Below are 55,190 nucleotides of genomic sequence, written 5' to 3' on the forward strand. Positions count from 1 at the left end.
GCCTATCCGACCGAAGCGGTCTGGGGCCTGGGCTGCGACCCGTGGAATGAAGCAGCGGTGGACCGTTTGCTGGCGATCAAGAATCGCTCAGTGGATAAGGGCCTGATCCTGGTGGCCGATAATATCCGCCAGTTCGACTTCCTGTTCGAAGACTTTCCCGACACCTGGATCGAGCGCATGGCCAGCACCTGGCCTGGGCCGAATACCTGGCTGGTGCCCCACCAGGACTTGCTGCCGGAATGGGTCACGGGGGTGCATGACACCGTGGCGCTGCGGGTCAGTGACCATCCGCTGGTACGGGATTTGTGCGCCCAGGTCGGGCCGTTGATTTCCACGTCGGCCAACCCCCAGGGCCGCCCGGCCGCACGTACGCGGATTCGGGTGGAGCAGTATTTCCGCGGGCAGGTGGACCTTGTACTGGGCGGCGCCCTGGGTGGACGCAAGAACCCGAGCCTGATCCGTGACCTGGCGACGGGGGATGTGGTGCGACCGTCCTGAGACCGAGTCGCGCCTATCGGGGGCAAGCCCCCTCCCACATTTGATCGGTGTTCGTCGAGACACCTCGGTCAAGGGTGGGAGGGGGCTTGCCCCCGATGGCTTTCTTAAGGCAGCAGGATGGTTGAACCGGTCGTGCGCCGCCCGGACAACTCGGTCTGCGCCTTCGCCGCATCCGCCAGTGCATAGCGCTGGTTGATATCAATGCGCACCTTGCCGCTCTTGATCATCGAGAACAGGTCATCGGCCATCGCCTGCAAGTCCTTCGGGTTGCTCGCGTAGGTCGCCAGCGTCGGCCGCGTGACATACAGCGAGCCCTTCGCCGACAGAATCCCCAGGTTCACCCCGTCCACCGCGCCCGACGCATTCCCGAAACTCACCACCAAGCCTCGCGGTGCGACGCTGTCCAGCGACGTCAGCCAAGTGTCCTTGCCAACGCCGTCATACACCACGGGCACCTTTTTACCGTCAGTCAATTCCAGCACGCGCTGTGCGACATTTTCCTTGCTGTAATCGATGGTTTCCCAGGCGCCGAGGGATTTGGCCACGGCGGCTTTCTCCGGTGAGCTCACCGTGCCGATCAATTTCACGCCCAGCGCCTTGGCCCATTGGCAAGCCAGGGAGCCCACACCGCCTGCGGCGGCGTGGAACAGAATGGTTTCGCCGCCCTTCAGCTCATAGGTCTGGCGCAGCAGGTACTGTACGGTCAGGCCCTTGAGCATGGCACCGGCGGCCTGTTCGAAGCTGATTTCATCCGGCAGATGCACCAGGTTGGCCGCAGGCAATACATGCAACTGGCTGTAGGCGCCGAGCGGACCGCTGCCATAGGCCACGCGGTCGCCGACCTGGAATTGGCTGACTTCACTGCCTACGGCATCGACCACACCGGCGCCTTCGGCGCCCAGGCCCGAGGGCAAGGACGGTGGCGCGTAGAGGCCGCTGCGAAAATACGTGTCGATGAAGTTCAGGCCAATGGCTTCGTTGCGCACCCGAACCTGTTGTGGGCCAGGCTCCGCCGGCGTGTAGTCCACATACTCAAGCACATCGGGGCCACCATGGGCGCTGAACTGGATACGTTTGGCCATCTACCTTCTCCTTGGGTCGAATAAACGAAGGCCCCTATCGGACTCCTAAGCTTGATCTTCGTCAACTGCGACGACACGAGGTGCGGTGGTATCCTGTGCGCCCATTTGCCGCCGACGCCCAATGGCCTCGCGTAGCTTTGCCCGATTCAAGGTGATGCCATGACTACTCGCACCGAGGCTGTAAAAGCCTACCTGCTCGACCTGCAAGACCGTATTTGCAGTGCCCTGGAAACCTTCGAAACGGACACGCGCTTTATCGAAGACGCCTGGACCCGGCCTGCCGGTGGTGGCGGTCGCACCCGTGTGATTGAAAACGGGTCGGTCATCGAAAAAGGCGGCGTCAATTTTTCCCACGTGTTTGGCAGCGGCTTGCCCCCGTCCGCCAGTGCCCATCGCCCTGAACTGGCCGGTCGCGGCTTCGAGGCGCTGGGCGTATCGCTGGTGATCCATCCCCATAACCCGCACATACCGACTTCCCACGCCAATGTGCGCTTTTTCATTGCTGAAAAGGAAGGCGAAGAGCCGGTGTGGTGGTTTGGCGGAGGCTTTGACCTGACGCCTTATTACGGCAACGACGAAGACTGCATCCACTGGCATCGCGTGGCCGAGCAGGCCTGTGCGCCGTTCGGTGCGGACGTTTACCCGCGTTATAAAGCCTGGTGCGACAGCTATTTCCATATCAAGCACCGCAACGAGCCGCGTGGCATCGGCGGCCTGTTTTTCGATGACTTGAACGAATGGGGCTTCGACACCTGCTTTGCCTTCATCCGCGCCATCGGTGATGCCTACATCGACGCCTACCTGCCGATCATGCAGCGCCGCCAGGCGATGGCTTATACCGAACAGCAGCGTCAGTTCCAGGAGTTCCGCCGGGGCCGCTACGTTGAGTTCAACCTCGTCTATGACCGTGGCACCCTGTTCGGCCTGCAGTCGGGCGGGCGTACCGAGTCGATCCTGATGTCGCTGCCGCCGCAGGTGCGCTGGAGCTACGACTGGAAAGCCGAGGCCGGGAGCGAAGAAGCGCGCCTTACCGACTATTTCCTGCAGGACCGCGACTGGCTCGGCCTGACTGCGCCCAAGGCGGCAGTGTGATGGATCGCTATGTCGTCTTCGGCAACCCTATCGGCCACAGCAAGTCACCGTTGATTCACCGCCTGTTCGCCGAGCAGACCGGCGAGCAGATGGACTACAGCACACTGCTCGCGCCGCTGGAGGACTTCATCGGCTGTGCCCGTGAGTTCTTTCAACACGGCCGTGGGGCGAATGTCACCGTGCCGTTCAAGGAAGACGCTTTCCGGCTGGCCGACACCCTCAGCGAGCGCGCCCAACGCGCCGGCGCGGTGAATACCCTGAGCAAGCTGGCCGATGGCACGTTGCTCGGTGATAACACTGACGGCGCAGGCCTGGTGCGCGACCTCAAGGTCAACGCCGGGCTGGACCTGCAAGGCAAGCGCATCCTGCTGCTGGGCGCCGGTGGCGCGGTACGCGGCGCGTTGGAACCGTTGCTGGCCGAAAAACCCGCCTCACTGATCATTGCCAACCGCACCGTGGAAAAAGCCGAAGGCCTGGCCGAGCTGTTCAACGACCTGGGGCCGGTGTCCGCCAGTGGTTTCGACTTGCTGCGTGAGCCGGTGGACGTGATTATCAACGCCACGTCCGCCAGCTTGTCAGGCGACGTACCGCCGATTGCGGGCAGTTTGATCGAACCGGGCAAGACGTTCTGCTACGACATGATGTACGCCAAGGCGCCGACCGCCTTCTGTCGCTGGGCCGATGAGCAGGGTGCGGCGGTAGCGATGGACGGATTGGGCATGCTGGTTGAGCAGGCGGCCGAAGCGTTCTTTCTGTGGCGCGGCGTACGCCCGGAGTCGGCGCCGGTACTGGCCGAGCTGCGCCGCCAGTTGGCCTGACACACATCCAAATGTGGGAGGGGGCTTGCCCCCGATTGCGGTCTGTCAGCTACCCATGTGTTGGCTGAAGCACCGCTATCGGGGGCAAGCCCCCTCCCACAGTTTTGACCGTGTTCAGTCTTCGAAATGGATGGGGCAGTTTTCGGCGCCTTCCAGTTTCTTCAATTCTTCAACCACCTGCGGCCGGGCCCCGCGCAAGGTCAGGCTGCGCCCCAACCCCGCCAGCCGCCGCGCTTCCTGGTGCAGCATCTCCACCCCGGAGTAGTCGATAAAGTTGATCTGCTGCGCCTCGATCACCACCCGTTCGCCCTGCAAGCGTTGCAGGCGCACCTGCAGGTAGTGGCTGGCGCCAAAAAAGATCGAGCCCCCCACGCGCAACACATCCTCGTCACCGTCGCGCCATTGCTGCACCCGGGGTTGGGAGGTGCGTTTGAGGTAGAAAAACAGCGACGCCAGTACCCCGGCATAAATGGCCGTTTGCAGCTCCAGCAGCAAGGTCGCCACACACGTCAGCGCCATCACCGCGAATTCGGCGCGGCTCACGCGGTACAACGCACGGATGCCGCGGTGGTCCACCAGCCCCCAGCAGATCAACAGGATACTTGCCGCCATGCTCGGAATTGGAATGTGCGCGATCAACCCTGCGCCAAACAGCGCAAACAGCGCCACCCAGAGCGCGGAAAACACGCCGGCCAATGGCGAGCGGGCACCCGCCTCATAACTGAGCCCGGAACGGGTGAACGAACCTGCCGACAGATACCCGGAGAAAAATCCGCCGACGATATTGGATAAACCCTGGGCGCGAACTTCCTGATTGGCGTCGAGCAGTTGCTGCGAACGGGCCGACAGTGAACGGGCAATCGACAGGCTGGTCACCAGCCCCAGCATGCCCACCGCCACAGCGCTCGGCAGCAGGCGCAGGATCGTGTCCAGGTCCATGGGCAACGGGCGCAAGGGTGGCAGCTTGCCGATGAACGAACTGACCAACGCCACCTGCCCGAACAGCGCCGGCCACAGCCATGTGGCGAGGCTGCCCAGGGCCAGGGCGATCAACAGGCTCGGCCAGCGTGGCACCAGGTATTTGAGCAGTGCGCCGACCAGCAAGGTGCCCAGGCCCAGGATGAGCGAGGCGCGGTCCCAGTCGCCGGCATGCTCGAGCAGCGCCAGCAGGCTGTTGATCGCGGTGGCCTGGCTCGGCAGGTCCAGCCCCAGCAGGTTGGGCAACTGCCCCAGAGCGATGACCACCGCGGCACCAAGAGTGAAACCGAGCACCACGGAATGGGAGACGAAATTCACCAGCGCGCCGAAGCGCAGCAGGCCCAGCAACCATTGGAACACACCGGCGAGGACGGTCAGCAGCAGGATCAAGGTGATGTAATCCTGGGAACCCGGCACCGCCAGCGGGCTGATACTGGCGTAGAGCACAATGGAAATTGCCGCCGTAGGACCGCAGATCAGGTGCCAGGACGAGCCCCACAGGCACGCGATCAACACCGGAATGATGGCCGCGTACAGCCCGTATTCCGGTGGGAGCCCGGCAATCAGTGCGTAGGCAATCGACTGTGGCAGCGCGAGTACGGCGCCGCTGAGGCCGACGACGGCGTCCCGGCCGACGCTGCCGCGGGTTTGGCACGGCAGCCAACTGAGGAAAGGGAACAGTGTGTAGCGGTTGGGCCGGGACATCGCAGGCTCGGGTAGAAAGGTTTGAGCCAGAGTATCAGGCTGCCAGTGATCGTTCCCACGCTCTGCGTGGGAATGCCTCTTGTGACGCTCCGCGTCACGGGTTTGAAAGCGGACGCAGAGCGTCCAGGGATGCATTCCCACGCGGAGCGTGGGAACGATCAACGAGTGTGATCTTTAGAGGTTGGCTTTTACCGCTGCCAACGCATCCTTGCCATCCAGGGTTTTCACGCCCTCCAGCCACTTGTCCAACACCGCCGGATTGGCCTTGATCCAGGCCTTCGCGGCATCCGCATTGCTGACCTTGTTGTTGGCCACGTCAGCCATGATGCTGTTCTCCATGTCCTGGGTGAAACTCAGGTTGGTCAGCAGTTTCCCCACATTCGGGCAGGCTTGCGCGTAGCCCTTGCGGGTCAAGGTGTAGACGCTGCCGGTGCTGCCAAAATACTGCTCGCCGCCTGTGAGATAGTGCATCTTCAGCTGCACGTTCATAGGGTGCGGCGTCCAGCCGAGGAAGGTGACGAAGCGCTGTTTCTTCACCGCTCGCGAAACTTCGGCGAGCATCGCCTGTTCACTCGACTCCACCAGCTTCCACTGGCCGAGGTCAAAGTCATTCTTCTTGATGATCTCCTGCAGCGAGATATTCGCCGGCGCGCCGGAGCCGATGCCGTAGATCTTCTTGCCGAATCGGTCGGCGAATTTATTCAGATCGGCAAAATCATGCACGCCCGCGTCCCACACGTAGTCCGGTACGGCGAGGGTGAACTCGGTGCCGTCGAGGTTCTTCGCCAGCTGTACGACATCGCCATTGGCCACGAACTTGTCATAAAAGCCTTGCTGCGCCGGCATCCAGTTGCCCATGAACACGTCAACCTGGCCATCCTTGAGCCCGCCAAAGGTAATCGGCACGGCCAGGGTGTCGACCTTGGCCGTGTAGCCCATGCCGGCCAGCAGAAAACCGGTGATGGCGTTGGTCGCCGCAATGTCGCTCCAGCCGGGATCGGCCATTTTCACCGTTTCGCAACTTGAGTCCGCAAATGCATTGGCGCTGCTCAACGCCAGGATGCCCAGCACTACCGTTAACTTTTGCATGGCCTTCCCTCTGTATTTTTTAGTGTTGGCAGGGTTGTGGATAACGTGCCTTGCGCTCCAGGTCGTCGAGGTCGATATGGTTGCGCATGTACTGCTGACTGGCGTCCACCAGTGGCTGGTGATCCCAGCTCTTGAGTTTGCCCTGGGTCAGTGCTTGGAACACCAGGCGACGGCGGCGTTGGCTGGCGAGCACCTGTTGGTGGATCGCCGGGATGTCCCACTTGGCCCGCGCCTCGTTTAAAAACGCCTCGAACAGTGGCCGGTGCTCCGGTGACTGGCTGAGGTTCTCCCGCTCGTGCGGGTCGTTGTGTACATCGAACAGTAGACAAGGGTCGTCTTCGCTGTAGATGAATTTGTAGGCGCCCCGGCGAATCATCATCAGCGGGCTGATGGTGCCTTCGGCCATGTATTCGCCAAACACTTCGTCGTGCCCGCCCTCGCCTTGCAAATGTGGCAGCAGCGAACGGCCATCCAGGGGCAGGCGCGGGTCCAGCTCGCCGCCGGCCAACTCCACCAGGGTGGGCAACAGGTCGGCGGTCGAGACGGCCTGGGTCACACGGCGCGCCGCAAACTGCCCCGGCGCACTGATCAACAACGGCACGCGGGCGGCCATTTCGAACCAGTGCATTTTGTACCAGAGGCCGCGCTCGCCCAGCATGTCGCCGTGGTCGCCGGAGAAGATGATGATGGTGTCATCGGCCAGGCCGGTGTCTTCCAGGGTTTGCAGCAGCTTGCCGACATTGCTGTCGATGTAGCTGCACGCGCCGAAATAGGCACGCCGTGCATCGCGGATCTTATCCACAGGCAGCGGCTTGTCCCACAGGTCGTAGACCTTGAGCAAACGCTGGGAGTGCGGGTCGAGATCGCCCTGGGCCGGCGTTGCAGGCAAGGGAATGTCGCTGTCCTCGTACAGGTCCCAGAACGGTTTGGGAATGGTGTACGGGTCATGGGGATGGGTCATCGACACGGTCAGGCAGAACGGTTGCTCGCCGTCCTCGCGGATATGATCGAACAGATATTGCCGGGCCTTGAACACCACCTCTTCGTCGAAGTCCAGCTGGTTGGTGCGCACACAGGGTCCGGCTTGCAGCACCGAAGCCATGTTGTGATACCAGCTGGGGCGTACATCCGGCTCATCCCAGTTCACCGCCCAACCATAGTCCGCCGGGTAGATGTCGCTGGTCAGGCGCTCTTCATAGCCGTGCAACTGGTCGGGACCGCAGAAATGCATCTTGCCCGACAGCGCCGTGCGGTAGCCGAGGCGACGCAGGTAGTGGGCATAGGTCGGCACATCGGCGGGGAAATCCGCCGCGTTGTCGTAGGCGCCTATCTTGCTCGGCAACTGGCCGCTGACCAGCGTGAAGCGCGAAGGCGCACACAGCGGGCTGTTGCAGTAGGCGGCGTCGAAGACCACGCCCTGTTCGGCGAGGCGGCTCAGGTGGGGCAGCTTGATCGGGGAAGGTCCGTAGAACGGCAGCAGCGGCGCGGCCATTTGATCGGCCATGATGAAAAGAATGTTCTTGCGCTTCATGGTTTCTCGGCATTCCATAGGCGGTGTTTATGCCACTGAGCATGCGGCCCATGAAAAACGTGGTAAAGCCCATGAATAACAATACCTAGGATAAGCACAGCTTATGTATGAAGCGCTGGGTGACCTCTCCCTCGACCTGCTGCGCGCGTTCGAAGCGGCTGCGCGGCAGCGCAGTTTTACCGCCGCCGCGATGGAGTTGGGCACCACCCAACCGGCCATCAGCCAGCAGATCAAACGGCTTGAAGAGCAGTTGGCGATCCGCTTGTTCGATCGCATCTACCGTGGCATCGAATTGACCGACGCCGGCGCCCTGCTGTTCGAACACGTGCAGGCCGGCCTGCAAACCATCAACCTGGGCCTGAGCACCGTCACCCGGCAGGACCAGCACGAAGTGCTGCAAGTGGCCACCGACTTCGCCTTTGCCGCCTACTGGCTGATGCCGCGCCTGCATCGGTTCCACGAGGCCAACCCGCAGGTTGACGTGAGCCTGGTGACCAGCGAGCGCAACCACGCCAGCCTGCGCAGCGACATCGACGTGGCCGTGCTGTTTGGCGATGGACGCTTCAAGCAAGGCGACAGCCTTTGGTTGTTCAATGAGGAAGTGTTCCCGGTGTGCAGCCCCCAGTGGCTCAAGAACCAGGCCACTGCGCTGACGGTGCAGACCCTGCCGGACTACCCCCTGCTGCACTTGCGTCAGGAAAACAATCGCCATTGGTTCGATTGGGCCGGTGTGTTTCGCGAGCTGGGTATCAGCGCCGCGCCCACCCCTGGCCAGTTGCGTTTCGACAATTACACGCTGCTGATTCAGGCGGCTATTGCCGGCCAGGGCGTCGCGATCGGCTGGCGCCACCTGGTGGATAACCTGCTGGAGCAGAACTGGCTGTGCAGACCGATCAGCGAGACGGTGGTCTCGCGCTTCGGCTATTACGTGGTGCAGCCCCAGCGCAAGCGTCGCGGGCAGTTGGTCGAACGGTTTGTCGATTGGCTGCTGGCGGAGCAGGCCGGCAGTGCGCAGTCATTGACCGGGCTGGCCCTGCCATCGATTGCGGTCTAGGACCGGCGCTTTCCAAGCTAATGCAATGCTCATTTTCCCAGGAAGATGTATGATTTTTCGCGTTATTCTCCCAATATATGGGACTGATATTTATATATTGAGATATTACAAAGCTTAGGTTTATATTCGCCCATCTGCTTTTTTCAGCACCCACTCATTTCAGGTGAAGCGATGCAGGCGCAATTGATCGCGCTCGATTGGGGAACCAGCTCCCTTCGTGCTTACAAACTAGGCCCCGCCGGCGTGGTGCTGGAACAACGCTCACTGGCGTCGGGCATCATGCATTTGCCCAGCGAACCGCGTGACATTGCAGGCGTGCGCTGCAGCAATGGTTTCGAGCTGGCCTTCGATAGCGCCTGTGGGGACTGGCTCGACGCCCAGCCCGACCTGCCGGTAATTGCCTGCGGCATGGTCGGCAGCGCACAGGGCTGGAGCGAAGCGGCTTACCGCAACACCCCGGTGGATGTGGCGAGCCTGGGGCAGGCGCTGCATAAGGTGCGCAGCGTGCGTGGGGTTGATGTGCATATCGTGCCGGGCGTGATCGAACAGGTCGGCCTGCCCAATGTGATGCGCGGCGAAGAAACCCAGGTGCTCGGTGTGCTGCACGGGCTTGCGAGCGACGTATTGATTGGCCTGCCGGGCAGCCATTCCAAATGGGTCGAGGTCGTCGAAGGCTGTATCACTCACTTCGACACCTTCATGACCGGTGAGCTGTTCGCCGTCTTGAGCCAGCACAGCATCCTGGGGCGTACCCAGCAATCATCGGAACATTTCCAGACCGAGGCGTTTGACCGCGGCGTGCACGTGGCTCTTTCGGCAGATGGCCGGCGCGGCGTGCTCTCGACGCTGTTCAGTGCCCGCACCCTTGGCCTGACTGCCCAACTGACGCCCGAGCAGCAGCCCGACTACCTGTCCGGCCTGCTGATCGGTCATGAACTGGCCGGTTTACCCGACAGCGCAAAACCCAAGCCGATCGTCCTGGTCGGTGCCGCCCCCCTCTGCGCTCGCTATCAACGTGCCCTCGCGCTGTGCGGCTTCACCGACGTCAGCCTGGCGCAGGCCGCCAGCGAGCGCGGTTTGTGGCAACTGGCCGTGGCGGCCGGGCTCACTCAACCTGTAACGGAGGCCTGACATGCTTAAAACAGCACTCGCACAAAACGGTCTGATCGCGATTCTGCGCGGCGTGCGCCCGGACGAAGCCGAAGCCGTCGGCCAGGCGCTGTACCAGGCCGGTTTTCGCGTCATCGAAGTACCGCTTAACTCGCCGGACCCCTACACCAGCATCCGCACCCTGCGCGACAGCCTGCCCGCCGATTGCCTGATTGGTGCCGGTACGGTGCTGACGCCCGAGCAGGTCGAGCAGGTCAAGGCCGCCGGCGGCCAGGTGATCGTGATGCCCCACAGCGATGCCAAGGTATTGCGGGCGGCGAAAGCGGGGGGCCTGTATCTGTCGCCGGGCGTCGCCACGCCGACCGAAGCCTTTGCCGCACTGGCCGAAGGCGCCGACGTATTGAAACTGTTTCCGGCCGAGCAAATGGCCCCGGCGGTGATCAAGGCGTGGCTTGCGGTATTGCCGGGGGGCACGTTGCTGCTGCCGGTGGGCGGTATCACGCCGGACAACATGCAAGTGTTCACCGACGCCGGCGCCAAGGGCTTCGGGCTGGGCTCCGGATTGTTCAAACCGGGTATGAGCGTAGAGCAGGTTGCGAGCCGCGCCCAGGCTTATGTCGCGGCCTGGAAAGCCCTGAGCTGAGTTCAAGTTCCGCGCCTGCTGGCGCTGCATCTATAAGAGAGACAACAGATGAAAATCACCAAACTGACGACCTTCATCGTCCCGCCGCGCTGGTGCTTCCTCAAGGTCGAAACCGACCAGGGCGTCACCGGCTGGGGTGAGCCCGTGGTTGAGGGTCGCGCCCACACCGTGGCCGCTGCCGTTGAAGAATTGTCCGACTACCTGATCGGCAAAGACCCACGCAATATCGAAGACATCTGGACCGTGCTCTATCGCGGCGGTTTCTACCGCGGTGGCGCTGTGCACATGAGCGCCCTCGCCGGTATCGACCAGGCGTTGTGGGACATCAAGGGCAAGGCCCTGGGCGTGTCCGTCAGCGACCTGCTGGGCGGCCAGGTGCGTGACAAGATCCGTGTGTATTCGTGGATTGGTGGCGACCGCCCGGCCGACACGGCCCGCGCGGCCAAAGAGGCTGTGGCCCGTGGTTTCACTGCGGTGAAAATGAACGGCACCGAAGAGCTGCAGTTCGTCGACAGCTTCGAAAAAGTCGACCTGGCCCTGGCCAACGTCGCTGCCGTGCGCGATGCGGTCGGCCCTAATGTCGGCATTGGCGTCGATTTTCATGGCCGCGTGCACAAGCCCATGGCCAAGGTGCTGATGAAGGAACTGGACCCGTACAAGCTGATGTTCATCGAAGAACCGGTGCTCAGCGAAAACTACGAAGCCCTCAAGGAACTGGCCCCCCTGACCAGCACCCCGATTGCCCTGGGTGAGCGCCTGTTCTCGCGCTGGGATTTCAAGCGCGTGCTCAGTGAAGGCTATGTCGACATCATCCAGCCGGATGCGTCCCACGCCGGCGGCATCACCGAAACCCGCAAGATCGCCAACATGGCCGAAGCCTACGACGTGGCCCTGGCCCTGCACTGCCCGCTGGGCCCGATTGCCCTGGCGGCGTGTCTGCAATTGGACGCTGTGTGCTACAACGCGTTTATCCAGGAACAAAGCCTGGGCATCCATTACAACGAGAGCAACGACCTGCTCGATTATGTGCGCGACCCGGGCGTATTCGACTATGACCAGGGCTTTGTGAAGATCCCCAACGGGCCGGGCCTGGGCATCGAGATCAACGAGGAATACGTGGTCGAGCGCGCGGCCATCGGCCACCGCTGGCGCAACCCGATCTGGCGCCATGCCGACGGCAGTTTCGCCGAGTGGTGATGTCGACTGCCTGAAATGTGGTCAAAAATGTGGGAGGGGGCTTGCCCCCGATTGCGGTGTGTCATCCACCGATGTACCGGCTGTTCCACCGCTATCGGGGGCAAGCCCCCTCCCACATTTGATCCGGTTTTTTCAGACAGCTCAGTTTCAGACCTCAATAAACATAAAAAGAGGCACCTCCCCATGCACCCTGAATCCCTCACCGGACAGGCTCCTGTAGTCACGCCTAGCCGAAAGCGCTTCTTTATCATGGTGCTGCTGTTCATCACCGTGGTGATCAACTACCTCGACCGCAGCAACCTGTCGATTGCCGCTCCCGCGCTGACCAGCGAGCTGGGCATCGACCCGGTCCATGTCGGGCTGATTTTTTCGGCGTTCGGCTGGACCTACGCCGCGATGCAGATTCCTGGCGGCTGGTTGGTCGACCGTGTGCCCCCGCGCATTCTCTACACCGCCGCCCTGCTGCTGTGGTCCATCGCCACCGTCATGCTCGGCTTTGCCGCCAGCTTCATTGCGTTGTTCGTGTTGCGCATGGCCGTCGGTGCCCTGGAGGCCCCGGCCTACCCGATCAACAGCCGGGTGGTGACCACCTGGTTTCCCGAGCGCGAGCGCGCCACGGCGATTGGCGTCTACACCTCCGGGCAGTTCGTCGGGCTGGCGTTTCTCACCCCCGTGCTGGCCTGGCTGCAACATGCATTCGGCTGGCACATGGTGTTCGTCGCCACCGGTGGCGTCGGCATTTTATGGGCGCTGATCTGGTACGCGGTGTACCGCGAGCCCAAGGATTTCAAGGGCGCCAACGCGGCGGAAATCCAGTTGATCCGTGACGGCGGTGGCCTGGTGGATATGCAGGAAAAAGCCAGCAAGGCACCGTTCAGCTGGGTTGACCTGGGCATTGTGCTGAGCAAGCGCAAGTTGTGGGGCATCTACCTTGGGCAGTTCTGCCTGAATTCCACCCTGTGGTTTTTCCTCACTTGGTTCCCGACCTACCTGGTCAAGTATCGCGGCATGGACTTCATCAAGTCCGGTCTGCTCGCCTCACTGCCGTTTCTGGCGGCGTTCGTCGGTGTTCTGTGCTCCGGGATTTTTTCCGACTGGCTGATTCGCCGGGGCGCGTCGGTAGGCTTTGCGCGCAAGTTGCCGATCATCGGCGGGCTGCTGATTTCCACGGCGATCATCGGCGCCAACTACGTGGACTCCACCGCCTGGGTGATTGCATTCCTGGCGCTGGCGTTCTTCGGCAACGGGCTGGCGTCGATCACCTGGTCGCTGGTATCCACGCTGGCACCTGCCCGTTTGTTGGGGCTGACCGGTGGCGTGTTCAACTTCATCGGCAACCTGTCGGCGATTGCTACGCCGATCGTGATTGGATTTCTTGCCAGCGGTGATTCGTTTGCGCCGGCCATTACCTATATCGCGGTGCTGGCGTTGCTTGGCGCGCTTTCCTACGTGCTGCTGGTGGGCAAGGTCGAGCGGATTGAGCTGTGAAACAAGGCGACCCTGAGGCATTCCCACGCAGAGCGTGGGAACGATCGGCCCTGGGGTTGCCTTACTTGTTCACGGCACGGACATCTCGTTACGGAACACGTTGTGCGGGTCCCAATGCCGCTTGGTGCGGCGCAGGCGGCTTTCGATCATGAGGTCGGGGACGAAAATCTTGTACCAGTAGGGGTTTTTCGGCTTGGCCGGGTTGCCGTCCTCATGAGTCATGTCCAGGTCCGGGTAGTTGATATAGCAACCCTCGAACTGGTCATTGAGGGGCACCCCCCGATCATTGGCGAAGGCGTTGAAAAACAGTCCCTGAATCCATCGCGCGTGGGCCTGGTCCGCCGCCTCGCCGGCCTCCTGCCAATAGCACTGCGGTTGCCACTTCAGATAGGACGAGCGCTGTGAGGCCGACGACTCTTTGCGAACCGCCGGTGTGGCCTCATTGATGCGCCCGCCAAACGACTGGATTTGTATCAGGCTCTGGGTCAGGTATTGATCGGGGTCGTCCCAGTGCAGCGTGTCCCAGATCGCCTGGAGCACCTGAGGGGTGAATTCGCCCTTCTGATAGGCCGACTTGTAGCGCCCGCGCAGATTGTCCCCTGAACCATTCAAGGTTTGCTGGCACACCAGCCAATCCAGGCGTCGCGTGGCCGCCAATGCGTCGGGCAATGCTTTGATGGCGCGTCCACTGGCGCCGCCGCTTGGCATATGCACAACGTAAAACGGCACCAGGCATTCGGTCGCAGGCAGGCCAATGGCATCGAGCATTTTTGCGACGAAATCTTCAAAGGGCGCCTGGTCCTTCAGCCCTCCGTCGCGATCGACGTAGTGAATGCCCAGGGTCACATTACCGGTGTGCGGATGGCGCATCTCCAGTTTGGTCGCCAACCCCCACGTGTCGGGATTGCTTTGGTTGAGGGCGAACCAGTTCTGATAGGCGATAAGCAGGTTGTCGAGCCTGGACTTATCGGTCAGCAGGGACCAATCCCATTGCAGCACCAGCCAGAGCACTTCCTTCGGCGCCTCGGGCAACGTCTTGAAATAGTAGCTGGTGATGATGCCGAACTGACCGCCACCGGCGCCGCAGCACGCCGCGAAGAGGTCGAGCTCGTCAGGGTCTGTGCTGTCTCGCGAGACATGCACGGGGGTCAGGCCGGTGCCCTGTGCATTGGGCACCAACATATCCACACCGTGCAGCCAATCGCACACCAGGCCATGCTTGCGTGACAGCAACCCATAGCCGCCCCCGCAGATATGCCCGCCCAGGCCGACCGAATAGCATGAGCCGCCCGGCAGTGTCTTATTGGCCAGCTTGTACAACCTGACGTAGGCGTCCCAATTCTGCGCACCGGCCTCCAGGCGAAAGCTGTAGCGCTCGGGCCGCGCGGGGACCAGGTCGGAAGCCAGTTGCCCATCGGCGGCGTAGACCATCTGATTCAGCGGGCTGATATCCAGGATCGATAACACCTCGTCGCTGTTGCCGGGCATTTTGTTGGAGACGAAACCTTCGTAACAGTGACCACCGCTTCGAACCGTTATACGACCGTGGGTGATCGCCAGCGCTTCGGCGGCGGCGTCGACGATGTCCTGGGTACTGTGGCAGAGGTAGATGCGGCTGGCGCCATTGGGCGACGATTCGCCCTGCACATTGCCCAACGGCCAGCGCAGGTTGAAGCCTTTCTGCAGGGTGGAATGACGGGGGTCTGAAGACGTGATGAGATCAAATGCCATGATGTACTCCTTAAGAGCCAGGGATGACTTCTGATGCAGCTAACTTAACAACCGGGGGGCAAGAACTGCGGGGGGCTTGCAGAGGCGGTTAGACGACAAGAGGCATGAAGTGCTTGTGGGGGGTGACGGCATGTCACCCCCCCACAAGCCTAGCGCAAGAATCCGGACCGGTGCAGTTACCGACGTGCGTTGCGCACGCCTTCGGACAGCGCCGCGCAATGGCTCAATACGCCATCGATCGCTTGCTGGTGGCTGTCGGCGTTGGCGATGTGATCGATCAGTGCAGACCCCACCACCACCCCGTCCGCCAGGCGCGCGATGGCCGCCGCTTGCTGCGGTGTACGGATGCCGAAGCCTATACTGATCGGCAGGTCGGTATGGCGACGCAAGCGGCTCACGGCTTCTTCGACGTGCTCCAGGGTGGCCGCGCCGGCACCGGTCACGCCCGCTACCGACACGTAGTACACAAAGCCGGAGCTGCCGTTGAGCACCGTCGGCAGGCGTGCGTCATCAGTGGTCGGCGTGGTCAGGCGGATAAAGTCGATACCCGCCGCCTGGGCCGGATCGCACAGTTCGCCGTTATGTTCAGGCGGCATGTCCACCACGATCAGCCCGTCTACGCCCGCTTCCTTGGCGTCGGTGATGAATTGCGGGACACCGTACTTGTGGATCGGGTTGAAGTAGCCCATCAACACCAGGGGCGTGTCGTTGTTGTCTTTGCGGAACTCGCGGACCATCTGCAGGGTTTTCGCCAGGTTCTGCCTGGCCTCCAGCGCGCGGATGTTGGCCAATTGGATGGCCGGGCCATCGGCCATCGGGTCGGTGAAGGGCATGCCCAACTCGATCACGTCGGCTCCGGCAGCGGGCAGGCCTTTGAGGATGGCCAGCGAGGCGTCATAGCCCGGGTCGCCGGCGGTGACGAAGGTCACCAGGGCGGCGCGGTTCTGCTCTTTGAGTTGCGCGAAGCGCGTTTGCAGGCGGCTCATCAATGTTTCTCCTGCTGGGACTGTTCCATATGGTGCATGACGGTCTGCATGTCTTTGTCGCCTCGGCCGGACAGGTTGATCACCATCAGGTGCTCCTTGGGCAGGGTCGGTGCGCGTTTGAATACTTCGGCCAGGGCGTGCGCGCTTTCCAGCGCCGGAATGATCCCTTCGAGGCGGCAGCATTTGTGGAAAGCATCGAGGGCTTCATCGTCCGTCACCGAGGTGTACTGGACACGGCCGATGTCGTGCAACCAGGCGTGCTCAGGGCCGATGCCGGGGTAGTCCAGGCCTGCGGAAATCGAGTGTGCGTCGATGATCTGGCCGTCATCGTCCTGCAGCAGGAAGGTGCGGTTGCCGTGCAGTACGCCGGGCACCCCGCCATTGAGGCTGGCGGCGTGCTTGCCGGTTTCGATGCCATGACCGGCCGCTTCAACGCCGATGATCTCGACGCTGGTGTCATCCAGGAACGGGTGGAACAAGCCCATGGCATTGGAACCGCCGCCGATGCACGCCACCAGGCTGTCCGGCAGGCGGCCTTCCTGGGCTTGCAATTGGTCGCGGGTTTCCTTGCCGATCACGGCCTGGAAATCGCGCACCATGGCCGGGTACGGGTGCGGGCCGGCCACGGTGCCGATCAGGTAGAAGGTGTCGTGGACATTGGTGACCCAGTCACGCAGGGCCTCGTTCATCGCGTCCTTCAGGGTGCCGGTGCCGGCGACCACCGGGATCACCTCGGCGCCCAGCAGCTTCATGCGAAACACGTTGGCCTGCTGGCGCTCGATGTCGGTGGTGCCCATGTAGATCACGCATTGCAGGCCAAAGCGCGCGGCGACGGTGGCAGTGGCCACGCCGTGCATGCCGGCGCCGGTCTCGGCGATGATGCGTTTCTTGCCCATGCGCCGCGCCAGCAGGATCTGGCCGATGCAGTTGTTGATCTTGTGCGCGCCGGTGTGGTTCAGCTCTTCGCGCTTGAGGTAGATCTTGGCGCCGCCGCAGAATTCGGTCAGGCGTTCAGCGAAGTACAGCGGGCTTGGACGCCCGACGTAATCGCGCTGGAAGTAGGCCAATTCCTCGTTGAACGCCGGATCGATCTTGGCCGCTTCGTATTCACGGGCCAGCTCGAGGATCAACGGCATCAGGGTTTCAGCGACGTAGCGGCCGCCGAACGCACCAAACAGGCCGTTGACGTCAGGGCCGTTGCGCAGGTCGGTCTGGGACTGAGTCATGGGACGCTCCAGGAAAGAAAGGGGTGTGGGAAATAATGAGCACCACTCTACCCCTGCCGCTCTGGGCTGAAAACCGATAAGATCGCCGTAACCTGTCAGGAAAACTCACAGATGAGCCGAGACCTTCCACCACTCAATGCGCTGCGCGCCTTTGAAGTCACTGCCCGCCTCAGCAGCGTCAGCCAGGCTGCGGAGCACTTGCATGTCACCCATGGCGCAGTCAGTCGCCAATTGAAAGTGCTGGAAGAACACTTGGGCGTCAGCCTGTTCGTCAAGGAGGGCCGCGGCCTTAAACTCACAGATGCAGGGGCAAGGTTACGCGATGCCAGCGCCGAGGCGTTCGAGCGTCTGCGCGATGTGTGTGCCGAACTCACCCAGCGCAGCGCCGACGCGCCCTTCGTACTGGGATGCTCGGGCAGCTTGCTGGCGCGCTGGTTGATACCGCGTCTGGGGCGCTTGAATGCTGACTTGCCGGACTTGCGTCTGCACCTGTCTGCCGGTGACGGCGACCTCGACCCCAGGCGCCCCGGCCTTGATGCCCTGCTGGTATTCGCCGAGCCGCCTTGGCCGGCGGATATGCAGGTATTCGAGCTGGCCAGCGAGCGCATCGGCGCCGTCATGAGTCCACGCTTCGCCGGCTATGAGCGCCTGCGCCAGGCACCGGCCCAAGCCTTGCGTGGCGAACCTCTCTTACACACCACGTCGCGTCCGCAAGCCTGGCCCAGTTGGGCGCAGCAACACGGGATCGAGCCCGACGCGCTGAAACTCGGCCAGGGTTTTGAACATTTGTATTATTTGCTGGAAGCGGCGGTGGCAGGACTGGGCGTGGCGATTGCGCCACAACCGCTGGTGGCGGAGGACCTGCGTGCGGGTCGCCTGGTGGCGCCGTGGGGCTTCAGTGAAACCCCGGCGCACCTGGCGTTGTGGCTACCCAAGCGCGCCGCAGATGGGCGCGCCGGGCAATTGGCGCAGTGGCTCAAGGCTGAGCTGGCGCGCCAACCTGTTTAGTCGCCGCGTTTGCACAGCAGGTAGGCTGCCAGCAGACCCAGAGCACCGACGGCAACGCCGGCGGTGGTCCATGGGTGCTCTTGTGCGTAATCGCGAGTGGCAACGCCGGTTTCGCGGATTTTGACTTTGCTTTCTTCGTACGCGTCGCTGATCAGGTGGCGCGAGTGCTTGAGGGCATTCTCGGCATTGCTTTTCAGGGCCTTCAGCGTTTTGCGCGACTCATCGGATGCGTCGTCCTTGAGGCTCTCGAGGGATTTGAGCAGGCTCGAAATCTCGGCTTCCATGCTTTCCAGCGACGCTTTGCGTAAAGAAGTGTTGGCCATTTGGACATCTCCTGAAGTGATTGAGTGGCGTGTGTAGATACCGACTGCGGCCGTTTCAGAAAGTGCATTAAATCTGAACTTTCGTGGCCGAGCGGTCGCCTCAAGCAGTACGAATATTCACTGCTAGTCTTGATTGACGACCTACAGGAGAAACACCATGAGCGAACATCACACCTACAAGAAAGTCGAATTGGTGGGCTCATCCACCACCACCATCGAAGATGCGATCCAGAATGCCCTGGCCGAAGCCAGCAAAAGCCTCAAGCATCTGGAATGGTTTGAAGTGACTGAAACCCGTGGGCATATCGAGGATGGCAAGGTCGCGCACTATCAGGTCACCCTGAAGGTGGGATTCCGAATTGCCAGTAGTTGATCGGGCGCGCGGAACTTTGACCGCTGGCCGATTGCCATAACCTGCGCTACACCCAATGCATGCCGACGCCCTGAGCGTCGGCATGCTCTTTTCGACCAGCGCAAGGAAAGTATCGGATGAAGAAGTTTCTGTTGGCGGTAGGTTTGTTGAGCATTGCAGGCACGGCCCTGGCGGCGGGCAAGCCTTGTGAAGAGCTCAAAGGCGAACTCGCGGCAAAGCTTGATGCCAAGGGCGTTCAGCACTATTCGCTGGATGTTGTGGATAAAGGCGCTGCCGCCGATGGCCAAGTGATTGGCAGTTGCGAAGGCGGCACCAAGGAAATCGTCTACAAGCGCGGTTAATCCCGTGTTGCAGACATAAAAAACCGACGCAGGCGCGTCGGTTTTTTTTTCGCCTGGGGTTTAGCCCTTCATCACCTGCGCCAGCAGCTCGTAGGAATGAATCCGGTCGGCGTGCTCATACAGGTCGCAGGTAAAGATCAGTTCGTCGGCGCCGGTCTGTTCGATCAGCACCTCCAGTTTGGCGCGGATCTTCGCCGGGCTGCCCACCATCGCCAGGCCGAGGAAACTGCCCACCGCTTCTTTCTCGTGGGGCAGCCACAGGCCGTCCATGGTTTTTACCGGTGGGCGCTGCACCAGGCTTTGCCCGCGCATCAGCGCGAGGATGCGCTGGTACACCGAGGTGGCCAGGTAGTCGGCCTGTTCGTCGGTGTCAGCGGCGACCAGAGGAATGCCGAGCATCACGTAGGGCTTGTCCAGCACCGCCGAAGGCTTGAAGTGATTGCGGTACACCCGAACCGCCTCATGCATCAGGCGCGGTGCGAAATGTGAGGCGAAGGCGTAGGGCAAGCCACGTTCACCAGCCAATTGCGCACTGAACAGGCTCGAGCCCAGCAACCACACCGGCACATTGGTGCCGGTGCCCGGGACTGCGATCACCCGCTGATCGGGCGTACGCGGGCCGAGATAGGCCATCAGTTCGGCCACGTCTTGCGGGAAGTCGTCCGCGCTGCCGGAGCGTTCACGGCGCAGGGCGCGGGCGGTCATTTGATCGGAACCGGGCGCGCGGCCCAGGCCCAGGTCGATACGGCCAGGGTACAGGCTCTCCAGGGTGCCGAACTGCTCGGCGATCACCAGCGGCGCGTGGTTGGGCAGCATCACCCCGCCGGAGCCGACGCGGATAGTCGAGGTCCCACCGGCCAGGTAACCCAGCAATACCGAGGTAGCCGAGCTGGCAATACCGTCCATATTGTGGTGCTCAGCCACCCAGAAACGGTTATAGCCGAGCTTTTCCACGTGCTGGGCAAGGTCCAGAGAATTGCGTAACGATTGCGCCGCACTGCCGTTGGCGCGTACGGGCACCAGGTCGAGGGTCGAGAACTTCACGTCGGACAGCGATTTCATAGCCTGCTTCTCCAATAGGGGCGCAGGCTTCTTAGACGAACCAAAACCTGCCGCTTCATGTGCATGGTCTATGCAATGAGGGCATATACCCGAGATTCAATAGCAGCCATGAAATTTCCTACTTATTTGGTAGGTCTTTCCGACAAGATGAACTTTGCGACGGCGTCTATCCTCAGAACCTTACTGACGCAAAATCACCGTTCGAGGAGAAAGCTATGAGTATCGTTAAAAAGGCATCCGCGCATTGGGAAGGCGATCTGAAGACTGGCCTGGGTTCGATTTCCACCGAGACCGGCGTGCTGCGCGAAGCGCCCTATGGCTTCAAGGCCCGCTTCGAAGGCGGCAAGGGCACCAACCCTGAAGAACTGATTGGTGCGGCCCACGCCGGCTGCTTCTCCATGGCGTTCTCCATGATTCTCGGCGACGCAGGCCTTAAGGCTGACAGCATCGACACCGAAGCCCAGGTGACGCTCGACCAGGTCGAGGGCGGTTTTGCGATTACCGCTGTGCACCTGGTGCTTAAAGCCAAGATTCCAGGCGCCAGCCAGGCGCAGTTCGACGAACTGAGCAAAAAGGCCAAGGAAGGGTGCCCAGTGTCCAAAGTGCTGAATGCAACCATCACCCTGGATGCCACGCTCCTGAACTAACCCCTGGACAGTGTGGAAGGGGGCTTGCCCCCGATAGCGGTGGGTCAGCCGAAGAAATTTAGCTGATCCACCGCTATCGGGAGCAAGTCCCCTCCTACATTTTGTTCTGCGTTAAATCAGAACTCGTGTTTCATAAATGTGGTCCTATAGCCTATGCAGCCTAGACGCACACCCGTGCGCAATGCATTCAGGGAGCTACACACATGAAACGTTTTGCTTTGGCGGTCATCTGCGGCGTATTGGCCACTTCGGCCATGGCCGCGCCAAAAGACTGCGAAGAGCTGCGCAAAGAAATCGAAGTCAACATCCAGGCCAAGGCGATCCCGTCCTACACCCTGGAAATCATCACCGCCGAAGAAGCCAAGAATCATGACAGCGCCATGATTGTCGGTTCCTGCGAAAACGGCACCAAGCGCATCATCTACCAGAAGAACAACGACTGATCAGATGCAGTTCACGCTGCGCTCTTCGGCCAGCAATTGCCGCGCCGGGTCGTACAGGCGGATGTTGGGCGTGAAGGCCAATGAGCGCCCTTCCAGTATGTAGCGTTGGCCGGCCTGGAAATGGTCGTACTGCAAGGTCATGAAGCAGGTTCGATACATCATCTGGCTCAGCCCCCCCAGCCCTCCTCCGGCGGGCACTTCGAAGTCGAAGCGCACCATCAGTTCGTGGGCCCCGGGCGGCATTTGGAAATAGCGCCCGTCTTCGAGGTATTTCCCGTCCAGGCGCTGAGCCATGACCAGTTTGGCGCCCGGGGTTGGCGTGGTGAAATCGACCCAGGCCTGTTGCGGGTCGACGGGCGGGATCGGCGTCGATGCGCAAGCGCTGAGCAACAGGGCGGCGACGGGGTACAAAAGCTGGCGCATGGCAGGAACTCAACGCGAGAAGATATTTTGAGTATAAACACGCCATCACGTGGAACCTTCAAATTCGATTCAAGCGTACCCAGGAGCGGTCGCGGCATGATCAGGCGTTTTCTTCCTGGGTTGCTGGTGATGCTGCTCAGCGGCTGCTCCAGCGTCAGTTACTACGGCCAGTTAGCCAGTGGCCAGTGGCAACTGCTGCGGGCGCGGGAACCGGTGGCCGAAGTCATCGCCGATCCGGCTCGTCCTCAAGGGTTGCGTGAGCATCTGCTTCAGTCCCAGAAGGCCCGTGCGTTCGCCAGCGAACAGCTGCACTTGCCCGACAATCAAAGCTACCGGCTGTATGCCGATATTGGTCGACCCTATGTGGTGTGGAATGTCTTCGCCACGCAGGAATTTTCTCTGTCAGCGCAAAACCACTGCTTCCCCATCGCCGGTTGCGTGGCCTATCGCGGCTACTACAGCCAGGGCGCCGCGCGTGGCGAAGCGGCATTGCTGCGCCAACAAGGCATGGACGTGTCGATTGGCGGCGTCGAAGCCTATTCCACACTGGGCTGGTTCAATGACCCGATCATCAGTTCGATGATGAACTGGGGCGATGAACGTCTGGCCACCCTGATCTTCCACGAGCTGGCGCATCAGCGCTTCTATGTGAAGGACGACACCGAGTTCAATGAGTCATTTGCCAGCTTTGTCGAGCAGGAAGGTACGCGACAATGGCGCGCCGCCCGTGGGCTGGCGCCGCTGAGCGATGCGACGTTGCAGCAGCGCGACCAGTTTACCCAGTTGATTCTCGCTACCCGCAAACGCCTGGAAAACCTTTACGCCCAGCCATTGGCGGCCGAGGTGATGCGCCAGGCCAAGGCCGCGCAGTTCGAGCGCCTGCGCCGTGAGTACCGCCACCTGCGCGACAGCCAGTGGGGCGGTGACAAGCGTTATGACGCGTGGATCAACCAGCCGATGAACAACGCGCGGCTGCTGCCGTTCGGGCTGTATGACCAGTGGGTACCGGCGTTTGCGGCGTTGTTTGCGCAGGAAGGGCGGGATTGGGTGAAGTTCTATCGGGCGGTGGAGACGTTGGGAGGGCTGCCGGTGGAGCAGCGCAGGGCGGCGTTGAGGCGGTTGGAGAAGGTTGACCAGTAGGGCCTCATCGGGGCATAGGTATCTACACAACTCTGTAGCGCTCAACCGTAACCACGATGCGAAGCGAGTCGCTCTTGATCTGCTTTTGATCTTGATCTCAGGCGCCCCGTTAAACCACGCTGGCCGAACGCAGGCTTGAATCCGTGGGTAACCCGGCAGGACGCCGGGTTAGCCGCGGATTCAAGCCTGCGTTCGGGCACACCGAGCCCAAGCGAGGTGCCGAGTGGTGGGGCAAGAGCCTTTTGGTTACTTTGGGGCTTTTCCAAAGTGACCCGCCGTCAGGGCGGAACCCTAAGTTGCCGTTACCTAAAGAATGGATATGTACTCGATCTGATCCAACATCCTGGTCGGCCCAGAGGCCGCCATCGGGGGCAAGCCCCCTCCCACATTTGGGCCGAGGTGTATCAGATGGGTTGTGTAGAGACCTATGCTCATCGGGGGCAAGCCCTCTCCCACATTTTGAGCGGTGTACACAGGTCAATTGTGGGAGGGGGCTTGCCCCCGATGGCGGCCTCAAGTCCGCCGCAAAAACGCCTGATGCATTTCTGCCAACGTCTCAAAATGCCAGGTTGGCGCTTCGGCATTCAGCTCTTCAAAGCTGCCAAACCCATAACCCACTGCCACCGAGTCGAGCCCATTGCTGCGCGCGCCGATCAGGTCATGCTTGCGATCACCGATCATCAAGGTGGTGTCCGGGTCCAGCCCTTCTTCACGCATCAGGTGGGCGATCAGCTCGACCTTGTTGGTGCGTGTGCCATCCAGCTCGCTGCCGTAAATCACCTTGAAGTGCTTGGCAAAGTCGAAATGCCGCGCGATCTCACGGGCGAATTCCCACGGCTTGGAGGTCGCCACATACAGTTGGCGGCCCTGGCTGTTCAGTTCTTCGAGCAATGGCATCACGCCGTCGAATACCTGGTTTTCATACAGCCCCGTGACCTTGAAGCGCTCGCGATAGAAATTCACCGCTTCCCAGGCTTTGGCCTCGTCGAAGCCATAGAACTGCATGAACGCCTGCAGCAACGGCGGGCCGATGAAGTGTTCGAGCCGGGTCAGGTCCGGCTCGTCGATGCCCAGTTTGCCGAGGGCGTACTGGATCGAACGGGTAATGCCCTCGCGCGGGTCGGTAAGGGTGCCGTCCAGGTCGAACAGCACGGTCTGGTGGTGCAGGGTCATTGGTCGAATCCTTGCGCGATGTGCAGGTCTTTGAGCTTCACGTAGTTCGCCGCGCTGTAGGTGAAAAAGGCACGCTCCTTGTCGGTCAGCGGGCGGACCTGTTTAACCGGACTGCCGACATACAAAAAGCCGCTGTCGAGTTTCTTGCCCGGCGGCACCAGGCTGCCGGCCCCGATGATCACATCATCCTCCACCACGGCGCCGTCCATGACGATGCTGCCCATGCCGATCAGGATGCGGCTGCCCACCGTGCAGCCATGCAGCATGACTTTATGGGCGATGGTCACGTCGTCACCGATCAACAGCGGGAAGCCGTCCGGGTTGAACGGGCCGGCGTGGGTGATGTGCAGCACACAGCCGTCCTGCACGCTGGTGCGCGCACCGATACGGATGCGGTGCATGTCGCCGCGAATCACCGTCAATGGCCAGACCGAGCTGTCGGCGCCGATTTCGACATCGCCGATCACCACCGCCGAAACATCGACAAACGCCCCGGTGCCCAGGGTTGGCGTGTGATTCTGATAGGTGCGAAGGGTCACGATAGCCTCTCTCTGTTGTACTGATAGCTGCGGTGGGTGTTGATTGTAATTAAGATGGCCCCATCTTTGTCTTATCTGTTTCTTCAGCCAAGGTGCCAACCGTGAGCGCGAACAACCCTCTTCTGCAGCCCTACGACCTGCCGCCGTTCTCGGCGATCCGTGCCGAGCATGTCCAGCCGGCCATCGAACAGATCCTGGCCGACAACCGTGCAGCGATCGCAGACATCCTGCAAAGCCAGGGCAAAAATCCGACATGGGCGGGCCTGGTCCTGGCCATGGACGAGCTTAATGATCGCCTGGGCGCGGCCTGGAGCCCGGTCAGCCACCTCAACGCCGTGTGTAACAGCGCCGAGTTGCGCGAAGCCTATGAGGCTTGCCTGCCGGCATTGAGCGCCTACTCCACCGAGATGGGGCAGAACCGTGAACTGTTCCAGGCCTTCGAAGCCCTGGCCAACAGCCCGGAAGCCGCCGGTTTCGATGTGGCGCAAAAAACCATCCTGGAACACGCCCTGCGCGACTTCCGCCTGTCGGGTATCGATTTGCCGCCCGAGCAGCAGAAGCGCTACGCCGACGTGCAAAGCAAGCTGTCGGAGCTGGGCAGCAAATTCTCCAACCAGTTGCTGGACGCCACCCAGGCCTGGACCAAACACGTCACCGACCAGGCCACCCTCGCCGGCCTGACCGATTCGGCCAAGGCGCAAATGGCCGCCGCCGCCCAGGCCAAAGGTCTCGATGGCTGGCTGATCACCCTCGAATTTCCCAGCTATTACGCGGTAATGACCTACGCCCAGGACCGTGCCCTGCGTGAAGAAGTCTACGCGGCCTACTGCACCCGCGCGTCGGACCAGGGCCCGAATGCCGGTCAGAACGATAACGGCCCGGTGATGGAACAGATCCTCGACTTGCGTCAGGAACTGGCTCAATTGCTGGGCTACGCGTCGTTCGCCGAACTGAGCCTGGCCACCAAAATGGCCGAGTCGAGCGATCAGGTGTTGAGTTTCCTGCGCGATCTGGCCCGGCGCAGCAAGCCGTTCGCCACCCAGGACCTGCAGCAGCTCAAAGCCTACGCCGCTGAACAGGGTTGCCCTGATCTGCAAAGCTGGGACAGCGGTTTCTACGGCGAAAAACTGCGCGAGCAGCGCTACAGCGTGTCCCAGGAAGCCTTGCGCGCCTACTTCCCGATCGACAAGGTATTGGGCGGCCTGTTCGCCATTGTGCAGCGCCTGTACGGCATTGAAATCGCCGAACAGAAAGGTTTCGACGCCTGGCACCCGGACGTGCGCCTGTTCGAGATCAAGGAAAACGGCCAGCACGTCGGCCGCTTCTTCTTTGATTTGTATGCCCGCGCCAACAAGCGTGGCGGTGCCTGGATGGACGGCGCCCGCGACCGTCGCCGCACCATCGATGGCGTGCTGCAAAGCCCGGTGGCCAACCTGGTGTGCAACTTCACCCCGGCCGACAGTGGCAAGCCTGCGCTGCTGACCCACGATGAAGTCACCACCCTGTTCCACGAGTTCGGCCATGGCCTGCACCACCTGCTGACCCGCGTTGAACACGCCGGCGTATCCGGTATCAATGGCGTGGCCTGGGATGCGGTGGAGCTGCCGAGCCAGTTCATGGAGAACTGGTGCTGGGAGCCTGAAGGCCTGGCGCTGATTTCCGGTCACTACGAAACCGGTGAACCGCTGCCCCAGGACCTGCTGGAAAAAATGCTCGCGGCGAAGAATTTCCAGTCCGGCCTGATGATGGTGCGCCAGCTCGAGTTCTCGCTGTTCGACTTCGAACTGCACGCCACCCACGGCGACGGACGCAGTGTGGCGCAGGTACTCGACGGTGTGCGCGATGAAGTCTCGGTGATGCGTCCGCCGGCCTACAATCGTTTCCCCAATAGCTTTGCGCATATCTTTGCCGGCGGTTATGCGGCGGGTTACTACAGCTACAAGTGGGCCGAAGTGCTCTCGGCGGATGCCTTCTCCAAGTTCGAAGAAGACGGCGTGCTCAATGCCCAGACCGGTCGCGCCTTCCGGGAAGCGATACTGGCACGGGGCGGTTCCCAGGAGCCGATGGTGTTGTTCGTCGACTTCCGCGGACGGGCGCCGTCGATTGACGCACTCTTGCGCCACAGCGGCCTGAGTGAGGACGCGGCAGCATGAGTGAAGGGCCTGTGATTACCAAAAAGCAATTTATCGCCGGGGCGGTCTGCCCGGCGTGCAGCGAGCCGGACAAGCTGAAGATGTGGACCGAGGACAACGTGCCGCACCGCGAATGTGTGGCCTGCGGCTATACCGATACGCTCAATGATCAGGGGCTGTCAGTGCCCAGGGAGTTGGGCACGCGGGTCAATACCTCGGCGTTGAAAGCGCCGGCGGACCCGAAGGTGCAAGCGGTGCAGTTCTTTCCTAACCCGAAGCTGAAAAAAGACTAAAGCGGCACTTAACTGTAGGAGCGAGCTTGCTCGCGAAAAACGTTAACGATAACGCGTGTTTCCCGGATAAACGTGGCGTAATCGAGTTTTTCGCGAGCGAGCGCGCTCCTACAATTCTTTCTCTTCCTTGCCCGTTGTGGTGATCCAATCTTTCATCGAGCACAGCGCAAACGCGCTGGTGCTGCAATCGCCATTCGCCAAGGCTGTGCGCAACTTGTCGATATCGGCTTTCATCATGTAACGAACGCCATCCTTGAAGCCGTTACTGCTGCCATAGCCGCCCAGAGTCATCTCGTTGAGTGCGTCTTCCTTGCTCCATCCCTGAATCACTACCCGATACATCGCGGCCATCAGCCCGGTGCGGTCAGAGCCGTGTTTGCAATGCATCAACACCGAGCCGTTGGCCTGAGCCTCTTGAATCGCTCGCAGTGCCGCCAGCACATCGGAATCGTCGACATGGTTGGTACGATAAATAATTTGCACCTGCTTTATATCCGCTGACTTCAGCCAAGCCGAATCGGACTCCGGCAAAAAGTTGATCACCGTGCCAATCTTCAGTTTTTCCAGCACGGGCACTGCATCACTGTCTGGCAACGCGCTGCGATAGAGCGTGGGCGTCATCTGGTGCAGATTGTATTGATCACCCACTGGCTGGGCCCACTCAGGCGAGCGAATGGAAGAGGTGGTGCTATCGGCGTGGACATTAACGGCAGTGATCAGGGCCATCAGTGCCAAGCCGAAGGCCGGCAACAGTCGAATCTTGAACATTTTTAACGTAACCGAATTGGGCAATGTGGATGATGTCCAGAGTCGTACGCACGGGGTGAATGGGGCGTGAGGTGCTCGTCAAAGAATTGTGAATCATCAGATCTGATCCGCTGTTTTTGTTATTGAAGAGATTCTTCCCAATTCTTAGCCTGCTATCATTTGTAAATATTGTTTGCGAAAGTGTTCTGTCTTTGGATCCCACTCGTTGGCAAACCTTCACGCTGCTCCCAGAAGCGGCTGATATACCCGTGACCACATGATGAGGTGCACCCATGTCTGATCAAGATCAAGACAACCCCCGGCGTGATTTTTTGCGCAAATCCTTGACCTTGATCCCGGTGGTCACGGTTGCCAGTACCGGCCTTGGCGGTTCGATGCTGATGGCCACGCCCGAGCCTGTCCAGGCCGCGCCAGTCCAGCCGGCTCCCAGTGACAAGGCGTATGAACCGACTTATTTCACCGCCGAGGAATGGGCGTTTATCAACGCCGCCGTCGAGCGTTTGATTCCCGCCGATGCCCAGGGCCCAGGCGCTCTGGAAGCCGGTGCGCCGGAATACATCGACCGTCAGATGAACACCCCGTACGCCAGTGGCGCGCTGTGGTTCATGCAAGGCCCCTTCAATGCCGACGCCGCGCCGGAGATGGGCTGGCAGAGCAAATTGGTGCCCAAGGAGATCTATCGCCTGGGTATCGCCGCGACGGATGCCTGGTCGAAGGCGTTCAACGGTAAAGCTTTTGCTGCGCAAGACAGCGCTACCCGAGACGACATGTTGCGCCGCCTTGAGGCGGGTGGCAGTGAAGTGAGCGCTCACTTCGCGGCAGTGCCGCCAAAGATGTTCTTCAACCTGCTGTTGCAGAACACCAAGGAAGGCTTCTTCTGCGACCCCATCCACGGTGGCAACAAAGGCATGGTCGGCTGGACCATGATCGGTTTCCCCGGCGCCCGCGCCGATTTCATGGATTGGGTGGAGCGCAACGAGCAATACCCCTTCCCGGCTGTTTCCATTCGCGGCGAGAGGGCATGAGCGTGGCGACCATCATGAAGAAAGTGGACGCGGTGATCGTGGGCTTCGGCTGGACCGGTGCGATCATGGCCAAGGAACTGACCGAGGCCGGCCTCAACGTGGTAGCGCTGGAGCGCGGCCCGATGCAGGACACCTACCCGGACGGCAACTATCCCCAGGTCATCGACGAATTGACCTACAGCGTGCGTAAAAAGCTCTTCCAGGACATTTCCAAAGAAACCGTGACCATTCGCCATAGTGTGAATGACGTCGCCCTGCCCAACCGTCAGCTCGGCGCCTTCTTGCCGGGTAACGGCGTCGGCGGTGCAGGCCTGCACTGGTCGGGCGTGCATTTTCGCGTCGACCCCATCGAGTTGCGCATGCGCAGCCACTACGAGGAACGCTATGGGAAGCACTTCATTCCCAAGGACATGACCATCCAGGACTTCGGCGTCAGCTACGAAGAACTGGAGCCGTTTTTCGACTACGCGGAAAAAGTCTTTGGCACTTCCGGCCAGGCCTGGACCGTCAAGGGTCAATTGGTCGGTGAAGGTCGCGGCGGCAACCCCTATGCACCGGATCGCTCCAACCCCTTCCCGCTGGAGGCGCAGAAAAACACGGTCTCCGCGCAGTTGTTTCAGAAAGCGGCTGCTGATGTGGGTTACAAACCCTACAACCTGCCGTCGGCCAATACCTCCGGGCCCTACACCAACCCTTACGGCGCGCAGATGGGGCCGTGCAACTTCTGCGGCTTTTGCAGTGGCTACGTGTGCTACATGTACTCCAAGGCGTCGCCGAACGTGAACATCCTGCCGGCGTTGCGCCAGGTGCCGAATTTCGAGTTGCGGCCCAATTCCCATGTGCTCAAGGTCAACCTCGACAGCACCGGGAAGAAAGCCACCGGTGTGAGCTATGTCGACGGCCAGGGTCGCGAGTGCGAACAACCGGCGGACCTGGTGATCCTCGGCGCATTCCAGTTCCACAATGTGCGCCTGATGCTGCTGTCGGGCATCGGCAAGCCTTACGACCCGATTACCAATGAAGGCGTGGTCGGCAGGAACTTTGCCTACCAGAACATGGGCACCATCAAGGCGTTCTTCGACAAGGACACCCACACCAACAACTTTATCGGCGCGGGCGGCAATGGCGTGGCCATCGACGACTTCAACGCCGACAACTTCGACCACGGCCCCCACGGCTTCGTGGGCGGCTCGCCGATGTGGGTCAACCAGGCGGGCAGCCGGCCGATTGCCGGCACTTCCAACCCGCCGGGCACGCCGGCCTGGGGCAGCGCGTGGAAGCGTGCCACCGCCGATTACTACACCCACCAGGTGTCGATGGATTCCCACGGTGCGCATCAGTCCTACCGCAGCAATTACCTGGATCTGGACCCGGTTTACCGCGATGCCTACGGCCTGCCGCTGTTGCGAATGACCTTCGACTGGCAGGAAAACGACATCAAGATGAACCGCTTCATGATGGAAAAAATGGGCAAGGTCGCCCAGGCCATGAATCCCAAGGCCATCGCCGTGTTGGGCAAAAAAGTCGGCGAGCATTTCAATACCGCGTCGTACCAGACCACGCACCTCAACGGTGGCGCGATCATGGGCACCGACCCGAAAACCAGCGCGTTGAACCGCTACCTGCAGAGCTGGGATGTACACAACGTGTTTGTCCCGGGGGCGTCTGCTTTCCCACAAGGTTTGGGCTACAACCCTACCGGTCTGGTGGCAGCTTTGACCTATTGGTCGGCTCGGGCAATCCGCGAGCAGTACCTGAAAAACCCCGGCCCGCTGGTTCAGGCATAAGGAGCGATGACCATGAAAGCACTCGTTATCGCCTCTCTGGCGCTGCTGAGCAGTTGCTCGGTCAGTGCGGCTGAAACCGACCTGATCAAGCAAGGTGAATACCTGGCCCGCGCCGGTGATTGTGTGGCTTGCCACACCGCCAAGGGCGGCAAGCCATTCGCCGGCGGCCTGCCGATGGAAACCCCCATTGGCGTGATTTACTCCACCAACATCACACCGGACAAGACCGGCCTGGGTGACTACAGCTTCGAAGACTTCGACAAGGCCGTGCGCCATGGCGTCGCCAAGAGCGGTAGTACGCTTTACCCGGCAATGCCCTACCCGTCTTACGCACGCGTCAGCGACAGCGATATGCAGGCGCTATATACCTACTTCATGAAAGGCGTCGAGCCGGTCGCCCAGCAGAACCGGGACAGTGATATTCCCTGGCCGTTGAGCATGCGCTGGCCCCTGGCGGCATGGCGCTGGATGTTCGCGCCATCGGTCGAGGAGCATCAGGTACCGACCACCGCCGATCCGGTGGTCAGTCGTGGCGCCTACCTGGTCGAAGGCCTCGGCCATTGCGGTGCGTGCCATACACCGCGCGCCCTGACCATGCAGGAAAAAGCCCTGAGCGCCGCCGACGGCAGCGCATTCCTGTCCGGCAGCGCGCCGCTGGAAGGCTGGATTGCGAAAAGCCTGCGCGGCGACCACAAGGACGGCCTCGGCAGCTGGAGCGAAGAGCAACTGGTGCAATTTCTCAAGACCGGTCGCAGTGATCGCAGCGCGGTGTTCGGCGGCATGAGCGATGTGGTGGTCCACAGCATGCAATACATGTCCCAGGACGACCTGACCGCTATCGCTCGCTACCTCAAGAGCCTGCCGGCGGTGGACCCCAAGGACCAGCCGCACCAGTACGACCAACAAGTGGCCCAGGCGCTCTGGAAAGGGGATGACAGCAAGCCGGGCGCCTCGGTGTACATCGACAACTGCGCGGCCTGCCACCGTACCGATGGGCATGGCTATACCCGGGTGTTCCCGGCGCTCGCGGGCAACCCGGTGCTGCAGACGGCGGATGCCACGTCGTTGATCAACATCGTGCTGAACGGCGGCACCTTGCCCGCCACCCACGCTGCGCCATCGACCTTCACCATGCCGGCATTCGCCTGGCGCTTGTCGGACCAAGAAGTGGCGGATGTGGTCAGTTTCATCCGCGGCAGCTGGGGCAATCAGGGCGCACCCGTGAGCGCAAGCGACGTGGCCGACCTGCGCAAGAGCGATATGCGCACCACCTCGGGTGACGATCTGGGGCAGGTCACGCAAAAGCACTGACCGCCAAACGGCACTGGTCAGATAGCGCGCGCCTCGATACTGTATATAAAAACAGTATCGAGGCGTTTTCATGACCACTGCACTGCCACCCCGTGGCCGGGGCACGGCCACCAACCTGCACAACCGTTTCGCCCCCACCGTCAGCGTGGCCGAGGACGACGGCTGGTTCCAGGAAGTGCCGCCCACCCAGGGCACCGAAGTGCGTATCGAAACGGCCAAGACCATCATCACCCGCAATAACTCGCCGGACTTGCCGTTCGATCGCTCCATCAACCCCTATCGCGGCTGCGAACATGGCTGCATCTACTGCTATGCACGGCCCAGCCATGCCTACTGGGACATGTCACCGGGGCTGGATTTCGAAACCCGGTTGATCGCCAAGAGCAATGCCGCCGACGTGCTGGAGCAGCAACTCTCGAAGCCGGGATATGTGTGCGCGCCGATCAACCTGGGCTCCAACACCGACCCGTACCAGCCTATCGAGCGTGAATACAGGATCACCCGGCAAACCCTCGAAGTGCTGCTGCGCTATCGGCACCCGGTGACTATCATCACCAAGGGCTCATTGATCCTGCGCGACCTGGACCTGCTCGCCGAACTGGCCCGCCAACGGCTTGTGGCGGTGATGATCAGCCTCACCAGCCTCGACGATGAGCTCAAGCGCATCCTGGAGCCGCGTGCGGCGGCACCCAAGGCGCGGTTGCGGGCGATACGGGTGATGCGGGAGGCGGGTATTCCGGTCGGCGTGCTGTGCTCGCCGATGATTCCGATGATCAACGACAGCGAGTTGGAAAGCCTGCTCATCGAGGCCCATGCCGCCGGTGCGCAAAGTGCCGCGTACATGATGCTGCGCCTGCCGCTCGAGGTGGCGCCGCTGTTCGAGGAGTGGCTGGCGGCGCATTACCCGCAGCGCGCGGCGCATGTGATGAGCCTGGTGCGTCAGGTGCGTGGTGGCGAGGTGTATGACAGCCGCTTCGGGGTGCGCATGCGCGGTGAGGGCCCGTTTGCCGATCTGCTGGCACAGCGTTTCAGCAAGGCGATCAAACGCCTGGGGCTCAATCGCCGGGAAGGCTTCAATCTCGATTGCACCGCATTTTGCCCACCGGGCAGGCAAATGGCATTGTTGTAGGAAGAAGACAAATGGGAAACTACCGTACGAATAGTCGCGTTTTAATATCACTGAAACCCTCGATCTAGAGCGGTTCATTCAGTTTGAGTTAAGTTTCGACGGGTACCTTGTTCGACGAGTGACTAATGAGTCGGCGCCCTGGTCGTTGGAGTTTCCCAACTATTTCACCGCCCGAGCGTCGAACTGACTTGAACACTTCCCCTGCATTGATCAAGAGGTTGAATCATGAGTGATAAGGATAAACAGCCGTTGGCTGCGTCGGCTTCAGCCCCTCAAGTGGCGGAAACCGCCGATGCAGCGCTGCAGCATATCGTCGACGGTTTTTTGCATTTTCATCACGACGTCTTCCCCCAGCAGGAAGAACTCTTCAAGAAACTCGCCACGGCCCAGAGCCCGCGCGCGATGTTCATTACCTGCGCCGACTCGCGCATCGTGCCCGAGCTGATTACCCAAAGTTCGCCCGGCGACCTGTTCGTGACCCGCAACGTGGGTAACGTGGTCCCTCCTTATGGCCAGATGAACGGCGGTGTTTCTACGGCCATCGAGTACGCGGTACTCGCCCTTGGCGTACAGCACATCATCGTGTGCGGGCATTCCGATTGCGGCGCCATGCGCGCGGTGCTCAATCCCGACAGCCTCGAGAAGATGCCGACGGTCAAGGCCTGGTTGCGTCATGCCGAGGTCGCCAAGACGATGGTCCACGACAACTGTGACTGCGCCAATGAAGGCGAAAGCATGAAGGTACTGACCGAAGAAAACGTCATCGCCCAGTTGCAGCACTTGCGCACCCACCCTTCCGTGGCTTCGCGCATGGCCAATGGCCAATTGTTTATTCATGGCTGGATCTACAACATCGAGACCAGCGAAATCCGGGCCTACGATGCGGATCAGTCGGCGTTCCGACCGTTGGGCGGCGAAGGCCCGATTCCATCCGCGACGCCTAAAGCGCGCTTCTAACACACTTCCCTGCCGGGTAATGCGGTGGCTGCCATGGATGCAGCCAGGCTTTACCGCGCCCGGCGAATGCCTCGGGAGAGTCATCATGCGTGCTGCTCAATTAAAAGCTGTTCTGCCGCGGGAGCTGCTTGCCTCCGTGGTGGTGTTCCTGGTCGCCCTGCCCTTGTGCATGGGGATTGCAATCGCGTCCGGCATGCCGCCGGCCAAGGGCTTGATCACCGGTATCATCGGTGGTCTGGTGGTGGGCTGGTTGGCGGGGTCTCCGCTGCAAGTCAGTGGCCCGGCAGCGGGCTTGGCGGTGTTGGTGTTCGAGTTGGTGCGCCAGCACGGCATGATGATGCTGGGACCTATCCTGCTGCTGGCGGGTTTCCTGCAATTGGTGGCCGGGCGTCTGCGCCTGGGCTGCTGGTTCCGCGTGACGGCGCCGGCGGTGGTATACGGCATGCTGGCGGGGATCGGCGTATTGATCGTGCTGTCGCAGATCCATGTGATGCTCGACGGTGCGCCCAAACCGTCGGGGTTGGATAACCTGGCGGGCTTTCCGGCCGCGTTGGTCGACGCGATTCCCACCCTCGGCGGCGGGCTCGGCTGGCAGGCGGGCCTGCTCGGTGTGTCGACCATGCTGGTGATGTACCTGTGGGATAAATTCCGGCCGCAAAAACTGCGCTTTGTGCCAGGCGCTCTGCTGGGCGTGGGCCTGGCGACGGTGACCAGCCTGGTGCTGGCATTGCAGGTCAAGCGTGTGGAAGTACCGGCGAACCTGTCCGATGCCATCGATTGGTTGCGCCCCAGCGACCTGCTCAACCTGGCTGACCCGCAACTGCTGATCGCCGCATTTGCCGTCGCGTTTATCGCCAGTGCCGAGACGCTGCTGTCCGCCGCAGCGGTCGACCGCATGCACAGCGGGCAGCGCTCGGATTTCGATAAGGAGTTGTCCGCCCAGGGCGTGGGCAACATGCTGTGCGGATTGGTCGGTGCCTTGCCGATGACCGGTGTGATTGTGCGCAGTTCGGCCAACGTCCAGGCGGGCGCCACCACGCGGTTGTCGGCGATGTTCCATGGCGTGTGGTTGCTGGGCTTCGTGCTGTTGCTGTCGAGTGTGCTGCAAAGCATCCCGGTGGCGAGCCTGGCCGGCGTGCTGGTGTATACCGGGATCAAGCTGGTGGACGTGAAGGCGTTCAAGGCCTTGGGACGTTATGGCCGGATGCCGATGTTCACCTATGCCGCCACGGCGTTGGCGATCATCTTCACCGACCTGCTGACGGGGGTGCTGGTGGGCTTCGGGCTGACGCTGGTCAAGCTGGCCTTCAAGGCATCACGGCTGAAAATCAGCCTGGTCGATTTGCCTCAGGACGGTGAGATGGAGTTGCGCCTGACCGGCGCGGCGACGTTCCTCAAAGTACCGGCGTTGACGCAGGTGCTGTCGACCGTGCCGACCGGAACCACCGTGCATGTGCCGCTCAATAACCTGAGCTATATCGACCATTCCTGCCTGGAGTTGCTGGAGGAATGGGGACGGGCCAATGCGGCCAAGGGCTCGAAGCTGGTGATCGAAGCGCGTGGCTTGAAGCGTCGGTTGGAAGGTCGAGTGCGAACGACGGTGGGAATTGGCTCGGCGCCGTCCACCACCTGACGAAACCGGGTAAAAAATGTGGGAGGGGGCAAGCCCCCTCCCACATTGGAGTTTTATCGGACTCGAGATTCAGGCAGGCTGATCCAGTGCCAGCTCAACGCCCAACTGGCGCGACAGGCATGGCCAGCGCTTCCACGCGGCTTCTGTGTTCGGGCTTTTGAGCGTTTCGCGATAAGCCTCGACCGACTCCAGCGCAAAGCTCTCCTCGTTAAGCATCTCATCCACCGCCAGGTGCACGGCTTCATCCAGCTGGTTGGCGAAACCTTCACCGATCAATTGATGGGCAATCAGGTTGGCGACGGTGGTATCGGCCGGAATCAGCGGCTGGCCGAAATGCTTGATGTACAGATCGTTGACCTCTTCCACCAGACGATGGGCCAGGTAGGCCTCGTCCAGCAGGCCGTCCAGGCCTTCGTGGCCGGCCAGAATCGCCGGCGGCTGCAGGAAGAAATGCTCGGCGATCTTCAGCACGGGCTTTATCTGGCTTTCGATCCCGGCTTCGCGTGCCACGTCATTGGCAGCGTCGAGCAACTCGGGGACAAGGTCGATGTAGGCGGTGACAAAGCGGGTCATGACAATGTTGCGATCACCGTCAGCCAGGGAAATGGCCGAATGCAGGTGCGGCAATTGTTTTTCCAGTTGCCGGGCAAGCTGGCCCGTCGTGGCTTCGTGTTGATGGGCACGGGAAATCTGCTCGCGCAATGCGGCGGTGTTCATGAAGGCTCCAGTCATGCAGGTGTAGGAAAAGGGAGAGGATAAGGTAGCTCGTTTATACGAGCGCCTAAGACGCATTTGTCATAATTATTTCATGGTTATACGTAGACGTTATATCGAAATACCAGCCTTGGCCGGATAAACGATTCTGCCGCCCATTGCATTGGGCCCCGGTCCGTCTGTTTTCACTCATTTGCCCCTACACATTGTGGGGTCGCTACGGCTGTCTATACTCGGATTTGTACGCAATTAGCTGATGACGCCCAACTGCAGAAGCAGGCAAGGCTTGGCGGTTGTAAGCAGTCTGGAAGCCGCTCCCTTGGCCGCAGGTGCAAACCGGCGGGATAACAAGAAACATAAAGGGGAACCCGCAATGACGCGACATCCACACGTTTGGATGGGCTTACTGTTGTGGTCGGTATTCGGCCAGGCCCACGCGGCCTGGACAACGAATATGGCGCCAGGGGCCACTGAAGTCAGTCACGCTGTGTTTGACCTGCACATGACCATTTTCTGGATTTGTGTGGTGATCGGCATCGTCGTGTTTGGCGCGATGTTCTGGTCGATGATTCTGCATCGCCGGTCCACGGGCCAGGTAGCGGCCAAATTCCATGAGAGCACCACCGTAGAAATTCTTTGGACCGTGGTGCCATTGCTGATCCTGGTGGCCATGGCCATTCCAGCGACCAAGACCCTGATCAACATCTACGACAGCAGTGAGTCGGATATCGATATCCAGGTCACCGGCTATCAGTGGAAGTGGCATTACAAATACCTGGGCCAGGACGTGGAGTTCTTCAGCAACCTGGCCACGCCCGCCGAACAGATCCATAACCAGGCCACCAAGGGCGAACATTACCTGTTGGAAGTCGACCAGCCGCTGGTGTTGCCGGTGGGCGCCAAGGTGCGCTTTCTGGTGACCGCCGCTGACGTGATCCACTCCTGGTGGGTGCCGGCGTTTGCCGTCAAGCGTGACGCCATCCCCGGCTTCGTCAACGAGGCCTGGACCCGTGTCGAGAAGCCCGGCATCTATCGCGGCCAGTGCGCCGAATTGTGCGGCAAGGACCATGGGTTCATGCCCATTGTGGTCGAAGTCAAATCCAAGGCTGACTACGACACCTGGCTCGGTGAGCGCAAACAAGAAGCGGTCAAGCTCAAGGAACTGACCTCCAAGGAGTGGACGCTGGAAGAGTTGGTCGCGCGCGGCGACAAGGTCTACCACACCACCTGTGTGGCCTGTCACCAGGCCGAAGGCCAGGGCCTGCCGCCGATGTTCCCGGCGCTCAAGGGCTCGAAAATCGCCACTGGTCCGGCCGCCGATCACCTGAACATTGTCTATCACGGCAAACCCGGCACCGCGATGGCGGCCTTCGGCAAGCAACTTTCGGAAGTCGATATCGCCGCTGTCGTGACCTACGAGCGCAATGCCTGGGGCAATAACAAAGGCGACATGGTCACGCCCAAAGACGTGCTGGCTCTGAAACAGGCGCAAAGCAAATGACTACCTTCATTGCACATGCACTGAATCGCCCCGCTTACTCGCTTGCAGGAGAACGGCCATGAGCACTGTGATCGATGACCATCGTCACGCCGACCACGCCCACGGCCCCGCCAAAGGGTTGATGCGCTGGGTGCTGACCACTAATCACAAGGACATCGGCACAATGTACCTGTGGTTCGCCTTCACCATGTTCCTGCTGGGCGGTTCGTTCGCCATGGTGATCCGCGCCGAACTGTTCCAGCCCGGCCTGCAGATCGTGGAGCCGGCGTTCTTCAACCAGATGACCACCATGCATGGCTTGATCATGGTGTTTGGCGCGGTGATGCCGGCCTTTGTCGGCCTGGCCAACTGGATGATCCCGCTGATGATCGGCGCGCCGGACATGGCCCTGCCGCGCATGAACAACTTCAGCTTCTGGCTGCTGCCGGCGGCGTTCCTGCTGCTGGTGTCGACCCTGTTCAGCCCCGGCGGCGGGCCGAATTTCGGCTGGACTTTCTACGCCCCGCTCTCCACCACCTATGCGCCGGAAAGCGTGACGTTCTTCATCTTCGCCATTCACCTGATGGGCATCAGTTCGATCATGGGCGCGATCAACGTGGTCGCAACCATCCTCAACTTGCGCGCACCGGGCATGACCCTGATGAAAATGCCGCTGTTCGTGTGGACCTGGCTGATCACCGCGTTCCTGCTGATTGCGGTGATGCCGGTGCTGGCCGGTTGCGTGACCATGATGCTGATGGACATCCACTTCGGCACCAGCTTTTTCAGTGCGGCGGGCGGTGGTGATCCCGTGCTGTTCCAGCATGTGTTCTGGTTCTTCGGCCACCCCGAGGTGTACATCATGATCCTGCCGGCCTTTGGCGCCGTCAGCTCGATCATCCCGACCTTCTCGCGCAAGCCGTTGTTTGGCTACACCTCGATGGTCTACGCCACGGCCAGCATTGCGTTCCTGTCGTTCATCGTGTGGGCGCACCACATGTTCGTGGTCGGCATTCCGTTGGTGGGCGAGCTGTTCTTCATGTACGCCACCCTGCTGATTGCGGTGCCTACCGGGGTCAAGGTGTTCAACTGGGTCAGCACCATGTGGCAGGGCTCGTTGACCTTCGAGACGCCGATGCTGTTTGCGGTGGCCTTTGTGATCCTGTTCACCATCGGCGGCTTTTCCGGGCTGATGCTGGCGATTGCGCCGGCGGACTTCCAGTACCACGACACCTACTTTGTGGTGGCGCATTTCCATTACGTACTGGTACCCGGCGCGATCTTCGGCATCTTCGCGTCGGCGTACTACTGGCTGCCGAAATGGACCGGCCACATGTATGACGAAACCCTCGGCAAGCTGCACTTCTGGCTGTCCTTCGTGGGCATGAACATGGCGTTCTTCCCGATGCACTTCGTGGGCCTGGCCGGGATGCCGCGCCGGGTGCCGGACTACAACCTGCAGTTCGCCGACTTCAACATGGTGTCCTCGATTGGCGCCTTCATGTTCGGCGCCACGCAGATTTTCTTCCTGTTCATCGTGATCAAGTGCATCCGCGGCGGCCCGCCCGCACCGGCCAAGCCGTGGGATGGCGCCGAAGGGTTGGAATGGAGCGTGCCCTCGCCCGCGCCGTACCACACCTTCACCACGCCGCCGGAGGTCAAATGAGTACGCTCGTGATCCTCTGTGGGAGGGGGCTTGCTCCCGATCGCTATCTCACAGCCAGTGATAGTGTCGACTGGTACACCGCCATCGGGGGCAAGCCCTCTCCCACATTCATTGTGTTCGCTTTGGGTGGGTGTCATGGCTGACTCCGTGCCGCTCAAACGCCTGGTCACACGCCTGCTGATCCTGGTGCTGGCCATGTTTGCCTTCGGCTTTGCCCTGGTGCCTATTTACGACGTGATGTGCAAGGCGTTCGGCATCAATGGCAAGACTGGCGGGCAATACGAAGGCGAGCAGGTCGTCGACCCGTCGCGTCAGGTGCGGGTGCAGTTTTTGTCCACCAACGCCATCGATATGGTCTGGGATTTCCATGCCAAGGCCGACGAAGTCGTGGTCAATCCGGGCGCGGTGACCGAGATGCTGTTTGTGGCCTACAACCCCACCGACAAACCGATGACCGCCCAGGCAGTGCCCAGCATTTCCCCGGCCGAAGCGGCGATGTACTTCCACAAGACCGAGTGCTTTTGCTTCACCCAGCAAGTGCTGCAGCCGGGCGAACGTATCGAGATGCCGGTGCGCTTTATCGTCGATCGCGCGATGCCCAAGGATGTGAAGCATTTGACCCTGGCGTACACGCTGTTCGATATCACCGCGCGCCAGCCGCCAGGGGCGGCCCGCAGCGGCGGCTAGCTACTGTTTGCCCGCTCAATCAGGAGAGCGAATACATGTCGACTCATGATACGTACTACGTACCGTCGCAAAGCAAATGGCCGATAATTGCCACGATTGGCCTGTTGGTGACCGTGTATGGACTGGCCGTGTGGTTCAACGACCTCAAGGCCTTGCGCGCGGAGTCCCACGGCCCGTGGATCTTTTTCGTTGGCGGACTGTTGCTGGCCTACATGCTGTTCGGCTGGTTCGGCGCAGTGATCAAGGAGAGCCGCGCCGGTTTGTACAGTGCGCAAATGGACCGTTCGTTTCGCTGGGGCATGAGCTGGTTCATCTTTTCCGAAGTGATGTTCTTCATCGCGTTCTTCGGCGCGCTGTTTTACGTGCGCACCTGGTCGGGGCCATGGTTGGCGGGCGAGGGGCCCAAGGGCATCGCGCATATGTTGTGGCCCAATTTCGAGTTTGCCTGGCCTTTGCTGAACAACCCGGACCCCAAGCTGTACCCGGCGCCCAAAGGCACCATCAGCCCGTGGGGCCTGCCGCTGGTCAACACCATCCTGCTGGTCAGCTCCAGCGTGACCATCACCATTGCCCACCATGCCCTGCGCAAAGGGCATCGCGGTGCGCTGAAGCTCTGGCTGGCGCTCACCGTACTGCTGGGCCTGGCCTTTCTCGGGTTCCAGGCCGAGGAGTACATCCACGCCTATAAAGAGCTGGGCCTGACGCTGGGTTCGGGCGTGTACGGCGCGACTTTCTTCATGCTCACCGGGTTTCACGGCGCCCACGTGACCATCGGCACGATCATTCTGTTTGTGATGCTGATGCGCGTCCTGAAGGGGCATTTCAATGCCGAGCACCAGTTCGGTTTCGAAGCGGCCAGTTGGTATTGGCACTTCGTGGATGTGGTGTGGATTGGGCTGTTTTTCTTTGTGTATGTGCTGTGAGCCGTTCTACCACGGCGCATGCGAGACCAACTGGCCGCTGAAAAAGCCCCAGGCGATCAGCCCCACGGTGATTGCGGCGAACACCACACGTACGGTCAGGGCAGTGACGAGGCGGTTGGAATGACCCTCGTCCTTGACCAGGAAGAACAAGCCACTGAACAGGCTCACAACGGTCGCGATCAGCATCAGGGCAATCAGTGCTTTGAGCATGGTCTGGCTCCGGGCCATACGGGGAGGGGCAATGAAATCCAGTATAGCCAGTGCCCGACAGTGCTTCAGGCCCGGCATCGCACCGACGTTGGTGGTGCTGATGCTGCTGCCGTTGATGATTGGCCTGGGGTTCTGGCAGCTGTCGCGCGGTCAGGAAAAACAGCAGCTGGTCGACACCTACGCCGAGCGGCGTGCCGCCGAGCCTATTGGCAGCGAGCAGCTTGAGACGAGCGCCGATCCAGCCTTTCGCCGGGTGCATCTGCGTGGCAGCTTCGATGCCGACCACAGTGTGTTGCTCGACAACCGTATGCGCGACGGCAAGGCCGGTGTCGAGTTGCTGCAACCCTTTCATGATCAGGCCAGCGGCCTTTGGGTACTGCTCAATCGCGGCTGGCTGCCCTGGCCGGATCGCCGTACGCCACCGGCGTTCGCCACGCCGGGTCAACCGGTGAATCTGGTCGCCTGGGTGTACGTCGCTCCCGGCGAAACCTTCCAGTTGCAGGTTGATCCCGCGACGGTGCAATGGCCGCGCCTGCTGACCGCGTTGCATCCCGTCGCCCTGTGGGCCGAGTTGGGCCGCAATGGGTTCGCCTTTGAACTGCGCGCCGAAGCCGGCCCCGGTACGTACGACACCCACTGGCCTGTGGTCGCCATGGGGCCGGAAAAACACCTGGGGTATGCGGTGCAGTGGTTTGCCATGTCACTGGCGCTGCTGGCGCTTTACCTCTACCTCGGATGGCACAACGCAAAGGAGAAGCGCCATGGGAGCCGCCATGAATCCACTCAACGTGTCTGAAGCGCCGGACCGGCGTAAGGGCCGCTGGCAGTTGATCCTGATCCTGCTGATGGTGGTGGGGCCGATGGTGCTGGCGACCTTTATGTACAAACTGCAATTCTGGGTGCCGGACAGCCGCAGTTATCACGGTGAACTGATCGGTAACGGTCAGACCCGCGCAGACATAGGCGTGCAGGCCGATGAGGATCGCTGGCAGTTGCTGGTCACCGCGCCCGCCAGCTGCGCCGCCGAATGCCAGCAACTTGTGTACCTGGCGCGCCAGCTGCAGATCGGCCTGGGTCGCGATGCGTCCCGCGCCAGCCACGCGCTGGCCAGTGCGCAGCCGGTCGGCACCGACTACGACACCCGGCTCAAGGCCGAATACCCGCAATTGCAGCGCTATTCACTGGACCTGTCGACCTTTAACCGCAACGCCGCCGCGCCTGGCGATGCGCAACTGTGGGTCATCGACCCCCACGGCAACCTGGTGCTGCGCTACGACGCCAAGGTCAACGGCAAGGACTTGCTCAACGACCTGCGCCTGCTGCTGAAACTGTCGAACATCGGATAAGGGCATCGTCATGGCCAAGCCTGGATTTCGCCTCGCGCTGTTTGCCACCTTGCTGGCGCTGATTGTCGTGTTGCTCGGTGCCTATACCCGCCTGACCCATGCCGGCCTTGGTTGCCCGGACTGGCCGGGGTGCTATGGCTTTATCGGCGTGCCGCAAAGCGCAGCCCAGCTGGCCCATGCCGAACTGCACTTTCCTGATACGCCAGTGGAGGCCGACAAGGGCTGGGCCGAGATGACCCATCGCTACTTTGCCGGCACCCTCGCCATCCTCATCGCGCTGTTGGCGGCGCGGGCCTGGAGCCACCGGCGTGACCCGGGCCAGCCGGTGAAATTGCCGCTGTTCGTGTTGATAGTGGTGTGCGCCCAGGCGGCGTTTGGCATGTGGACGGTGACGCTGAAACTGTGGCCGCAGGTGGTGACGGGCCACTTGCTGGGCGGCTTTGCCACCTTGAGCCTCCTGTTCCTGCTGAGCCTGCGTCTGTCCGGCGTGTTGCCCGCATTGATCGTACCCAGGCGCCTGCAATATTGGGCAACGGCGGGGCTGGTGCTGGTGATCGGGCAGATTGCCTTGGGCGGTTGGGTCAGCGCCAACTATGCGGCGGTGGCCTGTGTAGATTTGCCGACGTGTCACGGTCAATGGTGGCCGGCGGCGGACTTCGCCAATGGCTTTCACCTGACCCAGCATATCGGGCCCAATTACCTGGGCGGTCAGTTGGACAGCGATGCGCGCACGGCGATTCATCTTACCCATCGCGTGGGTGCGGTGCTGGTCACGCTGGTGCTGCTGGGCCTGGCCTGGCAGTTGCGCGCGGTGGGCATGACGCGCCTGGCGGGCTTGCTGTTGATCGCCCTGGCGGCGCAAATCAGCCTGGGCCTGAGCAATGTGGCGTTCGGCTTGCCGCTGCTGGTGGCGGTGGCGCACAACGCCGGGGGCGCAGCGCTCTTGCTGACCCTGGTGCTGGTCAATTATCACGCACGCACCAGCCTGGTTCGGGTGCGCTACCCACACCCAATCACCTGGCGGTTCATTGCGCGAAAACCGGCATCGGGCCTGATGACCCTTAAAGGAGAGTTGCCATGGCGTCCCTGACCGGCGCGCGTCACGGCCAGGCGGTCTGGCGTGACTATCTGGAGCTGACCAAGCCGAAAGTGGTGGTGCTGATGCTGATCACCTCGCTGGTGGGCATGTTCCTCGCCACCCGCGCCGGGGTGCCGTGGACGGTGCTGGTGTTCGGCAACCTGGGCATTGCCCTGTGTGCGGGCGCGGCGGCGGCGGTCAACCATGTGGTGGATCGGCGCATTGATGCGCTGATGGCGCGCACTCACAAACGGCCACTGGCCGAGGGGCGGGTCTCGGCCGTTGCGGCGCTGGTCTTTGCGTTGGTGCTGGCGGTGACGGGCCTGGCGCTGTTACTGGCGTTCACCAACCCTCTGGCGGCCTGGCTGACCCTGGCGTCGTTGCTGGGCTACGCGGTGATCTATACCGGGTTTCTCAAGCGCGCAACGCCGCAGAATATCGTCATCGGTGGCCTGGCCGGTGCCGCGCCGCCGTTGTTGGGCTGGGTCGCCGTGACCGGGCATGTCAGCGCCGAGCCGCTGCTGCTGGTGCTGATCATCTTCGCCTGGACCCCGCCGCACTTCTGGGCGCTGGCCATCCATCGCAAGGAGGAGTACGCCAAGGCCGACATCCCGATGCTGCCGGTCACCCACGGCGAGCATTACACCAAAGTGCATATCCTGCTCTACACCTTCGCCCTGCTGGCGGTGAGCCTGATGCCCTATGTGATCCATATGAGCGGGTTGTTGTACCTGGCCTGTGCGACGGTATTGGGCGGGCGCTTTCTGCAATGGGCCTGGGTGCTGTACCGTGGCAGCCAGCCGCACGCGGCGGTCAATACCTTCAAGTACTCTATCTGGTACCTGCTGTTGCTGTTTATCGCCCTGCTCGTAGACCACTACCTACTGTTGAACCTATGACTCGAACTCAAAAAACTGTCTTCATTCTGGTGGCCCTGGTGGCATTGATCATGGGCCTGACCGTCAACAAGGTGCTCTCGGGCAAAGGCCAGGGCGACCCGACCGCGCTGATCGACGCCGGCATCATCCTGCTGCCGCAAAGCCGCCAGCTGCCTGCGGTGAGCATGACCAACCAGGACGGCCAGCCGGTGCTGGTCAATGAGCTCAAAGGCAAGTGGAGCCTGCTGTTCTTCGGCTACACCTTCTGCCCGGACATCTGCCCCACCACCCTCGCCCAACTGCGCCAGATCAAGAGCGAACTGCCCAAAGAGGCGGTGGACAAGCTGCAAGTGATCCTGGTCAGCGTCGACCCGAACCGCGACACCCCGACCCAGCTCAAGCAGTACCTGGGCTACTTCGACCCGCAATTTCAGGGGTTGACCGGCACCAATGTGCAGGAGGTGCAGAAGGTCTCGAATGCCGTGAGCATTCCCTTCATTCCTGCGGACACCAGCAAGCCGAACTACACCGTCGACCACAGCGGCAACCTGGCGCTGATCGGCCCGGATGGCACCCAGCGCGGGTTCATCCGTGCGCCGTTGAACAACCAGAAGCTGGTGGCGCAGTTGCCGGAGTTGCTGCAGCGTAAATAGCTCACGCCAAAAAACAAATGTGGGAGGGGGCTTGCCCCCGATAGCAGGGTGTCAGTCGATGAAGATGTTGACTGACCCGCCGCTATCGGGGGCAAGCCCCCTCCCACATTTTGATCTCTAGTGTGTTGGAGATCGTTGATCGTTCCCACGCTCTGCGTGGGAATGCCGCCTTGGACGCTCTGCGTCCGCTTTGAATCAGAACGCCGGCTTGATCGCGCCTTTGTACTTCTCTTCGATAAATTGCTTCACTTCAGGCGTGTGCAGGGCGGCAACCAGCTTCTTCACGGCGTCCGAATCCTTGTTGTCTTCGCGGGTCACCAGGATGTTGACGTAAGGCGAGTCGCTGCCTTCGATCACCAGGGCGTCCTTGGACGGGTCCAGCTTGGCTTCCAGCGCGTAGTTGGTGTTGATCAGCGCCAGGTCGACCTGGGTCAGTACGCGCGGCAGGGTGGCGGCTTCCAGTTCGCGGAATTTCAGGTTCTTGGTGTTACCGGTAATGTCCTTGATGGTCGACAGGATGTTGGTCGGGTCCTTCAGGGTGATCAGGCCGTTGTTGGCCAGCAGCAACAGGGCACGGCCGCCGTTGGTGGCGTCGTTCGGGATCACCACATTGGCGCCGTCCGGCAGGTCGGCCAGCTTTTTGTATTTGCTCGAGTACGCGCCCAGCGGTTCCAGGTGCACGCCGCCGACGCTCACCAGGTGAGTGCCCTTGGCCTTGTTGAACTCATCCAGGTACGGCTGGTGCTGGAAGAAGTTGGCGTCCAGGCGCTTTTCAGCCACCTGCACGTTCGGCTGTACATAGTCGGTGAAGACTTTGACCTGCAGGTCTACGCCTTCTTTGGCCAGCGCAGGTTTCACGAATTCGAGGATTTCCGCGTGCGGCACCGGCGATGCGGCGACCGTGATGGTCTCGGCATGGGCGGAAAACGCGGCAACGGCGGCGAAAGCAACCAGTAGTTTTTTCATCCAGCAAGCTCCTTGTTCGGGCATCTGCCGGCAGAAGGCCGGCAATGGCCGTTATTTTCGAGAAAAGTGCACCACCAGCCTGTCGCCGACGGTTTGCAGAATTTGCACCAGGATCAACAGCATTACCACGGTGACCACCATTACATCGGTCTGGAAGCGTTGGTAACCGAAGCGGATCGCCAGGTCGCCCAGGCCACCGGCACCGACTACCCCGGCCATCGCCGTGTAGGACACCAGTGTAATCGCCGTCACCGTAATCGCTGCAAAGATGCCGGGGCGGGCTTCGGGCAGCAGGGCGTTGGTGATGATCTGACGCGTCGTTGCGCCCATCGACTGAGTGGCCTCGATGATGCCGCGGTCGACTTCACGCAAGGCGGTTTCCACCAGTCGCGCAAAGAACGGTGTGGCGCCCACGACCAGCGGCGGAATCGCACCTGCCACACCCAGCGATGTCCCGGTGATCAACACCGTGAACGGAATCATGACGATCAGCAGGATAATGAACGGCAGCGAGCGCAGGATGTTCACGACCAGCGACAGCAGCGCATATAGGCCCTTCTGTTCGAACAGTTGGCGCGGGCTCGTCAGAAACAGCAGTACGCCCAACGGCAGGCCGAGCACGACCGTGAAGAACAGCGAACCGAACAGCATGATCATGGTATCGCCAGTGGCGAGCCAGATTTCGGACCAGTCGATGTTGGCAAAGAAACTCAGGAAAACGTCCATTAGCGCAGCACCTCCATATGAACGTCGGCGGCGGTGAAGCGCGCAAACGCGGCGTCCATGTCACCGCCGGTGACGGCGAGGGTCAATTGCCCGTAGGGAATGTCTTTGATGCGGTCGATACGACCGGCGAGGATGCTGTAGTCCACCCCCGTTTCCCGGGCGACGGTACCCAGCAATGGCGCGTAGGTCGCGTCCCCCTGGAAGGTCAGGCGCACGATACGGCCCGGCACGTGGGCGAAGTCGTCGCGTTGCTCGCCTTCGTCGACCTGTTCAGCTTCCTGGACGAAGCGCTTGGTGGTCGGATGCTCTGGATGCAGGAACACGTCGGCCACCGAGCCTTGCTCGACGATCACGCCGGCGTCCATCACGGCCACCTGGTCGCAGACGCGGCGAATCACATCCATTTCATGGGTGATCAACACGATGGTCAGCTTGAGTTCGCGGTTGATCTCGGCCAACAGTTGCAGGACCGAGGCGGTGGTCTGCGGGTCGAGGGCGCTGGTGGCCTCGTCGCACAGCAGGATCTTGGGTTTGGTGGCCAGGGCGCGGGCGATGCCGACGCGCTGTTTCTGGCCGCCGGACAATTGCGCCGGGTACTTCCTGGCGTGGTCCGACAGGCCCACGCGGGCGAGCAGTTCAGCCACGCGCAGGTCGATGTCCTTGCGCGACAATTCGCCGGCCAATGTCAGCGGCAGCGCCACGTTGTCTGCAACGGTCTTGGACGCCAGCAGGTTGAAGTGCTGGAAGATCATCCCGACCTGCTGGCGAAAACGGCGCAGGCCGTTGGCATCCAGCGCGGTGACTTCTTCACCGTCAACCGTGATCTTCCCGCCACTGGGTTCTTCGAGGCGGTTAATCAGGCGCAGCAGGGTACTTTTTCCCGCACCCGAGTGGCCAATCAGGCCAAACACCTGGCCGTTTTCGACGCGCAGGCTGGTGGGGTGCAGGGCGGGAATATCCTTACCGGCGACGCGGTAGGTTTTATGGACGTTTTGAAACTCGATCACGTAGCGAACCTTGTGGGGCGCATGGAAAAGGGATCAGCGGTTAGCCGGGCGCGCATTTTAGCCTGTCCGTATAGCGTTTCTTAGCATTTATTTCGCATCCATCCAGCGATTTGGCAATAACGAGACCAAAGGTCATAAAAAAGGAACGGCTCAAAACCCTGTCAGTCACTACTTAAGCAATTCGATCTCCCGGGTGCCGTGTCCGGGGTTTCGCTCAAATGAGCCGGGGACCGCTCTGGCCACTTTGACTAAGGAGTTTTGACTGATGAGTACCAAGAAGCCAGCCACCCCGCCGAAGAGTGAACTCGCGGGCACTGATACCCTGGACCGAGGCAATACCAACGCCAAACTGCAGGCGCTGGAAGAATTCCGTTCCGATGCGACCGGTCAGGCCCTGCGCACCAACCAGGGCGTGAAGATCTCCGACAACCAGAACACCCTGAAGGTCGGCGCGCGTGGCCCGTCGCTGCTGGAAGACTTCATCATGCGTGAAAAGATCACGCACTTTGACCATGAGCGTATTCCGGAGCGCATCGTGCACGCCCGTGGTACGGGCGCCCATGGCTATTTCCAGAGCTACGGCGACCATTCGGCGCTGACCAAGGCCGGTTTCCTACGGACTCCAGAACATAAAACGCCGGTGTTCGCGCGTTTTTCCACAGTGCAGGGCCCGCGCGGTTCCGGTGACACCGTGCGTGACGTACGCGGTTTCGCCGTGAAGTTTTTCACCGAGGAAGGCAACTTCGACCTGGTGGGCAACAACATGCCGGTGTTCTTCATTCAGGATGCGATGAAGTTTCCTGACTTCGTGCATGCCGTTAAGCCTGAGCCGCACAACGAGATTCCTACCGGCGGGTCGGCGCACGATACCTTCTGGGATTTTGTCTCGCTGGTGCCCGAGTCGGCGCATATGGTGGTGTGGGCAATGTCTGACCGCGCCATTCCAAAAAGCCTGCGTGCCATGCAGGGCTTTGGCGTGCATACCTTCCGTTTGATCAACACCGAAGGCAAGTCGAGCTTTGTGAAGTTTCACTGGCGGCCAAAAGTCGGCACCTGCTCGCTGGTATGGGACGAAGCGCAAAAGCTGGCCGGTAAAGACACCGACTACCACCGTCGCGACCTGTGGGAATCGATCGAAAGCGGCGATTACCCCGAGTGGGAGCTGGGTGTTCAGATCGTTGCAGAAGAAGACGAGCATAAGTTCGACTTCGACCTGCTCGACCCGACCAAGATCATCCCGGAGGAACTGGTACCGATCACTCCCCTGGGCAAGATGGTGCTCAACCGTAACCCGGACAACTTCTTTGCCGAGGTCGAGCAGGTTGCGTTCTGCCCAGGCCATATCGTGCCGGGTATCGACTTCACCAATGACCCACTGCTGCAAGGCCGTCTGTTTTCCTACACGGACACCCAGATCAGCCGTCTCGGCGGGCCGAACTTCCATGAGATCCCGATCAACCGCCCAGTGGCGCCGTTCCATAACGGCCAGCGCGACGCTCAGCATCGCACGGTGATCGATAAAGGGCGTGCGGCTTATGAGCCCAACTCCATCGATGGCGGCTGGCCGAAGGAAACACCTCCCGGTCCTACGGATGGTGGCTTCGAGACTTACTACGAGCGCGTGGATGCCAACAAGGTGCGCGAGCGCAGCGAATCGTTCGGCGACCACTTCTCCCAGGCCACGCTGTTCTTCAACAGCATGAGCCATCACGAGAAAGAGCACATCATCGCCGCCTACAGCTTCGAGTTGGGCAAGGTCGAGCGCGAACATATCCGTGCCCGCCAGGTGAATGAGATTCTGGCCAACATCGACCTGGAACTGGCCAAGCGCGTTGCGCAAAACCTGGGCTTGCCGGCGCCGACCAAAGGCACGGTGCCTGTGCGTGAAACGTCGTTGAAGGAATCGCCGGCCTTGAGCCAGGTGAACCTGCTGTCGGGTGACATCAAGACGCGCAAAGTGGCAATTCTGGCGGCGAACGGTGTGGACGGCGCGGCGATTGCGGCACTCAAGGCAGCCCTGGAGGCTGAAGGTGCGCATGCCAAGTTGCTCGGGCCGACGTCGGCGCCTGTGACCACGGCCGATGGCAAGTCGCTGCCGGTGGATGCGTCGATGGAAGGCATGCCGTCCATTGCGTTCGACGCGGTGTTTATCCCGGGCGGCAAGGAGTCGGTCAAGGCCCTGAGCGGCGACGGCGTGGCATTGCATTACGTGCTGGAAGCTTACAAGCACCTGAAGGCCATTGCGGTCGCCAGCGACGTGAAGCCATTGCTCGACCTGTTGAAGCTGGAAGCGGATGCGGGGTTGATCGTGGGGGCGGATGCCAAGGCGTTCAAGGCGTTCTTTGCCGCGATTGCTCAGCATCGGGTGTGGGAGCGGGAGCCGAAGGCTAAGGCGATTCCGGCTTAATTTGTTGGTTGTTTGTTAGATCGTCATCGGGGGCAAGCCCCCTCCCACACTTGAATGTATTCACAGTTCAAATGTGGGAGGGGGCTTGCCCCCGATGCTTTTAGTCCGCTTTACGCGGAATCAGCACAACCTGCGCCGGAATGTGCTTCAGAATCTGCCGGTGAATCTTCAGGTCATACCCCGAATCAATTCGCTTCACCCGTTTGGTCAGCAATGTGGCCAGCCACGGGTAATCCTCGGTGCGTGGCACCTGGATACTGACGTCGCACTGGTAATTCACCACGTCGGTGGCGATGGCATCCAGCTGATGGCGCATGGCTTCGACATCCGCCAAATTCAACGCCACGGTGGTGCTCGGCGCCGCCGGGTCGATGACCTTGGCGGCGGGCTTGGCTTCGGCCGCTTTCAGGGCGGCCTCGGCCTGATCCAGCTCGGCTTTGCGCGCATGACTGATGGCGCTGTTGACGCCGCCGGTCAGGGCCGGGGCCTTGGGCATCAGCGCGCGGGCACGGCTTAGCGCCGTGGCGGCGGCGTTGACGTCACCCTTTTGCAGCACGATCTGGCTGCGCTGCAAGTAGGCTTCGGCCAGCTGGCGCTGGTAAGCCTCGAGCGCCGGGTCATTGGGCGATTGGGCCTGCAAGGTGGCGAGCTGGTCTTCGGCCGTGGCCAATTCGCTGCTGGCCAGGTTTTGCTCCAGCTGCGCGATGGCCGCAGCGCGCGGGTCCGGCGCTTCGGGGGCGGCGGGCGGTGTGCTTTGACAGGCGCCCAGCAGCAGGGAAAATGCGGCAAGGAGCAGATAACGGAAAGTGAACGGCTTCATTCCTGCGACTCTCTATTTGCGCAAAAAGCGAGCAAGTCTACACCCCTCGACGGGGCAGGACAAAACTCAGCAGAAACAGGGCGGCCGCCGACACCACAATCGACGGCCCGGCCGGCGTGTCTTTGAACCATGACAAGGCCAGGCCCCCACACACTGCCAGCATGCCCAGCAGACTGGCGCCGATGGCCATTTGCTCCGGCGAACGGGCATGGCGCTGAGCGGCGGCGGCTGGAATGATCAGCAGCGAGGTGATCAACAATACGCCGACAATCTTCATCGCGACAGCGATCACCACCGCGATCAACAGCATCAGCGCCAGGCGCAGGGCCGGCACGGGCAAACCTTCGACCGTTGCAAGCTCCTCGTGCACGGTGATTGCCAGCAGCGGGCGCCACAGGCTCACCAGCAGCACCAGCACCGCCGCGCTGCCACCGAGGATCCATGCCAGGTCGGTAGGACTGATCGCCAGCAGATCGCCAAACAGGTAGGCCATCAGGTCGATGCGCACTTCATGCATGAAGCTCAGCACCACCAGGCCCAGGGACAGGGTGCTCGGCGCCAGGATGCCCAGCAGCGTGTCGGACGCCAGCGGCTGGCGCTGCTGCAGCGTCACCAGTAACACCGCCAGCAGCAGGCAGCCGACGGTTACGGCGATGGTCGGGCTCACGTCCAGCAGGAAGCCCATGGCCACGCCCAGCAACGCCGCATGGGACAAGGTGTCGCCAAAGTACGCCATGCGCCGCCAGACCACGAACGAACCCAACGGGCCCGCCACCAACGCCAAAGCCAAGCCTGCCAGCAGGGCGTAGAGCAGAAAATCAGCCATGCTTGCAGCTATCTCCATGAACGTGGGGGGTAGAAGTGTCATCGACAACGGCGCCATGCAGATCGTGGGCGTGGTCGTGATGGTGGTGATAGATCGCCAGACTTTGCGCGTTCTTACCGAACAGCTCGACGAACGCCGGGTCGCCGCTGACCTGTTCCGGGTGGCCGGAGCAGCACACGTGACGGTTGAGGCAGACCACTTGATCGGTGGTGCTCATCACCAGGTGCAAGTCGTGGGAGACCATCAGCACGCCGCAGCCATGGCGATCGCGCAAACGGGTAATCAGGCTGTACAGCTCGGCCTGGCCGGCGACGTCGACGCCTTGCACCGGCTCATCGAGCACCAGCAGCTCCGGCTCGCGCAGCAGGGCGCGGGCCAGCAGCACGCGCTGCATTTCACCGCCGGAGATGCTCTGCACCGGGCTGTCGATCACCTGTTCAGCGCCGACCTCCTTGAGCGCCGCCTGGGCGCGGGCGCGGTCTACACCCGGCACCAGGCGCAGAAAGCGCAATACCGACAGCGGCAATGTGGGGTCCACGTGCAGCTTCTGCGGCATATAGCCCACGCGCAGCCGGGGCTTGCGCCATACGCTGCCGCGGTCGGGCTTGAGCAGGCCGAGCACGGCGCGCACCAGGGTGGTCTTGCCGGCGCCATTGGGGCCGATCAGGGTCACGATCTGCCCCGGCTCCACGCTCAGCGCAATGTTGTCCAGCACGTGTTGCCCGGCGAACGTGACCCCGACCTGCTCCAGGCGGATTAACGGGTTGCTCATCAAGCCCCCTGACAACCCGAGCACAGGCCGACCACTTCGACCGTTTGCCCTTCGACGCTGAAGCCAACTCCGGCGGCGCTTTTGACGATGGCATCACTGATGCTTTTCTGTTCAAGCTCGATGGCGGCGTGGCACTCGCGGCAAATCAGGAACTGGCCCTGGTGCGCGTGCTCCGGGTGGTTGCAGCCGACAAATGCGTTGAGCGAGGCGATGCGGTGCACCAGGCCGTTTTCCAGCAGGAAATCCAGCGCGCGGTAAACCGTAGGCGGCGCGGCGCGACGGCCGTCCTGTTCGCTGAGGACGCCAAGGATGTCGTACGCGCCCAGCGGCTTGTGGCTTTGCCACACCAGCTCCAGCACGCGTCGACGCAGCGCGGTCAGGCGCAAGCCCTTCTGCGCGCATAGGGTGTCGGCCTCCGACAATGCGGTGTGAACGCAGTGAGAGTGGTCATGGGGACGGCTGGCAAGCGGTGTTATAGGCATGAGCGGCGACAGATATTTGATAGAGACGTTATTATGTTACCTGTTCCTATGCCATTGAGTGGTCATCGTGTCCCGACTTTTTCCCGTTTTTGTCGTATTTGTCACCAGTTTGTTCGTGGCTGGCGCCGCTCAGGCCGACGTCAAGGTGCTGACCAGCATCAAGCCGCTGCAACTGATCGCCGCGGCTGTGCAGGACGGAGTGGCCGTTCCGGAGGTGTTGTTGCCGCCGGGTGCGTCGCCGCATAACTTCGCCTTGCGTCCATCCGACGTACGGCGCGTGCAGTCGGTCGACCTGCTGTACTGGATCGGGCCTGACATGGAAACTTTTCTGCCGCGCGTGCTGAAAGGCCGTACCGCGGCGACGGTCGCCGTGCAGGACCTGCCAGGCATGAAACTGCGCCGTTTCGGCGAAGATAGCCACTCCCATGCCGACGAAGCCGACGAGCATGATCACGATCATCGTCCCGGCAGCGTTGATGCGCATTTGTGGTTGTCGACGGTGAACGCGCGTGTCATCGCGGCGCGCATGGCGACTGACCTCAGTGCGGCCGACCCTGCCAACGCCGAGCGTTACCAGAGCAACGCCAAAGCCTTTGCGGGTCGCCTGGATGCTTTGGATATACGCTTGAAGAAGCGTCTGGCAGGCGTTGAAGGCAAGCCTTACTTTGTGTTTCACGAGGCCTTTGATTACTTCGAAGACGCTTACGGCTTGAAGCACACCGGCGTGTTCAGCGTCGCCGCCGAAGTGCAGCCCGGCGCCCAGCATGTGGCGGCGATGCGTACGCGGCTGCAGGAAGTGGGCAAGACGTGCGTGTTCAGCGAGCCGCCGTTGCGGCCGCGATTGGCCGAGACATTGGTGGCAGGTTTGCCGGTGAAGCTGGCGGAACTGGATGCGCTGGGCGGCTACACCCTGGCCACTGCTGAGGGTTATGAGCAGGTGCTGGAAAAGCTGGGCAATGATCTGGCTGGGTGCCTGGAGTCGCTCTAAATGTGGGGCAAGCGTTAAGGCTTGTTGTAGGAGCGAGCTTGCTCGCGAAAAACTCACAGGCGCCGCGTTCATTCAGAAAGCACGCGTTATCGTTGACGTTTTTCGCGAGCGAGCTCGCTCCTACATTTGGAGCGAGCAGGTCTTTAGAGCGCGAACGGCAGATGCACAGCCACCTGTTGGCGCTGCAGCAGGCGATGCTCGAACTCGGCGGGGTCGTGAATAAGCACATCCTGCCCGGCAAACGACTCGGCTGCGATCAGCCGCGACAGCCAGAACCGCACGCACGCCACGCGCAGCATGGTCGGCCATAGCTCGGCTTCCTTGGCGGTAAACGGCCGCAACCCCGCATAAGCACCCAGCAGCGCACGGGCGCGCGGCCCATCAATCACGCCGTCGGCGTTCGAACACCAGTCATTCAAGGCGATGGCGACGTCATACAGCATCGGCCCGGAGCAGGCGTTGTAGAAGTCGATCAGGCCGGTCAGGTGGGTGCCTTCGAACATCGCGTTGTCGCGAAACAGGTCGGCATGAACGTTGGCGCGTGGCAGGGCGAGAATCTGCGCCTTGTGGGCTTCTATCTCGTTCAATGCATCCTGCAACAGACGCTGTTGTGCGTCGTTCAGATGGGAAATCAACTGCGCGCCTTCACTGAGCATCCACTCCAGCCCGCGATCGGTCTTGCGCTCCAGGACCTTGTCGCCCTGGGTCGCCAGGTGCAGGTGGCCGAGCAGGTCGCCGACCTGGGCGCAATGCTGGGCGTTGGCGTGTGTGATGTGCTTGCCGGCCAGGCGCGGTTGCAGCAAGGCGGGTTTGCCCTTGAGTTCGC

The 55,190-nt window shown here is 61.4% G+C and carries 56 protein-coding genes (2 of these 56 only partly in view); 33 read left to right on the top strand and 23 right to left on the bottom strand.

All coding sequences use genetic code 11. The features are described from left to right. Positions 1-498: the 3' portion of an L-threonylcarbamoyladenylate synthase gene (locus BFP96_RS15065; RefSeq protein WP_065886727.1), read on the top strand. 60 nt of this gene lie to the left of the window's left edge; the window shows 498 of its 558 coding nt (coding positions 61-558); the start codon falls outside the window, past its left edge; its stop codon occupies positions 496-498. A gap of 104 nt (positions 499-602) precedes the next feature. On the opposite strand, the gene BFP96_RS15070 is transcribed toward BFP96_RS15065, so the two are convergent. Further along, positions 603-1,580 carry a quinone oxidoreductase family protein gene (locus BFP96_RS15070; RefSeq protein ID WP_065895245.1) on the bottom strand — a complete coding sequence of 326 codons (978 nt, stop codon included), beginning with the start codon at positions 1,578-1,580 and terminating at the stop codon, positions 603-605. A 159-nt stretch (positions 1,581-1,739) separates the two neighbouring features. Between BFP96_RS15070 and hemF the strand changes: the two genes are divergently transcribed. Both hemF and aroE read left to right on the top strand, forming a co-directional pair. Further along, positions 1,740-2,672: an oxygen-dependent coproporphyrinogen oxidase gene (gene hemF / locus BFP96_RS15075; protein WP_065895246.1), complete on the top strand. Its 933-nt coding sequence runs from the start codon at positions 1,740-1,742 to the stop codon at positions 2,670-2,672. Further along, a complete protein-coding gene (gene aroE, locus BFP96_RS15080; protein WP_065936508.1) occupies positions 2,672-3,490 on the top strand; it encodes a shikimate dehydrogenase in 819 nt (272 codons plus the stop codon). Before hemF ends, aroE begins: the two co-directional genes overlap by 1 nt. A 114-nt stretch (positions 3,491-3,604) precedes the next feature. On the opposite strand, the gene BFP96_RS15085 is transcribed toward aroE, so the two are convergent. The 3 genes from BFP96_RS15085 to betC all read right to left on the bottom strand — a co-directional run bounded on the left by BFP96_RS15085 (position 3,605) and on the right by betC (position 7,793). Next, entirely contained in the window at positions 3,605-5,173 is a 1,569-nt protein-coding gene (locus BFP96_RS15085; protein WP_065936509.1) for a SulP family inorganic anion transporter, read from the bottom strand. Positions 5,174-5,347: 174 nt separating this feature from the next. Then, positions 5,348-6,262, bottom strand: a complete 915-nt coding sequence (choX, locus tag BFP96_RS15090) for a choline ABC transporter substrate-binding protein (RefSeq protein ID WP_065936510.1) — start codon at positions 6,260-6,262, stop codon at positions 5,348-5,350. A 19-nt stretch (positions 6,263-6,281) separates the two neighbouring features. Beyond that, positions 6,282-7,793, bottom strand: coding sequence for a choline-sulfatase (betC, locus tag BFP96_RS15095; protein WP_065895250.1), 1,512 nt, complete (start codon positions 7,791-7,793; stop codon positions 6,282-6,284). Between the two features lie 103 nt (positions 7,794-7,896). Here betC and BFP96_RS15100 point away from each other — a divergent pair, with 103 nt between their 5' ends. The 5 genes from BFP96_RS15100 to BFP96_RS15120 all read left to right on the top strand — a co-directional run bounded on the left by BFP96_RS15100 (position 7,897) and on the right by BFP96_RS15120 (position 13,285). Then, positions 7,897-8,847, top strand: coding sequence for a choline sulfate utilization transcriptional regulator (locus BFP96_RS15100; RefSeq protein WP_065886734.1), 951 nt, complete (start codon positions 7,897-7,899; stop codon positions 8,845-8,847). Positions 8,848-9,018: 171 nt separating this feature from the next. Beyond that, positions 9,019-9,978: a 2-dehydro-3-deoxygalactonokinase gene (locus BFP96_RS15105; RefSeq protein ID WP_065886735.1), complete on the top strand. Its 960-nt coding sequence runs from the start codon at positions 9,019-9,021 to the stop codon at positions 9,976-9,978. Position 9,979: 1 nt separating this feature from the next. Continuing rightward, entirely contained in the window at positions 9,980-10,600 is a 621-nt protein-coding gene (locus BFP96_RS15110; RefSeq protein WP_065936511.1) for a 2-dehydro-3-deoxy-6-phosphogalactonate aldolase, read from the top strand. A gap of 48 nt (positions 10,601-10,648) precedes the next feature. Continuing rightward, a complete protein-coding gene (gene dgoD / locus BFP96_RS15115) occupies positions 10,649-11,797 on the top strand; it encodes a galactonate dehydratase (RefSeq protein WP_003187297.1) in 1,149 nt (382 codons plus the stop codon). A 183-nt stretch (positions 11,798-11,980) separates the two neighbouring features. After that, positions 11,981-13,285 carry an MFS transporter gene (locus tag BFP96_RS15120; protein WP_065895252.1) on the top strand — a complete coding sequence of 435 codons (1,305 nt, stop codon included), beginning with the start codon at positions 11,981-11,983 and terminating at the stop codon, positions 13,283-13,285. A 69-nt stretch (positions 13,286-13,354) separates the two neighbouring features. Here BFP96_RS15120 and BFP96_RS15125 read toward each other — a convergent pair whose 3' ends face one another. The 3 genes from BFP96_RS15125 to trpB all read right to left on the bottom strand — a co-directional run bounded on the left by BFP96_RS15125 (position 13,355) and on the right by trpB (position 17,228). Then, on the bottom strand, positions 13,355-15,016 hold the full coding sequence (locus tag BFP96_RS15125) for an FAD-dependent oxidoreductase (protein WP_065936512.1): 1,662 nt from the start codon (positions 15,014-15,016) through the stop codon (positions 13,355-13,357). Positions 15,017-15,192: 176 nt separating this feature from the next. Continuing rightward, positions 15,193-16,002: a tryptophan synthase subunit alpha gene (gene trpA, locus BFP96_RS15130; RefSeq protein ID WP_065897843.1), complete on the bottom strand. Its 810-nt coding sequence runs from the start codon at positions 16,000-16,002 to the stop codon at positions 15,193-15,195. After that, positions 16,002-17,228, bottom strand: coding sequence for a tryptophan synthase subunit beta (gene trpB, locus BFP96_RS15135; RefSeq protein WP_065936513.1), 1,227 nt, complete (start codon positions 17,226-17,228; stop codon positions 16,002-16,004). The genes trpA and trpB overlap by 1 nt, the downstream gene beginning before the upstream one ends. Before the next feature lie 111 nt (positions 17,229-17,339). Here trpB and BFP96_RS15140 point away from each other — a divergent pair, with 111 nt between their 5' ends. Next, entirely contained in the window at positions 17,340-18,236 is an 897-nt protein-coding gene (locus tag BFP96_RS15140) for a LysR family transcriptional regulator (RefSeq protein ID WP_065897844.1), read from the top strand. Here the strand turns inward: BFP96_RS15140 and BFP96_RS15145 are convergent. Then, the gene (locus tag BFP96_RS15145; protein ID WP_003170746.1) at positions 18,233-18,559 is read right to left on the bottom strand and encodes a DUF883 family protein; all 327 of its coding nucleotides are present in this window, start codon (positions 18,557-18,559) and stop codon (positions 18,233-18,235) included. The genes BFP96_RS15140 and BFP96_RS15145 overlap by 4 nt on opposite strands. Before the next feature lie 157 nt (positions 18,560-18,716). Here BFP96_RS15145 and BFP96_RS15150 point away from each other — a divergent pair, with 157 nt between their 5' ends. Together BFP96_RS15150 and BFP96_RS15155 are read left to right on the top strand one after the other, a co-directional pair. Next, positions 18,717-18,932, top strand: a complete 216-nt coding sequence (locus tag BFP96_RS15150; protein WP_065886743.1) for a dodecin — start codon at positions 18,717-18,719, stop codon at positions 18,930-18,932. A gap of 116 nt (positions 18,933-19,048) precedes the next feature. Next, a complete protein-coding gene (locus BFP96_RS15155) occupies positions 19,049-19,273 on the top strand; it encodes a DUF1161 domain-containing protein (RefSeq protein WP_065895256.1) in 225 nt (74 codons plus the stop codon). Between the two features lie 60 nt (positions 19,274-19,333). Here the strand turns inward: BFP96_RS15155 and BFP96_RS15160 are convergent, their stop codons facing one another. After that, positions 19,334-20,335, bottom strand: coding sequence for an LLM class flavin-dependent oxidoreductase (locus BFP96_RS15160; protein ID WP_065933608.1), 1,002 nt, complete (start codon positions 20,333-20,335; stop codon positions 19,334-19,336). Positions 20,336-20,550: 215 nt separating this feature from the next. On the opposite strand from BFP96_RS15160, the gene BFP96_RS15165 reads away from it, so the two are divergent. Both BFP96_RS15165 and BFP96_RS15170 read left to right on the top strand, forming a co-directional pair. Beyond that, the gene (locus BFP96_RS15165) at positions 20,551-20,982 is read left to right on the top strand and encodes an OsmC family protein (protein ID WP_065886746.1); all 432 of its coding nucleotides are present in this window, start codon (positions 20,551-20,553) and stop codon (positions 20,980-20,982) included. A 203-nt stretch (positions 20,983-21,185) separates the two neighbouring features. After that, positions 21,186-21,425, top strand: a complete 240-nt coding sequence (locus BFP96_RS15170; RefSeq protein ID WP_065886747.1) for a DUF1161 domain-containing protein — start codon at positions 21,186-21,188, stop codon at positions 21,423-21,425. On the opposite strand, the gene BFP96_RS15175 is transcribed toward BFP96_RS15170, so the two are convergent. After that, positions 21,426-21,848 carry a PA0061/PA0062 family lipoprotein gene (locus BFP96_RS15175; RefSeq protein WP_065895258.1) on the bottom strand — a complete coding sequence of 141 codons (423 nt, stop codon included), beginning with the start codon at positions 21,846-21,848 and terminating at the stop codon, positions 21,426-21,428. It abuts the gene before it with no gap. Positions 21,849-21,944: 96 nt separating this feature from the next. Here BFP96_RS15175 and BFP96_RS15180 point away from each other — a divergent pair, with 96 nt between their 5' ends. Beyond that, positions 21,945-22,988, top strand: a complete 1,044-nt coding sequence (locus BFP96_RS15180) for an aminopeptidase (protein WP_065936514.1) — start codon at positions 21,945-21,947, stop codon at positions 22,986-22,988. A 513-nt stretch (positions 22,989-23,501) separates the two neighbouring features. Here the strand turns inward: BFP96_RS15180 and BFP96_RS15185 are convergent. Beyond that, a complete protein-coding gene (locus tag BFP96_RS15185) occupies positions 23,502-24,161 on the bottom strand; it encodes an HAD family hydrolase (RefSeq protein ID WP_065936515.1) in 660 nt (219 codons plus the stop codon). Next, entirely contained in the window at positions 24,158-24,700 is a 543-nt protein-coding gene (locus BFP96_RS15190) for a gamma carbonic anhydrase family protein (protein ID WP_065886751.1), read from the bottom strand. The genes BFP96_RS15185 and BFP96_RS15190 overlap by 4 nt, the downstream gene beginning before the upstream one ends. 101 nt (positions 24,701-24,801) lie before the next feature. Between BFP96_RS15190 and prlC the strand changes: the two genes are divergently transcribed. Both prlC and BFP96_RS15200 read left to right on the top strand, forming a co-directional pair. Further along, on the top strand, positions 24,802-26,853 hold the full coding sequence (prlC, locus tag BFP96_RS15195) for an oligopeptidase A (RefSeq protein WP_065895261.1): 2,052 nt from the start codon (positions 24,802-24,804) through the stop codon (positions 26,851-26,853). Next, a complete protein-coding gene (locus tag BFP96_RS15200) occupies positions 26,850-27,125 on the top strand; it encodes a YheV family putative zinc ribbon protein (protein WP_065886753.1) in 276 nt (91 codons plus the stop codon). Before prlC ends, BFP96_RS15200 begins: the two co-directional genes overlap by 4 nt. 108 nt (positions 27,126-27,233) lie before the next feature. Here the strand turns inward: BFP96_RS15200 and BFP96_RS15205 are convergent, their stop codons facing one another. Beyond that, positions 27,234-27,893 (bottom strand): dual specificity protein phosphatase family protein, encoded by a 660-nt coding sequence (locus BFP96_RS15205; protein WP_065895262.1) that lies wholly within the window; start codon positions 27,891-27,893, stop codon positions 27,234-27,236. A 272-nt stretch (positions 27,894-28,165) separates the two neighbouring features. Between BFP96_RS15205 and BFP96_RS15210 the strand changes: the two genes are divergently transcribed. From BFP96_RS15210 to BFP96_RS15235, 6 genes are all read left to right on the top strand, one after another. Then, the gene (locus tag BFP96_RS15210) at positions 28,166-28,918 is read left to right on the top strand and encodes a gluconate 2-dehydrogenase subunit 3 family protein (RefSeq protein ID WP_065895263.1); all 753 of its coding nucleotides are present in this window, start codon (positions 28,166-28,168) and stop codon (positions 28,916-28,918) included. 2 nt (positions 28,919-28,920) lie between these two features. Then, entirely contained in the window at positions 28,921-30,705 is a 1,785-nt protein-coding gene (locus tag BFP96_RS15215; protein ID WP_065895305.1) for a GMC family oxidoreductase, read from the top strand. 12 nt (positions 30,706-30,717) lie between these two features. Further along, entirely contained in the window at positions 30,718-32,016 is a 1,299-nt protein-coding gene (locus tag BFP96_RS15220) for a cytochrome c (protein WP_065936516.1), read from the top strand. 70 nt (positions 32,017-32,086) lie between these two features. Then, the gene (locus BFP96_RS15225) at positions 32,087-33,145 is read left to right on the top strand and encodes a PA0069 family radical SAM protein (RefSeq protein WP_065895265.1); all 1,059 of its coding nucleotides are present in this window, start codon (positions 32,087-32,089) and stop codon (positions 33,143-33,145) included. Positions 33,146-33,370: 225 nt separating this feature from the next. Next, the gene (locus BFP96_RS15230) at positions 33,371-34,102 is read left to right on the top strand and encodes a carbonic anhydrase (RefSeq protein ID WP_065895266.1); all 732 of its coding nucleotides are present in this window, start codon (positions 33,371-33,373) and stop codon (positions 34,100-34,102) included. 85 nt (positions 34,103-34,187) lie between these two features. Continuing rightward, the gene (locus BFP96_RS15235; RefSeq protein ID WP_065895267.1) at positions 34,188-35,735 is read left to right on the top strand and encodes a SulP family inorganic anion transporter; all 1,548 of its coding nucleotides are present in this window, start codon (positions 34,188-34,190) and stop codon (positions 35,733-35,735) included. Between the two features lie 69 nt (positions 35,736-35,804). Here BFP96_RS15235 and BFP96_RS15240 read toward each other — a convergent pair whose 3' ends face one another. Further along, complete coding sequence (locus tag BFP96_RS15240; RefSeq protein ID WP_065895268.1) at positions 35,805-36,452, bottom strand: hypothetical protein; 648 nt, start codon at positions 36,450-36,452, stop codon at positions 35,805-35,807. A gap of 370 nt (positions 36,453-36,822) precedes the next feature. Here BFP96_RS15240 and coxB point away from each other — a divergent pair, with 370 nt between their 5' ends. The 4 genes from coxB (at position 36,823) to BFP96_RS15260 (ending at position 41,205) form a co-directional block, all read left to right on the top strand. Then, complete coding sequence (gene coxB, locus BFP96_RS15245) at positions 36,823-37,950, top strand: cytochrome c oxidase subunit II (RefSeq protein ID WP_065895269.1); 1,128 nt, start codon at positions 36,823-36,825, stop codon at positions 37,948-37,950. Between the two features lie 58 nt (positions 37,951-38,008). Continuing rightward, positions 38,009-39,595, top strand: coding sequence for a cytochrome c oxidase subunit I (gene ctaD / locus BFP96_RS15250; RefSeq protein ID WP_065936517.1), 1,587 nt, complete (start codon positions 38,009-38,011; stop codon positions 39,593-39,595). Between the two features lie 135 nt (positions 39,596-39,730). Next, a complete protein-coding gene (locus BFP96_RS15255; protein WP_065895271.1) occupies positions 39,731-40,282 on the top strand; it encodes a cytochrome c oxidase assembly protein in 552 nt (183 codons plus the stop codon). Between the two features lie 35 nt (positions 40,283-40,317). Next, a complete protein-coding gene (locus BFP96_RS15260) occupies positions 40,318-41,205 on the top strand; it encodes a cytochrome c oxidase subunit 3 (RefSeq protein ID WP_065936518.1) in 888 nt (295 codons plus the stop codon). Between the two features lie 6 nt (positions 41,206-41,211). Here BFP96_RS15260 and BFP96_RS15265 read toward each other — a convergent pair whose 3' ends face one another. Next, entirely contained in the window at positions 41,212-41,415 is a 204-nt protein-coding gene (locus BFP96_RS15265; RefSeq protein WP_065936519.1) for a twin transmembrane helix small protein, read from the bottom strand. Positions 41,416-41,446: 31 nt separating this feature from the next. On the opposite strand from BFP96_RS15265, the gene BFP96_RS15270 reads away from it, so the two are divergent. The 5 genes from BFP96_RS15270 to BFP96_RS15290 are packed head-to-tail and all read left to right on the top strand — an operon-like array spanning position 41,447 to position 45,370. Continuing rightward, positions 41,447-42,211 carry an SURF1 family protein gene (locus tag BFP96_RS15270; RefSeq protein ID WP_065936520.1) on the top strand — a complete coding sequence of 255 codons (765 nt, stop codon included), beginning with the start codon at positions 41,447-41,449 and terminating at the stop codon, positions 42,209-42,211. Next, entirely contained in the window at positions 42,177-42,761 is a 585-nt protein-coding gene (locus BFP96_RS15275) for a hypothetical protein (RefSeq protein WP_065936543.1), read from the top strand. Before BFP96_RS15270 ends, BFP96_RS15275 begins: the two co-directional genes overlap by 35 nt. A gap of 10 nt (positions 42,762-42,771) precedes the next feature. Next, positions 42,772-43,851: a COX15/CtaA family protein gene (locus tag BFP96_RS15280; protein WP_065897852.1), complete on the top strand. Its 1,080-nt coding sequence runs from the start codon at positions 42,772-42,774 to the stop codon at positions 43,849-43,851. Further along, entirely contained in the window at positions 43,839-44,738 is a 900-nt protein-coding gene (gene cyoE / locus BFP96_RS15285; RefSeq protein WP_065897853.1) for a heme o synthase, read from the top strand. The genes BFP96_RS15280 and cyoE overlap by 13 nt, the downstream gene beginning before the upstream one ends. Further along, a complete protein-coding gene (locus BFP96_RS15290; protein WP_065936521.1) occupies positions 44,735-45,370 on the top strand; it encodes an SCO family protein in 636 nt (211 codons plus the stop codon). Before cyoE ends, BFP96_RS15290 begins: the two co-directional genes overlap by 4 nt. Before the next feature lie 195 nt (positions 45,371-45,565). Here the strand turns inward: BFP96_RS15290 and BFP96_RS15295 are convergent, their stop codons facing one another. Genes BFP96_RS15295 through BFP96_RS15305 form a run of 3 tightly spaced genes read right to left on the bottom strand, consistent with a single transcriptional unit; the run spans position 45,566 to position 48,069 of the window. Continuing rightward, positions 45,566-46,336 carry a MetQ/NlpA family ABC transporter substrate-binding protein gene (locus BFP96_RS15295; protein ID WP_065886768.1) on the bottom strand — a complete coding sequence of 257 codons (771 nt, stop codon included), beginning with the start codon at positions 46,334-46,336 and terminating at the stop codon, positions 45,566-45,568. Positions 46,337-46,387: 51 nt separating this feature from the next. After that, positions 46,388-47,062: a methionine ABC transporter permease gene (locus BFP96_RS15300; RefSeq protein ID WP_065886769.1), complete on the bottom strand. Its 675-nt coding sequence runs from the start codon at positions 47,060-47,062 to the stop codon at positions 46,388-46,390. Then, entirely contained in the window at positions 47,062-48,069 is a 1,008-nt protein-coding gene (locus BFP96_RS15305) for a methionine ABC transporter ATP-binding protein (RefSeq protein WP_065895278.1), read from the bottom strand. Before BFP96_RS15305 ends, BFP96_RS15300 begins: the two co-directional genes overlap by 1 nt. 265 nt (positions 48,070-48,334) lie before the next feature. Here BFP96_RS15305 and katE point away from each other — a divergent pair, with 265 nt between their 5' ends. Continuing rightward, the gene (katE, locus tag BFP96_RS15310; RefSeq protein ID WP_065936522.1) at positions 48,335-50,476 is read left to right on the top strand and encodes a catalase HPII; all 2,142 of its coding nucleotides are present in this window, start codon (positions 48,335-48,337) and stop codon (positions 50,474-50,476) included. Positions 50,477-50,576: 100 nt separating this feature from the next. Here katE and BFP96_RS15315 read toward each other — a convergent pair whose 3' ends face one another. From BFP96_RS15315 to zur, 4 genes are read right to left on the bottom strand one after another with little or no spacing between them, the layout of a single operon-like run. Next, positions 50,577-51,296: a PA5502 family lipoprotein gene (locus BFP96_RS15315; protein WP_065895280.1), complete on the bottom strand. Its 720-nt coding sequence runs from the start codon at positions 51,294-51,296 to the stop codon at positions 50,577-50,579. A gap of 37 nt (positions 51,297-51,333) precedes the next feature. Next, complete coding sequence (gene znuB, locus BFP96_RS15320; protein ID WP_065886772.1) at positions 51,334-52,122, bottom strand: zinc ABC transporter permease subunit ZnuB; 789 nt, start codon at positions 52,120-52,122, stop codon at positions 51,334-51,336. Further along, positions 52,115-52,894 (bottom strand): zinc ABC transporter ATP-binding protein ZnuC, encoded by a 780-nt coding sequence (gene znuC / locus BFP96_RS15325; RefSeq protein ID WP_065895281.1) that lies wholly within the window; start codon positions 52,892-52,894, stop codon positions 52,115-52,117. The genes znuB and znuC overlap by 8 nt, the downstream gene beginning before the upstream one ends. Next, entirely contained in the window at positions 52,894-53,376 is a 483-nt protein-coding gene (zur, locus tag BFP96_RS15330) for a zinc uptake transcriptional repressor Zur (RefSeq protein WP_065895282.1), read from the bottom strand. The genes znuC and zur overlap by 1 nt, the downstream gene beginning before the upstream one ends. Before the next feature lie 58 nt (positions 53,377-53,434). On the opposite strand from zur, the gene BFP96_RS15335 reads away from it, so the two are divergent. After that, positions 53,435-54,364 carry a zinc ABC transporter substrate-binding protein gene (locus tag BFP96_RS15335; RefSeq protein ID WP_065936523.1) on the top strand — a complete coding sequence of 310 codons (930 nt, stop codon included), beginning with the start codon at positions 53,435-53,437 and terminating at the stop codon, positions 54,362-54,364. Positions 54,365-54,507: 143 nt separating this feature from the next. Here the strand turns inward: BFP96_RS15335 and BFP96_RS15340 are convergent, their stop codons facing one another. Beyond that, positions 54,508-55,190: the 3' portion of a homoserine kinase gene (locus BFP96_RS15340; RefSeq protein ID WP_065895284.1), read on the bottom strand. It continues 271 nt past the right edge of the window; the window shows 683 of its 954 coding nt (coding positions 272-954); the start codon falls outside the window, past its right edge; it ends in the stop codon at positions 54,508-54,510.

The organism is Pseudomonas sp. 34 E 7 (genome assembly GCF_900005715.1).
GTDB classification, from domain to species: Bacteria; Pseudomonadota; Gammaproteobacteria; order Pseudomonadales; family Pseudomonadaceae; genus Aquipseudomonas; species Aquipseudomonas orientalis_A.

Coding starts and splice junctions, on each gene's coding strand:
- BFP96_RS15070 (WP_065895245.1), bottom strand. CDS start 1,580: ATGGCCAAACGTATCCAGTTCAGCGCCCATGGTGGCCCCGATGTGCTT.
- hemF (WP_065895246.1), top strand. CDS start 1,740: ATGACTACTCGCACCGAGGCTGTAAAAGCCTACCTGCTCGACCTGCAA.
- aroE (WP_065936508.1), top strand. CDS start 2,672: ATGGATCGCTATGTCGTCTTCGGCAACCCTATCGGCCACAGCAAGTCA.
- BFP96_RS15085 (WP_065936509.1), bottom strand. CDS start 5,173: ATGTCCCGGCCCAACCGCTACACACTGTTCCCTTTCCTCAGTTGGCTG.
- choX (WP_065936510.1), bottom strand. CDS start 6,262: ATGCAAAAGTTAACGGTAGTGCTGGGCATCCTGGCGTTGAGCAGCGCC.
- betC (WP_065895250.1), bottom strand. CDS start 7,793: ATGAAGCGCAAGAACATTCTTTTCATCATGGCCGATCAAATGGCCGCG.
- BFP96_RS15100 (WP_065886734.1), top strand. CDS start 7,897: ATGTATGAAGCGCTGGGTGACCTCTCCCTCGACCTGCTGCGCGCGTTC.
- BFP96_RS15105 (WP_065886735.1), top strand. CDS start 9,019: ATGCAGGCGCAATTGATCGCGCTCGATTGGGGAACCAGCTCCCTTCGT.
- BFP96_RS15110 (WP_065936511.1), top strand. CDS start 9,980: ATGCTTAAAACAGCACTCGCACAAAACGGTCTGATCGCGATTCTGCGC.
- dgoD (WP_003187297.1), top strand. CDS start 10,649: ATGAAAATCACCAAACTGACGACCTTCATCGTCCCGCCGCGCTGGTGC.
- BFP96_RS15120 (WP_065895252.1), top strand. CDS start 11,981: ATGCACCCTGAATCCCTCACCGGACAGGCTCCTGTAGTCACGCCTAGC.
- BFP96_RS15125 (WP_065936512.1), bottom strand. CDS start 15,016: ATGGCATTTGATCTCATCACGTCTTCAGACCCCCGTCATTCCACCCTG.
- trpA (WP_065897843.1), bottom strand. CDS start 16,002: ATGAGCCGCCTGCAAACGCGCTTCGCGCAACTCAAAGAGCAGAACCGC.
- trpB (WP_065936513.1), bottom strand. CDS start 17,228: ATGACTCAGTCCCAGACCGACCTGCGCAACGGCCCTGACGTCAACGGC.
- BFP96_RS15140 (WP_065897844.1), top strand. CDS start 17,340: ATGAGCCGAGACCTTCCACCACTCAATGCGCTGCGCGCCTTTGAAGTC.
- BFP96_RS15145 (WP_003170746.1), bottom strand. CDS start 18,559: ATGGCCAACACTTCTTTACGCAAAGCGTCGCTGGAAAGCATGGAAGCC.
- BFP96_RS15150 (WP_065886743.1), top strand. CDS start 18,717: ATGAGCGAACATCACACCTACAAGAAAGTCGAATTGGTGGGCTCATCC.
- BFP96_RS15155 (WP_065895256.1), top strand. CDS start 19,049: ATGAAGAAGTTTCTGTTGGCGGTAGGTTTGTTGAGCATTGCAGGCACG.
- BFP96_RS15160 (WP_065933608.1), bottom strand. CDS start 20,335: ATGAAATCGCTGTCCGACGTGAAGTTCTCGACCCTCGACCTGGTGCCC.
- BFP96_RS15165 (WP_065886746.1), top strand. CDS start 20,551: ATGAGTATCGTTAAAAAGGCATCCGCGCATTGGGAAGGCGATCTGAAG.
- BFP96_RS15170 (WP_065886747.1), top strand. CDS start 21,186: ATGAAACGTTTTGCTTTGGCGGTCATCTGCGGCGTATTGGCCACTTCG.
- BFP96_RS15175 (WP_065895258.1), bottom strand. CDS start 21,848: ATGCGCCAGCTTTTGTACCCCGTCGCCGCCCTGTTGCTCAGCGCTTGC.
- BFP96_RS15180 (WP_065936514.1), top strand. CDS start 21,945: ATGATCAGGCGTTTTCTTCCTGGGTTGCTGGTGATGCTGCTCAGCGGC.
- BFP96_RS15185 (WP_065936515.1), bottom strand. CDS start 24,161: ATGACCCTGCACCACCAGACCGTGCTGTTCGACCTGGACGGCACCCTT.
- BFP96_RS15200 (WP_065886753.1), top strand. CDS start 26,850: ATGAGTGAAGGGCCTGTGATTACCAAAAAGCAATTTATCGCCGGGGCG.
- BFP96_RS15205 (WP_065895262.1), bottom strand. CDS start 27,893: ATGTTCAAGATTCGACTGTTGCCGGCCTTCGGCTTGGCACTGATGGCC.
- BFP96_RS15210 (WP_065895263.1), top strand. CDS start 28,166: ATGTCTGATCAAGATCAAGACAACCCCCGGCGTGATTTTTTGCGCAAA.
- BFP96_RS15220 (WP_065936516.1), top strand. CDS start 30,718: ATGAAAGCACTCGTTATCGCCTCTCTGGCGCTGCTGAGCAGTTGCTCG.
- BFP96_RS15225 (WP_065895265.1), top strand. CDS start 32,087: ATGACCACTGCACTGCCACCCCGTGGCCGGGGCACGGCCACCAACCTG.
- BFP96_RS15230 (WP_065895266.1), top strand. CDS start 33,371: ATGAGTGATAAGGATAAACAGCCGTTGGCTGCGTCGGCTTCAGCCCCT.
- BFP96_RS15235 (WP_065895267.1), top strand. CDS start 34,188: ATGCGTGCTGCTCAATTAAAAGCTGTTCTGCCGCGGGAGCTGCTTGCC.
- BFP96_RS15240 (WP_065895268.1), bottom strand. CDS start 36,452: ATGAACACCGCCGCATTGCGCGAGCAGATTTCCCGTGCCCATCAACAC.
- coxB (WP_065895269.1), top strand. CDS start 36,823: ATGACGCGACATCCACACGTTTGGATGGGCTTACTGTTGTGGTCGGTA.
- ctaD (WP_065936517.1), top strand. CDS start 38,009: ATGAGCACTGTGATCGATGACCATCGTCACGCCGACCACGCCCACGGC.
- BFP96_RS15255 (WP_065895271.1), top strand. CDS start 39,731: ATGGCTGACTCCGTGCCGCTCAAACGCCTGGTCACACGCCTGCTGATC.
- BFP96_RS15260 (WP_065936518.1), top strand. CDS start 40,318: ATGTCGACTCATGATACGTACTACGTACCGTCGCAAAGCAAATGGCCG.
- BFP96_RS15265 (WP_065936519.1), bottom strand. CDS start 41,415: ATGCTCAAAGCACTGATTGCCCTGATGCTGATCGCGACCGTTGTGAGC.
- BFP96_RS15270 (WP_065936520.1), top strand. CDS start 41,447: ATGAAATCCAGTATAGCCAGTGCCCGACAGTGCTTCAGGCCCGGCATC.
- BFP96_RS15275 (WP_065936543.1), top strand. CDS start 42,177: ATGGGAGCCGCCATGAATCCACTCAACGTGTCTGAAGCGCCGGACCGG.
- BFP96_RS15280 (WP_065897852.1), top strand. CDS start 42,772: ATGGCCAAGCCTGGATTTCGCCTCGCGCTGTTTGCCACCTTGCTGGCG.
- cyoE (WP_065897853.1), top strand. CDS start 43,839: ATGGCGTCCCTGACCGGCGCGCGTCACGGCCAGGCGGTCTGGCGTGAC.
- BFP96_RS15290 (WP_065936521.1), top strand. CDS start 44,735: ATGACTCGAACTCAAAAAACTGTCTTCATTCTGGTGGCCCTGGTGGCA.
- BFP96_RS15295 (WP_065886768.1), bottom strand. CDS start 46,336: ATGAAAAAACTACTGGTTGCTTTCGCCGCCGTTGCCGCGTTTTCCGCC.
- BFP96_RS15300 (WP_065886769.1), bottom strand. CDS start 47,062: ATGGACGTTTTCCTGAGTTTCTTTGCCAACATCGACTGGTCCGAAATC.
- katE (WP_065936522.1), top strand. CDS start 48,335: ATGAGTACCAAGAAGCCAGCCACCCCGCCGAAGAGTGAACTCGCGGGC.
- BFP96_RS15315 (WP_065895280.1), bottom strand. CDS start 51,296: ATGAAGCCGTTCACTTTCCGTTATCTGCTCCTTGCCGCATTTTCCCTG.
- znuB (WP_065886772.1), bottom strand. CDS start 52,122: ATGGCTGATTTTCTGCTCTACGCCCTGCTGGCAGGCTTGGCTTTGGCG.
- znuC (WP_065895281.1), bottom strand. CDS start 52,894: ATGAGCAACCCGTTAATCCGCCTGGAGCAGGTCGGGGTCACGTTCGCC.
- zur (WP_065895282.1), bottom strand. CDS start 53,376: ATGCCTATAACACCGCTTGCCAGCCGTCCCCATGACCACTCTCACTGC.